Here is a 56,324-nt window from a genome sequence, read left to right as displayed (position 1 = left end):
GAGTCTGCGGAGCAGCCGGTCGCGTTCCTTGTGGATGCGCTTCATGACACCCCCTCGGCATGGTCGGCACCGTGGAATCGCACGCTGTCCTTCGAAGGGTAGCGGAGTCAGCGCACGCAGGGGAGGTCGGCCGTCGCGGCGCTCAGGCCGAGAGCAGCTCGCCGATCGCGGCGGCGATCGCGTCATCCTCGATGAGGAAGGCGTCATGGCCGTATTCGGAGGCGACGACGACCGGCGAGCGGCCGTGGATGCTCGCCCGCAGCCCGGCAGCGATCTCGACCTGGCCGGCGAGCGGGAAGTAGCGGTCGCTGTCGATGCCCAGCACGAGGCTCTTCGCCTCGACCTGCGCGAGCGCCGCCGCGACGCCGCCGCGTCCCCGCGCGATGTCGTGCGAGTTCATCGCCTCGGTGAGCACGATGTAGCTGTTGGCGTCGAAGCGCCGCGTGAACTTGTTCCCGTGGAAGTCGAGGTACGACTCGACCGCGAACCGGCCGTCGCCCCCGAGCGGGTCGAGGTCGGACTGCCAGCTGCGTGCGAAGCGCTGGTTGAGTTCGCTCGCCGTGCGGTAGTTGAGCATCGCCATGCGCCGGGCGAGGGCGAGCCCGCGGGTCGGGCCGTCGCCGTCGGGAGCGTCGTAGAACTCGCCGCCGCGGAACGCCGGGTCGGTGCGGATGGCCTCGATCTGCACAGAGTTCAGGGCGATCTGGTCGGCCGTGCTCGCGGCGGGAGCCGCCAGCACCGCGATGCGCTCGACCGCGTCGGGGGCCATGATCGCCCACTCGAGCACGTGCATGGCGCCCATCGACCCGCCGACGACGGCGGCGAATCGCTCGATGCCGAGTTCGCGCGCGAACGCGATCTGCGCGCGCACCTGGTCGCGAATGGTGAGGAACGGGAAGCGGATGCCCCACTCGGCGCCGTCGCTCGCGAGGGAGGCCGGTCCGGTCGAGCCCTGGCACCCGCCGAGCACGTTCGGCGCCACGACGAACCAGCGGTCGGTGTCGATCGCGAGGCCCGGACCGACGATGCCGGGCCACCAGCCGGCGCTCGGGTGAGCGGGGCCGGCCGGCCCCGCGACGTGGCTGTCGCCGGTCAGCGCGTGCAGGACGAGGATGGCGTTGTCGCGGGCGGGGGAGAGCGTGCCCCACTGCTCGTAGGCGATGCGAGCCGACGGCAGGACGCGGCCGGACTCGAGGGCGACGTCTCCGATGCCCACGAACCGGCGGTCGCCCACGGCGTCGCCCTCTCGCCAGGCACCGGTGGTCGGCGCGCGGCCGGCGAGCGACGCGGCACGCGCCTCGGTGACGATGCTCGCGGGCACCGCATCGGCCGTCGTCTGCCAGTCCATGCTTCGATTCTTCCCGAGCCGGGGGGCCCGCCGTGCATTGTTACGCCAGTCGTGGAGACGACGGATGCCGCGGGCCCGACCGGGCCCGCGGCATCCGTGTTCGATGGTCGCGTGTCAGACGCGAGCGGCCTCCGTGGCGGCGCGCGCCGCGGCGAAGCCAGCCTGAAGGTCGGCCTTCAGGTCGTCGACGTTCTCGATGCCGACCGAGAGGCGCACGAGGCCCGGCGTGACGCCGGTCGTGAGCTGCTGCTCGGGCGTCAGCTGCGAGTGCGTCGTCGACGCCGGGTGGATGACGAGCGAGCGCACGTCGCCGATGTTCGCGAGGTGGCTGAACAGCGACAGGTTGTCGACGAGCGCACGGCCGGCGTCGACGCCGCCCTTCAGCTCGAACGAGAGCACCGCGCCGACGCCCTTGGGCGCGTAGGTGTTCGCGGCCGCGTACCAGGGGCTCGACGGCAGGCCCGAGTAGTTGACGCTTGCGACGTCGGGGTGGTTGTCGAGCCACTCCGCGATCTCCTGCGCGTTCTGCACGTGCCGTTCGATGCGGAGCGAGAGCGTCTCGATGCCCTGGATGAGCAGCCACGCGCTGTTCGGCGCGATCGCCGCGCCGAGGTCGCGGAGCAGCTGCACCCGGGCCTTGATGATGTAGGCGAGCCCGTCGCCGACCGCGGCCGTGTAGCTCGCGCCGTGGTACGAGGGGTCGGGCTCGGTCAGGCCCGGGAACCGCTCGACGTTCTTCGACCACTCGAACGTGCCGCCGTCGACGATGACGCCGCCGATGGTGGTGCCGTGGCCGCCGAGGAACTTCGTGGCCGAGTGGATGATGATGTCGGCGCCGTGCTCGAACGGGCGGATGAGGTACGGCGTCGCGATCGTGTTGTCCACGATCAGCGGCACGCCCGAGTCGTGCGCGACGTCCGACACGAGGCCGATGTCGAGCACGTTGATCTTCGGGTTGCCGATGGTCTCGGCGAAGAAGAGCTTGGTGTTCGGGCGCACGGCGCGGCGCCACTCGTCGGCGTCGTCCTGGTTCTCGACGAAGGTCGTCTCGATGCCGAGCTTGGCGAGCGTGTACTTGAAGAGGTTGTAGGTGCCGCCGTAGATCGACGACGAGGAGACGATGTGGTCGCCCGCCTGCGCGATGTTCAGCACGGCGAAGGTGGAGGCCGACTGGCCGGAGGCCACGAGCAGTGCGCCGGTGCCGCCCTCGAGGGCGGCGATCCGCTCTTCGACCACGGCCTGCGTCGGGTTCTGGATGCGCGTGTAGATGTTGCCGAACTCGGCCAGCGCGAACAGGTTCTGCGCGTGCTCGGCGCTGTTGAACACGTATGAGGTGGTCTGGTAGATCGGCGTGGCGCGGGCGTTGGTCACGGGGTCGGGAGCGGCCCCCGAGTGCACCTGCTTGGTCTCGAAGCGCCAGTCGGCGGTCTCGGTCATGGAGTCTCCTCAGGAACGGCTCGGGCGGGTTCGCCGCAGCTTTCGAGCAACGTTAGGCGCGCCGGTGGCGGCGGGCAACGGATGCCGCAACACGGCGTCACCTCGGCGGCATCCGCTCGTCGGCGCACACCGCGCGGCGGCCGGGCTCGCCCGGTCGGCGGCTAGCGCGGCTCGCCGTCGGGGGGCAGCACGAGCGTGCCGGTCGCGGTCGACGGCTCGGGGCGGAACATCCACCGCGCCCGAGGCTCGACGAGCGGCCGGAACACGCGCCGCACCGGCTTCAGCGAGAGCACGATCGAGATCCCGATGCAGAACAGCATCATCGCCGGAAGCACCCAGAACGGCTGGTCGCCGGCGAGGACCGGCGTCTCGCGGAACGGGAAGAGGACGAAGGAGTGCAGCAGGTAGATGTACATGGTGGCGGTGCCGAAGGGGGTGAACCAATGCGCACCACGCGGCATGAGCACGAGGAACGCGACCGACAGCAGCATCGCGAAGAGCAGGAGCCCCAAGCGGATGGCGCCCGACCACGGCTCGTCGTAGCCGATCGCCTCGTACGACTCGTCGTAGAGCATGAAGCGACGCAGCTTCAGGTCGCGCCACGTCTCGATCGCGAGCGGCATGAGCGCGAGCGTCGTGCCGAACAGCACGATCGCCCCGGCGCGCCACCGCCAGGCCACCGCCGAGCTGAGCTCGAGCCATCGCCCGGTGAGCTGCCACTGCCGCAGCTTCCACCCGAACACGAAGAACGGCAGCATCCCGAGCGTGCGGGAGAGCGCGAGGGTGGAGTCGATCGTCTCGGTGTAGCCGGCTCCGATGGAGATCGCGATCGCGATGAGCAGGGGGAATCGCAGCAGCACGAGGTAGGGCAGCACGATGCGCCAGACCGCGAGGGCGATGAGGAACCAGAGGGTCCACGACGCCGTCGTGTAGTCGAGTGCGAATTCGCCCCCGAGCAGCCACTTGATGATCGTCCAGATCGTCTCGAAGATGAGGAAGGGGAAGACGATGTCGGTGAGGATCTGACGGAGCGCCCTCGCGTTCGGCGGGCCGGACTTGGCGAAGTACCCGCTCACCGTGACGAAGACCGCCACGTGGAACGAGTAGATGAACAGGTAGACGCTGTACGCCGAGTTCGACTCGCCGATGAGCGGGAGGATGCCGTGGCCGATGACCACGAGCGTGATCGCGATCCACCGGGCGTTGTCCCACATGGGGACACGTCTGCGCTTGGTCGGGGGTGCCGGCTGTCGCGAATGCATCAGTCCATTCAACCGCACGAGCAGCGTCGGGCAGGGCAGAATGGGCGCATGAGCGAGCTGCGAGTGGTCGTGACCGGTGCGAGTTCCGGGATCGGCGAGGCGACCGTGCGGGCGTTCCGCGCGGCCGGTTGGGACGTCGTCGGGGTCGCCCGCCGCGAGGAGCGCCTGCGGGCGCTCGCCGAGGAGACCGGGGCATCCGTCGTCGTCGCCGACCTGACGAAGCAGGCCGACGTCGACCGGCTCCGCGACCATCTCGAGGCGACCGGCCCCGTGCACGCCCTCGTCAACAACGCGGGCGGCGCCAAGGGCCTGGACTCCGTGGAGGCCTCCGACGTCGACGACTGGGCGTGGATGTTCGAGGTCAACGTGCTGGCGATGAAGCGCGTGACGAGCACGCTGCTGCCGCTGCTGCGGCGCGGCGCCGTCGAGCGCGGGGTCGCCGACATCGTGAACGTGACCTCGATCGCCGGCCACACGGCCTACGTGGGCGGCGGCGGGTACAACGCCGCGAAGTTCGCCGCGCACGCGCTCACCGAGGTGCTCCGGCTCGAGCTCAACGGGGAGCCTCTGCGGGTCATCGAGGTCGCTCCGGGCATGGTCAAGACCGACGAGTTCGCGCTCGTGCGCTTCGGCGGCGACCGTGCGAGGGCCGATGCCGTCTACGACGACGTGCCGGAACCGCTCGTGGCGGAGGACATCGCCGCGGTGATCACCGACGCCGTGCTGAAGCCCCGGCACGTCGACCTCGACCTCATCGTCGTCAAGCCCGTCGCCCAGGCCGCGCCGTACCGTCTGACGAAGGGCGAGCTCGCGGTTCGGCCGGAGGTCGTCCGGTGACCCTCCGAGGCGCGTCGGAGGGCGACTCGGAGACGGCTCGCCGCACCCGCTACGTCGACGTGACCGCACGCGCCCTCGCACTGCTCGGAGTGGCGTTCGTGACGGCGTACACGGTGTACGTGCTCTGGCAGGAGCGACCGCAGTGGGTGACGACGGTGATCTTCTCGATCCTCCTGCTCACCTGGGCGATCTTCGTCGTCGACGTCGTCATCCGCATCGTGCTCACGCCGCACGGCCGGCGCTGGCACTACGCCTGGCATCATCCGCTCGAGGTGCTCTCGGCCATCCTGCCGGTCTTCCGCGCGCTGCGGGTCGTTGGCCTCCTGCAGGATCTCCCGGTCCTGAAGCGGCACACGCCGAGTGCCGTGCGGGCGCAGTTCATCATCCTCGCCCTCGCGTACGCCTGCGCGTGGGTGTTCTTCCTCGCACTGGCGACGCTCGAGGCCGAGCGCTATGCCGAGGGAGCGAACATCGTGACCTTCGGCGACGCCATCTGGTGGGCGATCGTCACGATCGCCACGGTGGGCTACGGCGACGAGTACCCGGTGACCGCGCTCGGCCGCTTCTACGCGGTGCTGCTCATGGCGGGCGGCATCGCCATCGTGGGAACGGCCTCGGCGACGATCATCTCGGTCCTGAACGAGCGGGTCGCCGGACTCAGGCACGAGGGGCACGGGCTCGCGGCGCCCACGCTCGGCACCGGCGAAGAGCCCGATCCGACCGAGACGCATGCACTGCCACCCGAGTCGGCGGAGAGCCCCGACGTCGAGCGTCCTGCCGGGGCCGGCGGGTAGCCTGTCAGGATGACCTTCGATGCCAACGACGCAGCCCTCGGAACCGATGGCATCCGCCGTGAGATCCTCACCTGGGACGAGTTCGGCGAAGCGGCGCGCACCCTCGCCGCCGACGTGCTCCGCTCGGGATTCCGCCCCGACGTCGTGATCGCGATCGCCCGCGGCGGCCTGCTGCTCGCGGGTGCGATCTCGTACGCGCTCGGCACCAAGGCGTGCGGCTCGATCAACGTCGAGTTCTACTCGGGCATCGACGAGCGCCTGCCCGAGCCGGTGCTGCACCCGCCGATGCTCGACGCTCCGGCGCTCGGCGGCAAGCGCGTGCTGCTCGTCGACGATGTCTCCGACTCGGGCCGCACCCTCGCGAAGGTGCTCGGCCTGCTCACCGACGAGGGCGCCGAGGTGCGCACCGCGACCCTGTACACGAAGTCCCACACGGTGCTCGCGCCCGACTTCGACTACCGGCGCACCGACGACTGGATCGTCTTCCCGTGGTCGGCGCTGCCGCCCGTCGAGGTCGTCGAGGGCGCCGCGTGAGCATCCACCTCATCGGCGGCGGGGCGACCACGAGCGCGGATGCCGCGTTGCACGCGCCGTTCGTCGCCGAAGCCGCTGCCCGGGCCCGCGCGGCGGGCCGTGATCGGCCGCGCATCGCCGTGATCTCGCTGCACCCTGAGGCCGAGGAGAAGGCGGCGGCGCTCGCCGAGCTCCTGACGGCGGCGGGCGACGGCGGCGGCATCGAAGCGCACACCACCGCAGGTCGGCCCGGCGAGCCGGTCGCGCCCGGCGCGATCGCCGACGTCGACGGCGTCGCCGTCGGCGGCGGCGTCGTCGAAGACGTGCGCGCCGGACTCGAGCCGCTGTTCGGCGAGCTGCGCCGGCTCGTCTCCGTCGGGGTGCCCTACCTCGGCGTCTCGGCCGGGGCGATGATCGCGGCCGAGGGGTCGCTCGCCGGCGGCACGCGCATCGGCGGCGTCGCCGTCGCACCAGAGGAGCCCGGCGAACCGGGGCTCGAACTCGAGATCGAGGCCGGCATCGGCCTGGTCGACGTCGCCATCGAGGTGCACGTGGCCCAGCGGGGCATGCTCTCCCGCCTGGTCGCCGCCGTCGAGTCCGGGCTCATCACCGGCGGTCTCGGCATCGACGAGCGCACGGCGCTGATCGTGGGCGACGGCCGCCTCCGAGCCGAGGGTCACGGCAGCGTCTGGCGCGTGCTGCCGACGGAGGGCGGCGTGCTCGTCTCGACGATCGGCGCCTGAGTGGACCGGGTGACGTTGCCCGATGAGTTCGCGGCCGGTCTCGTCGACCCCGGGTGGGCCGCGGCCCTCGCGCCGGTCGCGCCGACGATCGCCGAACTCGGCGGGTTCCTGCGCGCCGAGACGGAAGCGGGCCGCGGGTACCTCCCGGCGGGCGAGCACGTGCTCCGCGCGTTCCGGGCCCCGCTCGACGACGTGCGCGTGCTCATCGTGGGCCAGGACCCGTACCCCACGCCGGGGCATCCGATCGGGCTCTCCTTCGCGGTCGACGGGCATGTCCGCCCGCTGCCGCGGAGCCTCGCCAACATCTCGCGGGAACTCGTCGACGACCTCGGCGCACCCCCGCTCGGGCACGGCGACCTCACGCACTGGAGCGCGAACGGCGTCATGCTGCTGAACCGCGTGCTGACGGTCGAGCCGGGTGTGCCGGGTTCGCACCGGGGCAGGGGATGGGAGACCGTCACCGACCACGCGGTCCGGTCGCTCGTCGCGCGTGACGCACCGCTCGTCGCGATCCTCTGGGGCAAGGACGCGCAGCGACTCGCGCCGCTCCTCGGGTCGACGCCGGTGATCGAGTCGGCGCATCCGAGCCCGCTCTCCGCCTCGCGCGGGTTCTTCGGTTCGCGTCCCTTCAGTCGTGCGAACGCGCTGCTCGAAGCGCAGGGCGCCGACCCGGTCGACTGGAGCCCGCCCGCGTGAACGGCCAGGCGACCGCGTAACCCGGCGGCAACACGCCGCGGGTATTCTGGGCCGCATGCTCGAAGAGGAATACCAGGAGCGCCGCGTGCTCCCACCCCACCTCCGCAAGCCCGTGCCCGCCGAAGCCCCGTTCGAGTACGCGATCCGCGATGCCGTCGCCACCGACCTGCCCGCGGTGCGCGAGATCTACAACTACTACGTCGCCAACTCCACGGTCACGTTCGATGAAGACGCGATGACGCTGAAGGAGTGGAAGACGAAGTTCGCCTACCTCGACAAGCTCGGCATGCCGTTCATCGTCGCGGAGTCGCCGAGCGGACAGTTGCTCGGGTACGCCCTCGTCGCGCCGTGGAAGCCGAAGCGGGCCTACCGGTTCACGGTCGAGAACTCGATCTACCTCGGGCCCGCTGCATCCGGCAAGGGTCTCGGGCGAGTGCTGCTCACCGAGCTCATCGAGCGCTCGAAGGCAGCGGGTCTCAAGGAGATGATCGCCGTCATCGCCGATCAGGGCGCCGAGGCGTCGATCGCGCTGCACGAGAAGTTCGGCTTCGAGGAGATCGGCCGCATGGGCCGGGTGGGCTACAAGTTCGAGCGCTGGCTCGGCACCGTGCTGCTGCAGAAGTCGCTCAAGTAGTCGAGCGGATGCCGCGGCGCGCGCCTCGCACGCGAGGGCGACGGGGGCAGGCGCTCACGTGAAGAAGCTGACCTCGACCTCTGCCGCGAGCATCGCGAGCAGCGCCGAGGCGAGGCCCGTCGCGAGCAGCAGGCCGGGGTGCGCGAGTCCGATCGTGATCCGGCGCAGCCCGGGCGCGTTCGCCAGCAGTGACGCCGGCACCTCGCTCGACGCGGGCGCCTCGCCCCAGCCGCGGAGTCGTGCGAGGAACCACGAGCAGCGCACGATGAGCGCGGCCCAGAGCACGGTGGCGGCGAGGGGTGTGATCGCGGAGAGCACCTCGAATCCGATGCCCGTGATCTCGTCCTCCTTGCCCTCGGCGGCGAGCTGGATCGAGGTCGAGATGGCGGCGCCGAGCACGACCGAGCCCGACCAGGCGAAGAAGGCGAACACGAGCGTCAGGTAGCGCGAGAAGAAATGACCGAACACCGAGCTGCGGTGCTCGAGATGATCGCGCGGCGTCGCCCGCAGCACGGCGATCGTCGCGACGAGGCTCGGCGCGACGAGCAGCACGACGAGGAGCGCCCAGAGCCACGCCGGCCAGTCGAGGAAGGCGGCGACGACGATGACGACGACGAACAGCGCGGCCCAGACCGCGCCCCAGACGAGCGGATGCCTCGTGATCGCCTGCATGGCCCCACGATAGCGTTGCGGCGCGGCATGCAGCCGTAGGCTCGGAGCATGACGTCCCTGCACGATCACACGGCCCTCGAGCTCCATCAGATGCTGCAGCGGGGCGACGTCTCGCCCGTCGAGGTGACGGAGCACTACCTCGCCCGCATCGAGCGGCTCGATCCCGAGGTCGGGGCATTCGCGACCGTCACGCCCGAGGCCGCACTCGAGCGGTCGGCCCGCGTGGCGTCCGAGGTGCCGAAGACGGCGCCGCTGTGGGGGTTGCCCCTCGCCGACAAGGACCTGCACCTGCGGGCCGGGGTGCCGGCGCGGTTCGGCTCCCGGGCGTTCACCGATTTCGTGCCGGACACCTCCGACGAGCTCGTGCGGGCGGTCGACGTCGCCGGGGCCGTCAGCCTCGGGAAGACGCAGACGCCCGAGTTCGGACTTCCCTCGTACACCGAGGGGGTCGGCACGATTCCGACCAGGAACCCGTGGGACCTCGCGCTCGGCGCCGGCGGCTCCAGCGGGGGAGCGGCGGCGGCCGTGGCATCCGGAATGCTGCCGTTCGCGCCGGGCTCCGACGGCGGCGGGTCGATCAGGATCCCCGCGGCGTCGTGCGGGCTCGTGGGCGTCAAGCCCAGCCGCGGACGGGTGCCAGGGGGCTCAGGGCTCACGAGCCTGGCGGGGCTCGGCGTGGCCGGACCGCTCGCCCGCACGGTCGCCGATGCCGCCCTGCTCCTCGACGGGATCATCGCGCCGTCGGGGTATCCGGCGGGGCATCGCTTCGCGGTGCGCGCGCCCGGCGACGACGGACCGTTCCTCGGCGCGGCCATCCGAGGTGAGGGCAGATTCCAGCTCGGCGTCATGACCGACTCGCCGTGGGACGAGACCTACGACATCGCGATCGACCCCGAGGCCCGCTCGGCGCTCGACCTCGCCATCGAAGCCTTCGAGGGCCTCGGACACGGCATGGAGGCGATGGCTCCTGCCCCGGAACCCGGGTACCCCGAGGCGTTCCGCACGATCTGGCAGGCGGGAGCCGCGACGATCCCCGTCGACGGCGAGGCCGAGGCGATGCTCGAACCGCTGACGCGGTGGCTGCTCGCCCGAGGGCGGGCGCTGCCGGCTCGTCAGCTCGCCGAGTCGCTCGCCTGGCTGACGGGCTTCGAGGAGCGGGTCATCCGCCGGTTCGCCTCGTACGACGCGGTGCTCACGCCGGCGCTGGCACTGACGCCGCGGCCCGTCGGCTGGTACGACCCCGATGACGGCGAGCGCAACTTCGCCCAGCAGGTGCAGTTCACGCCGTTCACCTCGTTCGTCAACGTCTCGGGGCTGCCGGCGATCACCGTGCCGGTCGCCGAGACGGTCGATGGCGTGCCCATGGGCGTGCAGCTCATCGGGCGCCCCGGAGGGGAGGCGACGCTCTTCGCGATCGCCGCCCAGCTCGAGCGGCGGGTCGGCCGGAGCAGGCGGCATCCGGCGATCTGGTGACGTCGGCGACGATGGTGCCATGCGGCATCGACGACGGACTGTGACGACGTGGCCGAAACCCGGATTGACGGAGTTAGGTAAGCCTCACCTATAGTGGAGCCATGCTCGGTCTCGACCTCACCCTCTCCTACGACGGCGCCCCCGTGGTGCACGGCGCGGAGATCCACCTCGAACCAGGCAAGGTCACCGCGCTCGTCGGCCCGAACGGCAGCGGCAAGTCGACGCTGCTGCGCTCGCTCGCCCGCCTGCACCGGCCCGACGCCGGGCGCGTGCTCCTGGCCGACGACGGTCGCACGATCAGCGAGGGCTCGCACGCCACCGAGCCCGCCGACCTCCTCGAGCACGGCATCGACGCCGCGACGCTGAACGGCCGCGAGTTCGCCCGCCGCGTCACCCTGCTCGCCCAGAGCCGCCCGACACCCGGCGGCATCACGGTGCGCGAGCTCGTCGAGTTCGGTCGCCACCCCCACCGGGGCCGGTGGGTCGCCGGCGACGCCGACGGCGCCGCGATCGTCCGTCGGGCCATGGAGCTCACCGGGGTCGCCGAGTTCGCCGAGCAGTCCGTCGACCGTCTCTCGGGCGGGCAGCTGCAGCGCGTCTGGCTCGCCTCGTGCCTCGCGCAGGACACGAGCGTGCTCCTCCTCGACGAACCCACGACCTACCTCGACCTGCGCTACCAGGTCGAACTCCTCGACCTCATCCGCGAGCTCGCCGACGAGCACGGGGTCACGATCGGCGTCGTGCTCCACGACCTCGACCAGGCGGCCGCCGTGGCCGATCGGGTGGTGCTGCTCGAATCGGGCCGGGTCCGCGCCGTCGGCACGCCCGCCGAAGTGCTCGTCTCCGACGTGCTGAGCTCGGCCTACGGCATCCGCGTCGACGTCGAGGTCGACGACCGGGGCTGCATCACGACCTGCCCCATCGGGCGCTACAACACGCGTGAACGCGTCGAACGCCTCGCCGTCGCCTAGCCACTTTCCTCCCATCCACCCCCTCGCGTGGGACCCCCATGCCCGCGCACGATCGAAGGACATCATGAGTAGAGCTGCCGCAACCCGGCCGACCATCGCCCTGACCGCCGTCGCCGCGGCATCCCTGCTGCTGCTGACCGGCTGCGGCACGACCGAAGAGGCCGGCGCGGCGAGCGGCGATGCCGCGATCGTGATCACCGACGACCGCGGCGAATCGGTCGAGCTCTCCGCTCCCGCTGAGAAGATCGTCGCCCTCGAATGGAACACGGCCGAGAACCTCGTCGCGCTCGGCGTCATGCCCGTCGGCGTCGCCGACGTCGAGGGCTACACCGACTGGGTGCAGTCCGAGGCGCTCGACGACAGCGTCACGGATGTCGGCGGCCGCGGCGAGCCCTCGGTCGACGCCATCGCGGGCCTCGCGCCCGACCTCGTGCTCACGACCACCGACCTCTCCGAGTCGGTCATCGCCCAGATCGAGGAGTTCGCGCCGGTGCTCGTCGTGCGCGGCGCCGACGCCTCGAACCCCATCGGGCAGATGGAGTCGAACCTCGAGCGCATCGCGACCGCGACCGGCCGCGAGGCCGAGGGCGAGGAGTTGCTCGCCGGCTTCGACGAGAAGCTCGCCGAGGGCAAGGCCGCGCTCGAGGCCGCCGGTCTCGCCGGCGCGCCGTTCATGATGAGCGATGCCTGGGCCAGCGGCGGCCAGGTCGCCATCCGCCCGTACGCCGAGGGTGCGCTCCTGACCGCGGTCACCGAGGAACTCGGGCTCGAGAACGCCTGGACGGGTGAGGGCGACGCCGACTACGGGCTCGGCTCGACCGACGTCGAGGGCCTGACCGCCGTGCCCGACGTGGAGTTCCTCTACATCAGCAATGGCGATGTCGACGCCTACCAGATCGAGCTCGGCGAGAACGCCGTGTGGAAGTCGCTGCCCTTCGTGCAGAGCGGCAACGTGCACCGTCTGCCCGACGGCATCTGGATGTTCGGCGGCCCCTCTTCGATGAACGACTACGTCGATGCCGTCGTCGCGACCCTTGCCGGCTGAACAGGCACGCGCGGTTGACGGAGCACAGACGCTGAGTCCCGCCCGAGGCGGGGCCGCCCGGCCCCGCCTCGGCGCGGTGCTCCTGCTCGCCATCGGTCTCGTCGTCGCCACGCTGCTCGCCGCAGTGCACGTGACGCAGGGATCCGCCGACGTGGGCCTGCCCGAACTGCTCGGACTGCTCGGCGGGGGATCCGACGACCAGGCCGCCGCCGTGCTCGTCGCGTCGCGGATGCCGCGGCTCGCCGCCGGCGTGCTCGTCGGCATCGCGCTCGGCGTCGCCGGCCTCGTCATGCAGAGCATCTCCCGCAACGTGCTGGCCTCGCCCGACACGCTCGCGGTCAACGCCGGCTCGTACCTCGCCGTCGTGGCGGTCACGGCGTTCGGCATCGCGCTCCCCGTGGTCGGCGGCGGCGCCGTCGCCTTCCTCGGCGGACTCGCGGCGGCCGGCCTCGTGCTCGCCCTCTCTGCGGGCGGTGGCCGCGGCGGCGGCACGGTTCGCCTCGTGCTCGCCGGATCGGCGATCGCGCTCGCCCTCACCGCCCTCACCACGATGCTGCTCCTGCTCTACCCGGAACGCACCGAGGGCCTCTTCGCCTGGGGCAACGGCACGCTCGCCCAGACGGGCATGGAGCCCATGCTCCAACTCGGCCCGGTGGTGCTCCTCGCCGTCGCCGCCCTCTTCCTCTTCGCGCGCCAGTTCGACCTCATCGCGCTCGGCGACGACACCGCGACGGTGCTCGGCGTACCGGTGCGCCGCACCCGGCTCATCGGGCTCCTCCTCGCCGTGCTGCTGTCGGCGGCGGCCGTCACCGTGGCGGGCCCCATCGGCTTCGTCGGCCTCGCGGCACCCGCGATCGTCCGGCTCATCGCCGTGCGCGTGCCCGGCATGCAGCGGCACGTGATCCTGATCCCCGCGTCGGCGCTCATGGGCGTCATCGTCGTGCTCGGCGCCGACGTGCTCCTGCGCCTCGCCTTCGGAGGACAGGCCGGCGTCGAGGTGCCGACGGGTGTCGTCACCACGATCTTCGGCGCCGTGTTCCTGATCGCACTCGCGCTGCGCGCCCGCGCCTCATCGGAGAGCGGCACCGGGTTCGTCATCGGCGCCGGGCTCTCGCCACGCGGCCGCCGGCTCGTGATCGCGGCATCCGCTGTGCTGCTCGTCGTGCTCGCCTTCGTGTCGCTCCTCCTCGGCGACGCCAAGATGCTCGGCGGCGACGTGCTCAACTGGGCGACCGGGCAGGCCGGGCCGCTCGTCGAGTTCGTGATGAACACGCGCGCACCGCGGGTCGCCGCGGCGATCCTCGCGGGCGCAGCACTCGCGCTCGCGGGCACGGTCGTGCAGGCGGTCTCGCGCAACCCGCTCGCCGAACCCGCGATCCTCGGCGTCACGGGCGGCGCGGGCGTCGGTGCCGTGCTCGTGATCACCTTCTGGCCGCTCGCGACGTTCCTCGGCGTGACGGTCGGCGGACTCGCCGGTGCGGCACTCGCGGCGCTCATCGTGTTCGGCCTCGCGATGCGAGGCGGGCTCGCCTCGACGCGGCTCATCCTGATCGGACTCGGCGTCTCGGCGGCGGCGGCCGCCATCACCTCGATGCTCATCATCGCGACCGACCCGTACAACGCGGCGAAGGCGCTCACCTGGATGTCGGGCTCGACCTACGGCCGTACGTTCCCGCAGTTGATCCCGCTCGCGATCGTGACGCTCATCGCCGTGCCGGTGCTCGCCTCTGCTCGCCGCGAACTCGACCTGCTCGCGTTCGACGACGACACGCCGCGCGTGCTCGGTGTGCGGCTCGGCTCGACCCGGCTCGGCCTGCTCGCCGTCAGCGTCGCCCTCACGGCGACCGCGGTCTCGGCCGTCGGCGTGATCGGCTTCGTCGGCCTCGTCGCCCCGCACGCCGCACGAGCGCTCGTCGGCTCGCGGCACGCACTCGTGCTGCCGCTCGCGGCCCTCCTCGGCGCACTGCTCGTGTGCGTCGCCGACACGCTCGGCCGGACCGTCATCGCGCCCGCCCAGCTCCCCGCCGGCCTCCTCACGGCGGTCGTCGGCGCCCCCTACTTCGTCTGGCTGCTCTGGCGTTCGCGCCGCAGCGGCTGACCTCATCCGACTTCGTCTGGCTGCTCTGGCGTTCGCGCCGCAGCGGCTGACCGACCGCCCCCTTCCGACAGGAGTTTCGCAATGGCCAAGCCCGGTTACCGAGTGTTCGACACGAGCGTCGCCCGGATCCGGCGGATGTCGCCGCACTTCGTGCGCGTGACGTTCCGCTCCGACGACCTGCGCGACTTCGGCTGGGACGGCCCCGACCAGCGCATCAAGGTCGTGCTCCCGCTCGCCTCGAGCGGCTTCGACGACGTCCCCGTCGAGGGTGAGTGGTACGCGTCGTGGCGGGCGCTGCCCGACGACCGCCGGAACCCGATCCGCACCTACACGATCCGGGCGACCCGCCCGGATCTCGGCGAGCTGGACGTCGACTTCGTGGCCCACGGCGACAGCGGGCCGGCGTCGCGCTGGATCGCGTCGGCGGCCGTCGGCGACCGCATGCTCGTCATCGGTCCCGATGCCACGAGCGAGGAGGACTCGGGCGGCTGGGAGTGGAACCCCGGCGCGGCCCGCACCCTGCTGATCGCGGGTGACGAGACCGCGGTGCCCGCGGTCGGCGCGATCCTCGAGCAGTTGCCGGCGGACGCCCGTGGAGCGGTGTTCCTCGAGGTGCCGGAGGCCGGCGACGTGCTCGAGCTGCGCGCACCGTCCGGAGTCGCCGTGCACTGGCTTCCGCGCGGCGACGCGGGGGGCGGCGGGCAGGCGGGGGAGTCGCAGTACGGCGCGCGCCTCGTCGAGGCGGTCACCGCGTGGGCTGATGCCTGGGTCGCGGCCGACCCCGCTGCGGCCGCCGTACCGGCGGCAGGCCCCGCCGCGGCGCGCGAACTGCCGGCCCTCGACGACGACGAGATCCTCTGGGAGGTGCCGGCCGCCGCCGACGACGGAGGGCTCTACGCCTGGCTCGCGGGCGAGGCGTCGGCGATCACGACGCTCCGCCGCCACCTCGTGAAGGGGATCGGCGTCGATCGGCGTCGGGTCGCCTTCATGGGGTACTGGAAGCTCGGCCGCGCCGAGGGGTAGGCAGGTAGCCGCCCGCCTCGAGGCCCGCCTCGATCTCGAAGCGGTTCTTCAACGGATTGCGCCCGGCGACGAGGTAGAGCAGCGGGAAGAGCATGCCGTACTTCAGCCACTGCTGCTTGTGCACGGCCTCGTGGCCGAGCACGCGTTCGCCGTCGTTGCGGTTCGTGAGGTAGCAACCGCCCACGCACGAGCCGCCGCGACCGAAGGTCCACTTCGGCATGCCCGTGAAGACGAAGAGCCCGTGCCGGCGTTCGACCCTGCCGGTGCTCCAGATGAAGCCCCACGTGAAGCCGACCGCCGTCGCCCACCAGTACCCGAGACGACTGATGGGGGAGTCCGTCAGGCGGATGCGGAGCGTGCGGTCGCCGCTGCGCGTCGGGAGATCGCCGCTCACGCCGCGGCCTCGTCGGATTCGTCGGCCTCGTCGGCATCGCCGTCAGCGGATGCCGCGGCATCCGCTGTCCCGGGTCGGCCGAGCGCTTCGAGCAGTCGCAACCACACCTCGCTCATCGTCGGGAACGCCGGCACGGCATGCCACAGGCGGTCGACCGGCACCTCGCCGACGATCGCGATGGTCGCCGACTGCAGGAGCTCGGCGACGTCCGATCCCACGAACGTGGCCCCGACGACGGTGCCGCGACCGGCGTCGACGACGAGTCTCGCCTGCCCCTCGTACCCGTCGGCGTGGATGCCGGCTCCGCTGACCGACGCGAACGACACGTCGGCGACGCGGATGTCGCGCCCGTCGCGCTCGGCCGCTGCCGCGGTGAGGCCGACCGAGACCGCCTCGGGTTCGGCGAACACGACCTGCGGCACCGCCGAATGGTCGGCGGTCGCGACGTGCGCACCCCACGGCGCGGTCTCCTCGGGCCGTCCGAGCGTGCGTGCGGCCACGAGATCGCCCACCGCGCGTGCCTGGTACTTGCCCTGGTGCGTGAGCAGGGCTCGGTGGTTGAGGTCGCCCACGGCGTAGAGCCACGGCCGCTCGGCGTTGCCGTCGGCGTGCGTCGCGAGCATCGTGTCGTCGACGGCCACCCAGTCGCCGGGCTCGAGCCCGATCGTCTCAAGACCGAGCCGTTCGGAGCGGGGCCGGCGCCCGGTGGCGACGAGCACCTCGTCGGCGGTGACGGTCTCGCCGCCGGCGAGCGTGACGACGACCTCATCAGCGGTGGTGCGCTCGACCCGTTCGACGGCGGCATCGAGGCGAACGGATGCCCCGAGCCCTCGCAGCCCGTTCGCGACCGCCTCGCCGGCGAAGGGCTCCATGCCGCTGAGCAGTCCGCTGCGGGCGAGCACGGTGACCTCGGTGCCGAACCCCGCGAAGGCGGTGGCCATCTCGACGCCGGTGACCCCGCCGCCGATGACGACGAGCCTCGTGGGCGGCGCGGTGACGCTCGTCGCCTCCCGACTCGTCCACGGGCGTGATTCGGCGAGGCCGTCGATCGGCGGAATGACGGGGTCGGTTCCCGTCGCGACGATCACGGCGTGACGCGCCCGGTAGACGACCATGTCTCCGCCGGCGCGCTCGACGACGACGCGTCGCACGCCGTCGAGGCGGCCGTGGCCGCGTTCGAGGCCGACGCCGATGCTCTCGAGCCAGTCGGCGCCGCCCTGGTCGCTCCAGTCGGAGACCCAGTAGTCGCGCCGTGCCAGCACGGCGCGCACGTCGAGCCCGCCGGTGACGGCCTGCTTCGCCCCGTCGACGCGCTGGGCGGCGCGGAGTGCGGCCGCGCTCCGCAACAGCGTCTTCGAGGGGATGCACGCCCAGTAGGAGCACTCACCGCCCACGAGCTCCCGTTCGACGAGCACGACCTCGAGCCCGGCTGCGCGCGCCCGATCGGCGGCGTTCTCTCCGACCGGCCCGCCGCCGATGACGATGACGTCGACTTCGCGTTCCATCCCGTTCCCCTCCGGTCACCGGCACGTGCCGACGCCTGAAGCCCAGCCTAGGCAGAAGCGGGCGCCGTCGGGCCGGTGGTCAGCGGAGCGCCCCGCCGCCGGAGGTGAGCGCCCCGACGAGGCGCAGGATGGTCGGCAGGTCGTCGTCGGCCGATTGCGGTGACGCAGGTGCGAATCCGGCGATCGCCGCGCCCGCGATCGGGAACCTCGCGGCGACGGCGCGCACGAGGGCGACGAGCTCCGCGGTGCCGATGCCGAAGGGCATCGGATACGAGAGCCCGGCGAGGGCAGCGGGGTCGAGCACGTCGAGGTCGATGTGGATGAAGACCTGCGACGCGCCCGTCGCCTCGACGGCGGCGATGACGAGCGAGGGGTCGGAGAGGTCCTCGACGGTGAGCGTCGCCACGTCGTGCGCCTCGATGAACCGGCGCTCCTCGTCGTCGATGGCCCGGATGCCGCCGAGCACGAGTCGCTCGGGGGGGACGCGCGTCTCGGGGTCGAGCGCGAGCCCTTCTGCGCCTTCGCCGACGATCGCCCGCAGCGTCATGCCGCCGAATCCGCCCGATGGCGACGTCTCGGGCGTGTTGAGGTCGGGGTGGGCGTCGAGCCAGAGCACGGCGAGGTCGCCGGCCGCGCGGGAGGAGGCGTGACCGACCGAGGCGAGCGAGGCGCCGCAGTCGCCGCCGATCGTGAGCGCCCAGTCGGGGACCCGGGAGAGCGCCTCGGCCGTGCGCTCACGCACCCGCAGGAGGGTGCTGTATCGCTGCACCCCGGTGCCGAGCGACTCGCCCGCCTCGACGGGCACCTCGACGACGATGGTCGAGGAACTCGGGAGGTCGCCGAGGATGGCGGCGGCGCCATCGGCATGGCTCATGGCACGGGAGGAGACGGATCCCTGCCAGAGCGGGACCACCACGAACGTTGCGGGCATGTCGTCCAGTATCGCGCGTTCCGCTGCGGGTCGAGCCGGTCGAGCCGGTCGAGACCGAGGTTTCGACCGGCCCGACCCCGCGGATCGATCAGCCGCCGATGGCGCCCTGGCTCGATCCGCCGGCCTTCAGGGCGGCGAGTCGGGCGTCGACCTCGGTGAGCTCGCCCAGGTCGTCGAGCTCGTTGAACTGCGCGTCGAGGCTGGATGCCGCGAGCTCGGCCTGGCCGCGCACGACGGCCTCCTCACGACGGATCTTGTCCTCGAAGCGGCCGATGTCGCTCGTCGGGTCGAGGATGTCGATCGACTTGACCGCGTCCTGCACCTGGCGCTGCGCTGCGGCGGTCTTCGCCCGGGCGACGAGCTCGGAGCGCTTGTTCTGCAGCTGGACGAGCTTCTCCTTCATGCCGTTCAGGCCCGACTTCAGCTTGTCGACGACCTCGGTCTGCGCGGCGATCTGGGGCTCGGCGGCCTTGGCCTCGTTCTCCGAGGAGATCTGACGGCTCAGCGCGACCTTCGCGAGGTTGTCGAACTTGTCGGCACCCGCCGCGTCGCCGGCCGTGCGCAGTTCGTCGCCCTTCCGGCTCGCGGCCACGGCCTTCTCGCCCCACTCGCGCGCCGCCTCGACGTCTTCGCGGTGGTCGTCCTCGAGGAGGCGAAGGTTGCCGATGGTCTCGGCGATGGCGGCCTCGGCGTCGGCGATCGCGTTCGTGAAGTCGCGCACCATCTGGTCGAGCATCAACTGCGGGTCTTCCGCCTGGTCGATGAGGTTGTTGATGTTGGCTCGCACGAGCTGCGAGATCCGTCCGAAGATGGACTGCTTTGCCATGGTGGTTCCTTTCGTGGTGTTCAGAGTTCGGTCGTGCCGGTCGATGGTCGGATCAGAATCGCCCTCCGCTTCCGCGCCGCGAACGGGTAGCGGAGCCGCCGAAGCTGCCGGCGGAACGGCCACTGCTGCGTCCGCCGCCGAATCCTCCGGAGGAGCGCCCGCCGCCGAAGCCGCCGCCCCCTCCGCCGCCGCCCAGGACCGAGTTGATGAGGATGCCGCCGAGCACAGCGCCGAGGACGTCGCCGCCGCCCGATGAGCCGCCGGTGCCGCCGCCGAAGCCGCCCATGCCGCCCCCGTAGCCGCCGACGTCGCGCTGGGCGAGCGACATGGCCTCCGCTGCGAGGCGCTCGGCCCGCTGTGCCGAGGTGAGCGCGGAGGCGGGGTCGGTCGCGGCGGCGCCCTGTGCCTCCACGAGCAGTCGGCCCGCCTCGGCGAGTCGCGTTCGGGCCTCCGCACCGATCGCTCCCCGGCGGGCGACCAGGTAGTCCTCGGCGGCCTGCACCTGCGATCGCGCGGTCGTGAGCGATCGGGAGAGCTGCGCCTGTACGCGAGCGGCCTGCTCCGCGGCATCCCGCACGCTCTGGATCGCGGCGTCGATCTCGGCGTCGACCTGCTCGAGCTTCGCCTGCAGGGCGATCGGGTCGCGCCCGGGGGCCGCGATCGCGGCACGCAGCGCAGCCGACTCTGCGGCCACTCGATCGGCGAGTACGCCGGCCCCTGCGTCTTGGAGGCCGCGCGCGACCGCGACGTCGCGGTCGAGTTCGTCGACGCCGGCGGCGACCGCGGTGTCGGCAGCCGCGAGGTCGGCGGCGAGTCGATCGACGGCGGCCGTGAGCAGCTCCGTCTGGTCGACCGCCTCCTCGGCCGCGCGGATGCCGACTGCGGCCTGGGCGGCGTCGCCCGCCGAGACATCCGTGCTCGCGGCGGCGAGGGCCTCTCGGGCGAAGCCCATGCGCGACCGTGCCTGCGTCAGGTTGTCGCTGACCGGTGCAGTGGCGGATGCCGCGTACTGGGCGCCGAGTGCGGCGAGACGCTGCTCGGCCGGCGCGATGGTCGCCTCGGCCGCGACCGCCGCCTGCTGCACCCGCGCGAGCTGGGCGGGTGCGTCGCGTTCGAGCGCTCGGAGCTCGTCGAACTGCTCCGCCTGCTCGTCGAGCGCCGCGTCGGCCTCGCCCGTGAGGCGGATGATGCCGCCGTACCATTCGCGCCGCTCGTCATCGGTGTCGGGCGTTGCGTCGTCGAGCTGCTGTTGCAGGGTGAACGCCTGCGCGACCTTCTCCTTCGCCGCGTCGAGCGCGGCGCGGAAGGACTCGGTCGAGGCCTCGCCGTACGAGGCGACGGCGAACCCGAGTTCCTCCTCGCTCGTCTTGACCGCGTCGTCGATCTGCACGAGGGCGCTGCCCGCCTGACGGCGCAGTTCCTCGATCGAGGGCAGCGGCACCCCGCCCTCGCCCGCTGCAGCGCGCTTCTTCTTGCGCCGCGCCAGCACGATCGCGATGATCACGACGACGATCGCGGCGATGACGATGAACCAGACGAAGCCCCAGCCGTTTCCGCCGCCGCTGCTGCCCCCGCTGGCCGATCCGTCGGCGATCGCGTTCGCCCCCGCGATCGCTGCCCCCGCCCAGTCCTCGTCGCGGAGTTCCGGTTCGATCACCTCGAGGCTGATGCGGTCGAGCTCCTCAGCGGAGATCGAGGCGTCGCTCGCCGCGGAGAGGTAGTAGGCGCGACCGTCGACGGCGACGGCGAGCAGGTAGTCCTCGCTGCCCAGGTTGTTGGCGATGGCCGTCTCGTCGGCCCAGTCGGCCGCCGAGGCGGGATTCGTGAACTCGTCGACGTAGGCGACGAAGAGCTGCCGTCCGCTGCGGTCGGCAGCGGCGTCGAGTGCGGCGACGACGTCATCGGCTTGGCCGCCGAGTGCCCCGACGGTGTCGACGACGGGGGAGGAGGTGAACGAGACGGGGTCCTCAGCCCATGCGAGCCCGGTCGCGCCGGCTCCGATCACCGCCCCTGCGACGATCGCGAGAGCCGCGAACCACTTGCGTACTGCGCGCATGCACCAGTGCCTTTCCCCCGTCCGAGCGGACGATCCAGAGTCTATGGGGCGGCGCCGGGCCTCGTCCACGGTCTGAGGCGCTTGCCAGGTCGAGTCGGGTCGGACCGAGGGGAGGTACGAGAAAAGCCTCGGCCGATGGCCGAGGCTTCTCGAATCATGTGCTGGATCATCGGCGCGAAACGCCGACCCCACCACCACTCACAACGTGCCCCCGGAGGGATTCGAACCCCCGACCTACGGTACCGGAAACCGGCGCTCTATCCCCTGAGCTACGGAGGCGCACAGCTAGAGACATTACCACTTCGCGGGACGCCGCCCGACCCGTCGGACGCGGTCGGTTCGGCTCAGGAGAGGCTGAGGCGGGCGACGGTTCCGAGCAGGTCGTCGCGCACCTTCGCGGTCAGGAACGCGCGTGCGCCGTGCAGCACGGGGTCGTGGTCGATGCGCGTCGCGACGACCTCGGGATACCACCGGCTGATGCTGCGGATGCCGCGCTCCACCGCTTCGGCGAGGGGCTGTCCGCCGACGATCGCGGTGGGGCCGGCGAGCACGAGCCGGCCGGGATCGAGGGTCGCGAGGAGCGGCAGGGAGATGTGCGCGACGCGCTCGCCGATCTCCTCGACGATCGCCGCCCGATCGGGGCTCGCGGCGATGGCCTCGAGTGCGGAGCGATGGTCGGCGTCGTCGAGACCGTGGGCGGCCGCGATGCGGCGCACCGCCACGGCGCCGGCGAGATCCTGACTCGTGACGGCGTGCTCGTCGAGCGCCTGGGCGGCGGCCGACAGCGGGAGGAAGCCGATCTCGCCCGCGCCGCCGAAGCTGCCGCGGTGCAGGTCGCCGGCCACGTCGAAGGACGCGCCGACGCCGTTGCCGAGCCAGAGCAGCGCGAAGACGTCGCGACCCTCGCCCGCGCCGGACTCGCGTTCGGCGATCGCGGCGAGGTTGACGTCGTTCTCGACGAACACCGAGACGCCGAGCTCGGTCGCGAGCGCCTGCCGGAGGCCGCTGACCGGCCAACCGGGCAGGGTCTCGCTGAACAGGGTTCCCTCTTCGCCCGGATCGACGTAGCCGGCCGTGCCGATGCACACCGTGTGCACGACGGAGGGGTCGGTGCCCGCGGCCTCGCTCGCGTCGCGGATCGCCGTGCGGACCTCGCGCACCGCATCGCGATCGGCGGGATCGCGGGACAGCGCCGTGCGCACGACCGGCCGTTCGCCGCCGGCCGCGTCGACCACCGAGGCGCGCAGTTCGTCGGCTTCGATCGCGATCGCGACGCCGAGAGGTCGGTCGGTGCGCGCGGCGTACAGCGTCGCGCTGCGGCCGGGATTGCCGGCGACCTGTCCGCGCTCCTCGACGACGCCCGCGGCGATCAGTCGGGTCATCATCATCGACGCGGTGGGCTTGGAGACGCCGACGAGTTCGCAGATGCGGTTGCGGGTGAGTGGCCCGTGGTCGAGCAGCGCCGAGAGGCCGACGCGGTCGTTGACCGCGCCGAGCCATGAGGGGGTGCCCTGAGCTGATCTCATCGTCGCGGCGGCGTGGGTCAGGCGGCGGGGAGGTTGGCGAGCACGTCGGACACGAGCTGGCCGGCGTCGCCGGGTTCGAAGAGCGCTGCGGAGCGGATCACGATCCAGTACGGGCCGCTGAAGACCTGCACCTCTCCGTTGCCGGCCGCCTGGGTGAAGTAACCCTCGATCTCGGGAGGGGTTCCGTAGGTGGGCACCGGGGTCGACTCCATGGCGGCATCGCTCTGGTGGGCGAGCAGCGCGGCGGGCGGGGGAGTCGCGACGCCGACCTCGATGACCTCGCCGCTCGTCTGGTTCATCCAGCCGCACGCGGTGCCGGCCTCGTCGCCGACGATCGCGGCCATGTGGTCGCCTGAAGCCTCGAAGTCGGGAGCCGTGCCGAAGTTCGGGTTGAAGGCGTAGACCTGGTCGGGCGTCAGCAGCGCGTCGCACTCGATCGCGAACGGCACCGCGGGCTCAGCGGTCTCGGTGGGCACCGCCGACGAGGACGAGCTGGGCGTCTCGCTCGCCTGCGGCGGGGCGGTCGTCTTGTCGGGGTCGGCGGTGGCGCCGGTGCATCCGCTCAGCAGCATCACGGATGCCGCGACCACGAGTACGGCGGCGGCGGGACGGGTGCGGGACAGACGGGGCGAGCGCAGCATGTGACGAACCTTATCAATGGCGGCGGGTAGGATTTGCGGGTGACTCCCGCCGATCTTTCGCACGCCCTGTACGCCCTCGTCCTCGCCATCGTCGAGCGACGTCGCGCTGCGGGCGACGAGGTCGCGTTCGAGCTCACCGCGAACGACGTCGCGCTCGAGCGCCCGAAGAACCGCGAGCACGGCGACTGGGCGTCCAACATCGCGATGCGCGTCGCGAAGCCGCTCGGCGTGAACCCGCGCGAACTCGCGACCGAACTCGCGACCGGCCTCGCCGGCGTCGACGGCGTCGCGAGCGCCGAGGTGGCCGGACCGGGCTTCATCAACGTCCGGCTCGACGCCGCAGCGGCCGGAGCCCTCGCGAAGACCATCGTCGAGGCGGGCGCCGGATACGGCACGAGCGACACCCTGGCGGGCAGCGTCATCAACCTCGAGTTCGTGTCGGCGAACCCCACCGGCCCGCTGCACATCGGCCACACCCGCTGGGCCGCGCTCGGCGACTCCATCGGGCGCGTCCTCCGTGCCGCCGGTGCCGAGGTGGCCAACGAGTACTACATCAACGACGCCGGCAACCAGATGGAGAACTTCGGCGCCTCGGTGCTCGCCGCGGCGAAGGGCGAACCGACCCCCGAGGGCGGCTACCCGGGCGCCTACATCGGCGAGCTCGCCCGCCAGGTGCTCGAGCGCGAGCCGAAGCTCCTCGAACTCGACCACGCCGTGGCGCTGCACACCGCGACCGAGATCGCCTACGAGCTGCAGCTCGCCGAGATCCGCGCCTCGCTCGCCCGGTTCAACGTGCACTTCGACGTGTGGACGAGCGAACGCCGCCTCCACCGCAAGGGCGATGACGGGCTCTCCGACACCGACACCGCGGTCGAGCGCCTGCGCGCCCAGGGCCACGTCTTCGAGCTCGACGGCGCCGTGTGGGTGCGCACGACCGACTTCGGCGACGACAAAGACCGGGTCATCCGTCGCGCCAACGGCGTCTACACCTACTTCGCCGCCGACGCCGCCTACTACCTCGACAAGAGCGACCGGGGCTTCGCGCACAAGATCTACCTGCTGGGCGCCGACCACCACGGCTACGTGCACCGGCTGAAGGCCCTCGCCGGCGCCGCGGGCGACGACCCCGCGCGCGACATCGAGGTGCTCATCGGCCAGCTCGTGTCGATCAACGGCGCCAAGCTCTCGAAGCGCGCCGGCAACATCATCGAGCTCGACGACCTGCAGGCCTGGCTCGGCACCGACGCGCTGCGCTACACGCTCGGCCGCTACCCCGCCGATTCGCCGCTCACGATCGATCCCGAGATCCTGCAGCGCCGCACGAACGACAATCCCGTCTTCTACGTGCAGTACGCGCACGCCCGCACGTGCGCGGTCGACCGCAACGCGGCATCCGTCGGTCTCGACCGCTCGTCGTTCGCGCCCGAGCTGCTGACCCACGAGACGGAGTCGGCGCTGCTCGGCGCACTGCAGGAGTTCCCGCGCATCGTCGCCCAAGCGGCCGAGCTCCGCGAACCGCACCGCGTGGCCCGCTACATCGAGGAGCTCGCGGGCCTCTACCATCGCTGGTACGACAACTGCCGGGTGCTCCCGCTCGGCGAGGAGCCGATCGGCGAGCTGCACCGCACGAGGCTCTGGTTGAACGACGCGACGGGTCAGGTCATCCGCAACGGCCTCGAACTCCTCGGCGTGTCGGCACCCGAACGCATGTGACCCACCACCCCGACACGGAGGCCTCGATGGCGAAGCACGGCGACGAGCACGACGCGGGCGAGACTCCTGAGTCGACAGGGCCGGTCGAACCGGTCGAGACCGACGAGGCGCAGCCGACGGAGGTCATCGAGACGGGTGACGACGGCGCGGGCGCCACGCTGGTCATCGAGACGGATGCCGCGGACGAGCAGCCGACCGAGGTGTTCGAGCCCTACGCGGCCGCGGGCGCTGCGGCCGGTGCGTCGGCCGCGGCCGCCGCCGGAACTGCTGCGCCCGAGGCCGACCCCGCCGAGGCCGACCCCGCCGAGGCCGGCGACGGCGAACCCCGCCCGCGCCGGCGGCTCGGTCGCGCAGCACGGATCTGGATCGTCGTCGGCGTCGTCCTGGCCGTCGTCGTCGCGCTCGTCGTCGTCGCCGACATCGTCGCCCGCGGCATCGCCGAGGATCGGGTCGCGGAGGAGATCGAGGCCAACCTGCCCGACGGCGTCGACGGCGACGTCAACGTGACTATCGGCGGGTTCTCGGTGATCGCCCAGTACCTCTCGGGCACGATGCAGCACGTCGAACTCGACGCGCCCGAACTCACCGTCGAGGGCGCGCCCGTCGCCGTCTCGGTCGTCGCCGAGGGCATGCCGGTCGATCTGGCATCGCCGGTCGACCGACTGACGGCGACCATCACCGCCGATGCCGACTCGATCAACCAGCTCATCACGGTCGCGGGCGTCGAGACCGGGCTCACCCTCGGCGACGGCACGGTCGGCTACGAGGGCCGCATCGAGATCTTCGGCCTTCCGATCACGTACCAGGTGACCGCCACCCCCGTGGCAGCGGGCGATTCGGTGCTGCTCGAACCCGAAGGCGTCGAGGTCGGCGCGGTCGGCGCGTCGATCGACGTGTCGGGCATCATCGAGCGGCTGCTCGGCGGCGACCCGCTCGAGATCTGCATCGCCGACCGGCTGCCAGAGGGCGTCGAACTCGAATCGATCGCGGTGGCACCTGGCGCCGCCGCCATCCGGCTGCAGGCCGACGGCCTCGTGCTCGACGCCTCGAGCCTCGAGCAGAAGGGCACGTGCGGGTAGGCTCCGACGTCGCCGGGCCCGGGAACCCGGCTCCCGGCACGGTGCAGGCCGGTCGCGCGGCGGGCCGATTCGGCTCGGCATGCACGCCTCGGTAGACTCGCGGTACGCCGACCCACAAGGTCGACGCGCACAGCAGGCTTCAGGAACCGATCCGGGTTCGCTCGCCGCGAGCGATCCATGACATCGTCTTCCGTCCGTGAGGTTCCCCCGTGGCATCCACCGCATCCGTCCCCGGATGGCTCAGCGTGCCCGACGACGCCAACGCACTCGCGCCGCTCGTCTGGCCGTCGGATGCCGCGCGCGACGAGGCCGGTCGGCTCGTGATCGGAGGCCGCGACGCGGTGTCGCTCGCCGCCGAGTTCGGGACCCCGCTCTACGTCGTCGACGAGGCCGACGCCCGCGCCCGCGCGGCCCGCATCGCGCGCGCCTTCGACGCCGCCGCGGCTTCCATCGGCACCTCTGTGACGGTGTATTACGCGGGCAAGGCCTTCCTCTCGGGCGCGGTCGTGCGCTGGGTGACCGACGAGGGCCTCGCCGTCGACGTCTGCACGGGCGGCGAGCTCGCCGTCGCGCTCGCGGCAGGTGCCGACCCGGCTCGCATCGGGTTCCACGGCAACAACAAGTCGCTCGCCGAGATCGAGCGCGGGGTCGACGCGGGCGTCGGCGCGATCGTCATCGACAGCGAGATCGAGATCGAGCGGGTCGCGGATGCCGCGGCGCGCGCCGGCCGCATCCAGCCGGTGCGGCTCCGCGTCAACAGCGGCGTGCACGCCTCGACCCACGAGTTCCTCGCGACGGCGCACGAAGACCAGAAGTTCGGCGTGCCGCTCGACCGCGCGGTCGAGCTCGGCGCCCGCATCCGCTCGCACGCCTCGCTCGACTTCCTCGGACTGCACTGCCACATCGGGTCCCAGATCTTCGACGCCGCGGGCTTCGCCGAGTCGGCCGAACGGCTGCTCGGCGTGCACGCCGAACTCTCGAAGGCGGCCCCGGTTCCCGAGCTGAACCTCGGCGGCGGCTTCGGCATCGCCTACACCTCCGCCGACGAGCCCGAGCCGATCGAGCAGATCGCGCAGGGCATCGCCGCCGCCGTCGCGAACGGATGCCGCGTGCACGACGTGCCGGTGCCGAAGCTCGCCTTCGAGCCCGGGCGGTCGATCATCGGCCCGGCGGGCGTCACGCTCTACACGGTCGGCACGATCAAGCCCGTGCCGATCGACGGCGGGGTGCGCCACTACGTCTCGGTCGACGGCGGAATGAGCGACAACGCCCGCACCGCGCTCTACGGCGCCGAGTACTCGGCTCGCATCGCCTCCCGCGTCTCCGATGCCGCGCCCGCGCTCGTGCGGGTCGCGGGCAAGCACTGCGAATCGGGCGACATCGTCGTCGACGCCGAGTACCTGCCGGGCGACGTCGCCCCGGGCGACCTGCTGGCCGTGCCGGCCACCGGCGCCTACTGCTGGTCGCTCGCCTCGAACTACAACCACGTGCCGCGCCCGCCGGTCGTCGCCGTCCGCGACGGCGTGGCGCGCATCATCGTGCACGGCGAGACCGAGGCGCAGCTGCTCTCCCGCGACGCCGGGCTCGAGGCATCCGCCGGAAACGACCGCGCCATCGAAGGGAACCCTGCATGATCGAGTACCGCTCCATCCGAGTGGGCCTGCTCGGAGCGGGCTCCGTCGGCTCGCAGGTGGCACGCCTCCTGCTCGAGCACTCCGACGAGCTCGCCCAGCGCATCGGCGCCCGCATCGAGCTCGTCGGCATCGCCGTGCGGGACGTCGACGCCAAGCGCGACGCCGAGCTTCCCCGAGAGCTCCTGACGACCGACGCCGACGCGCTCATCGTCGGCTCCGACATCGTCATCGAGCTCATGGGCGGCATCGAGCCCGCCCGCACGCTCGTGCTCCAGGCGATCGCCTCGGGTGCCGACGTCGTGACGGGCAACAAGGCGCTGCTCGCGAGCCACGGCCCCGAGCTCTTCGCCGCAGCGGAGCAGGTCGGTGCGCAGCTCTCGTACGAGGCCGCCGTCGCCGGAGCCATCCCGATCATCCGCCCGCTTCGCGACAGCCTCGCCGGCGACCGGGTCGACCGGATCCTCGGCATCGTGAACGGCACCACGAACTTCATCCTCGACCGCATGGACCAGACGGGGGCCTCCCTCGAAGACGCCCTCGCGACCGCGACGGAGCTCGGGTACGCCGAGGCCGACCCGACCGCCGACATCGGCGGCTACGACGCTGCGCAGAAGGCGGCGATCCTCGCGAGCCTCGCCTTCCACACGAGCGTCCCCGTCGAGGCCGTGCACCGCGAGGGCATCACGGGGGTCTCGGCCGAGCAGGTCGACTCCGCACGTCGCGCGGGCTACGTCGTGAAGCTCCTCGCCATCTGCGAACGACTGACCGATGCCGAGACCGGCGAGGAGGGCGTCTCGGCGCGCGTCTACCCGGCGCTCGTGCCCCGCAGCCACCCGCTGGCCGCCGTGCACGGCGCGAACAACGCCGTGTTCGTCGAGGCATCCGCTGCCGGCCCCCTCATGTTCTACGGCGCCGGCGCCGGGGGAGTGCCGACCGCCTCCGCCGTGCTCGGCGACCTCGTCGCCATCGCGCGCCGGCACGTCATCGGCGGCCCGGGCACGGCCGAGTCCACGCATGCGGCACTGCCCGTGCTCGACATCGGGCGCATCACCACGCGATACGCCATCACGCTCGAGGTCGAAGACGAACCGGGCGTGCTCGAGCAGATCGCGCACACCTTCGCTGCGCACGGCGTCTCCGTCGAGCAGTTGCAGCAGACCGTCAGCGAGGGCTCGGAGCGGGCTACGCTGGTGATCGGGACGCACGAGGCGAAGGAGTCCGCGCTCGCCGAGACCGTCGCCGCCCTCGCCCAGAGCCCAGTCGTCGCATCCGTCGCGTCCGTCCTCCGAGTCGAAGGAGCAGTGTGAACACCCCCATCACCCCCAAGGCCAACTCGCGTCAATGGCGCGGAGTCATCCGCGAGTACGCGCACCGGCTCGACGTCACCGACGCGACCCCGGTCATCACCCTCGGCGAGGGCGGCACGCCGCTCCTTCCGGCCCCGGCGCTCTCGGCCCGCACCGGCGCCGACGTCTGGGTGAAGTTCGAGGGCATGAATCCCACGGGCTCCTTCAAGGACCGCGGCATGACCATGGCCGTCACGAAGGCCGTCGAGCACGGCGCGAAGGTCGTCATCTGCGCGTCGACCGGCAACACGTCGGCGTCGGCCGCCGCCTACGCCACGCACGCCGGCATCAAGGCCGCGGTGCTCGTGCCCGAGGGCAAGATCGCCATGGGCAAGCTCAGCCAGGCCATCGCCCACAATGCGGAGCTGCTGCAGGTGCAGGGCAACTTCGACGACTGCCTCGACATCGCCCGCGACCTCGCGGCGAACTACCCCGTGCACCTCGTCAACTCGGTGAACAACGACCGCATCGAGGGTCAGAAGACCGCGGCGTTCGAGGTCGTCGAGGCGCTCGGCGACGCACCCGACTTCCACTTCATCCCGGTCGGCAACGCCGGCAACTACACCGCGTACACGCGCGGCTACCGTGAGGACATCGCGATCGGCAACGCCACGCGCATGCCGCGGATGTTCGGCTTCCAGGCCTCGGGCTCCGCGCCGATCGTGCGCGGCGAGCCGGTGAAGGACCCCGACACCATCGCGAGCGCGATCCGCATCGGCAACCCGGCCTCGTGGGAGCTCGCCCTACAGGCGCGCGACGAGACCGACGGCTACTTCGGCGCGATCGACGACGACAAGATCCTCGAGGCCCAGCGCATCCTCTCTGCGGAGGTCGGCATCTTCGTCGAGCCCGCATCCGCGATCTCGGTCGCCGGCCTCCTCGAGCGCTCGGCCGCGGGCGTCATCCCCGCCGGCGCCCGCGTCGTGCTCACGGTCACCGGCCACGGCCTGAAGGACCCGCAGTGGGCGCTCCGCACGGCCGACGGCTCCGACGTGCAGCCGACGATCGTGCCGGTCGACACCGCGCAGATCGCCTCGGTGCTCGGACTCTCCTCATGACTGCCACCGCCGCGGCGCAGCACACCGACGCGTCGACGCTGGCCGGGCGCCGCGTGCTCGTGAAGGTGCCGGCGACCTCGGCGAACCTCGGCCCCGGGTTCGACACGCTCGGGCTCGCGCTGGCCAGGTACGACGAGCTCGAGGTCTCGGTGCCGGATGCCTCGGCGGACGCCCCGGGGCTCGAGATCGAGGTGCACGGCGTCGGCGAAGGCGAGGTGCCGCTCGACGAGCGTCATCTCGTGGTGCGGGCGATCGCCCACACCTTCGCCCGTGCAGGGGTGCCGATGCCGGCGCTCAAGCTCGTGGCGCACAACGTCATTCCGCACGGCCGCGGCCTCGGCTCCTCGGGTGCCGCGATCGTCGCCGGCGTCGTGGCGGCCAAGGGCCTGCTCGAGGGCATCGTCGACTTCAGCGCCGACGAGCTGCTCGATCTCGCAACGGAGCTCGAGGGGCACCCCGACAACGTGGCCCCGGCGCTCTTCGGCGGGCTCACGATCGCCTGGGTGACGCCCGAGGGGCCGCGCCACAAGAAGCTCATGGTGCACCGCGGCGTCTCGCCGCTCGTGCTCGTGCCCGAGCACGAGATGTCGACGGCGCTCGCGCGCTCGCTGCAGCCCGAGTCGGTGCCGCACGAGGACGCCGTGTTCAACGTCTCGCGCTCGGCGCTGCTCGTGGCGGCGTTGATCCAGAGCCCCGAGCTGCTGTTCCAGGCCACCGAAGACAAGTTGCACCAGCACTACCGTGCCGCGGCGATGCCCGAGACCGACCGGCTCATCCGGGTGCTTCGCGAGGCGGGGCATCCTGCCGTCGTCTCCGGCGCCGGGCCGTCGATCCTCGTGCTCGCGAGCGACCCGAGCGAGCGCGCGGCGGCCATCGCCATCGTCGAGGCCTCCGCCGACACGGCCTGGCAGGCGCTGCCGCTCGCGGTCGACTTCAAGGGCGCGACGGTTCAGAGCGCGTAGCGGTCTGAAGCCGTCGCGACATCCTCTCCACAGGCGCGTCGCGTGGCGGGACGAACGGCTCGGTGGTGATAGACTGGCGACGCACCCGGCAGGTGACGCACTGTTCGCGTCCCAGCTCGCTCGTGCAATTCCCGGCAATCTATTGCTTTCGCTCTCGCGCGTGTCTGCGCCTTCGTGCGCACCGGCATCGCTCGTGCCAGCGATCAGCTCTCCTGAATCCGCAACTCTTGCGACAGGGGAAAGGAACATACCCAGTGACCAACGGAACCGACCACGCCGATCGCGTGGCCAACACCGCCCGCCTGTCCTCCATGAAGGTCGCCGAGCTCCAGGAGCTCGCCGCATCCCTCGGCCTGGCAGGCGGTTCGAAGCGCCGAAAGGGAGAACTCGTGGAGTTGATCTCCGAGCACCAGGCGTCGGCGGCCGACGGCGGGTCCACCGTCTCGGCCGGTCAGATCGAGGCCCCCGTGGCCGAGCAGGCCGCTCCCGTCGAACTCGACGTGCCGGCTGAGATCGACGCGCCCGCAGAGCCCTCGGCCCCGGCCGCCGAGCTCGCGGCCAAGGCGCCCGCGACCACCGCTCCCACGCGCCAGCGCCGTCAGCCGCGCCGCGCCACGAGCGCGACCACGTCAGCCGTGCAGCACGTCAACGCCGGCGGTGCCGGTGTCGGCCTCGTGCCCGAGACCGCTGCTCCGACCTCGACGTCCGCCGAGAGCGACGAGGCTCGCGAGGCCGCCCGTGCCGCCGTGCGCGAGGAGCTCGCAGCCGCGACCGGCGAGGGTGCACGCGGCCCGCAGCCGACCGAAGACGGCGACGCGGCATCCGAGGAGCCCCGTCAGGGCCGCAGCCGCAACCGCGGCCGTCGCGGCGGCGAGCGTGGCGATCGCGCCGAGCGTGGGGACGACGCCCAGAAGGGCGAGCAGAAGCAGGGCGAGCGCCAGTCCGGCCGGCAGAACGACCGCCAGAACGGCGACCCGAGCCGGAAGGGCGAGGAGCAGGGCGCGAAGTCCGGCGAGTCCCGTCAGAACGGCGACGTCGACAAGTCGAAGCAGCAGGGCGAGGGCCGTGGCCGCGACAACCAGGCCCGTGACGGCCAGGCACGCGACAACCAGGGCGGCCGCGACAACCAGGGTGGCCGCGACAACCAGGCTCGCGACACTCAGGGCCGTGACGGCCAGTCGCGCGACCCCCAGGCGCAGCTCGACGGTGAAGGCGGCCGTCGCAACCGCTACCGCGACCGCAAGCGTCGCGGCCAGGGCATGGGCGACGAGCTCGAGCCCGAGATCCTCGACGACGACGTGCTGATCCCCATCGCGGGCATCCTCGACGTCCTCGACAACTACGCGTTCGTGCGCACGACCGGCTACCTGCCCGGCCCGAGCGACGTCTACGTCTCGCTCGGCCAGGTCAAGAAGTACAACCTGCGCAAGGGCGACGCGGTCGTCGGCGCCATCAAGCAGCCGCGCGACAACGACTCGAACAGCCGTCAGAAGTACAACGCGCTCGTGAAGGTCGACTCGATCAACGGTCAGACGACCGACGAGGCGGCGGCCCGCGTGGAGTTCCAGAGCCTCACCCCGCTCTACCCGCAGGAGCGCCTGCGCCTCGAGACCGAGCCCACCAAGCTCACGCAGCGCATCATCGATCTCGTCGCCCCGATCGGCAAGGGCCAGCGCGGCCTCATCGTCGCGCCCCCGAAGGCCGGCAAGACGATCGTGCTGCAGCAGATCGCCAACGCGATCTCGATCAACAACCCCGAGGTCCACCTCATGGTCGTGCTCGTCGACGAGCGCCCCGAAGAGGTCACCGACATGCAGCGCACGGTGAAGGGCGAGGTCATCGCCTCGACCTTCGACCGTCCGGCCGAAGACCACACGACGGTCGCCGAGCTCGCCATCGAGCGTGCGAAGCGCCTCGTCGAGCTCGGTCACGACGTCGTCGTGCTGCTCGACTCCATCACGCGCCTCGGCCGTGCGTACAACCTCGCCGCACCGGCATCCGGGCGCATCCTCTCGGGCGGTGTCGACGCCTCGGCGCTGTACCCGCCGAAGCGGTTCTTCGGCGCTGCGCGCAACATCGAGAACGGCGGCTCGCTGACCATCCTCGCCACGGCGCTCGTCGAGACCGGGTCGAAGATGGACGAGGCGATCTTCGAGGAGTTCAAGGGCACCGGCAACTCCGAGCTGCGCCTCTCGCGTCAGCTCGCCGACAAGCGCATCTTCCCGGCGGTCGACGTCAACGCGTCGTCCACGCGCCGCGAAGAGATGCTGCTCTCGGCCGACGAGGTCAAGATCACCTGGAAGCTGCGACGCGCCCTCGCGGGCCTCGACCAGCAGCCGGCGCTCGAAGCCGTCCTCGGCCGCTTGAAGGAGACGCAGTCGAACGTCGAGTTCCTCATGCTCATGCAGAAGTCGATGCCGGTCGCCGGCCACGGCAACTCGCACGGGCACGAGACCGACCACCGCTGAGGCATCCGTGTTCGAGTCCGTCCAGAGCCTGCTCGCCGAGCACGCGAAGCTGCAGGAGGAGCTCGCCGACCCGGCGCTCCACGCCGACGCCGCGCGGGCGAAGAAGGTCAACCGGCGCTACGCCGAGCTGAGCCGGATCGTCTCAGCGCACTCGGCGTGGCTCGAGGCGCAGGACGACCTCGCCGCCGCGCGTGAACTCGCGAAGGAGGACGAGGCGTTCGCCGAAGAGGTGCCGGCGCTCGAAGAGGGGCTCGCCGCCGCTCAGGAGCGGCTCCGACGGCTCCTGATCCCGCGCGACCCCGACGACGGCCGCGACGTGATCATGGAGATCAAGGGCGGTGAGGGCGGCGCCGAGAGCGCCCTCTTCGCCGGCGACCTGCTCCGCATGTACATGCAGTACGCGCAGTCCAAGGGCTGGAAGATCGAGCTCCTCGACCAGAACGAGTCCGACCTCGGCGGCTACAAAGACGTCCAGGTCGCGATCAAGTCGAACGCGAGCGACCCGTCGCAGGGCGTCTGGGCGCACCTCAAGTACGAGGGCGGCGTGCATCGCGTGCAGCGAGTGCCCGTCACCGAGACGCAGGGGCGCATCCACACCTCGACGACGGGCGTGCTCGTCTTCCCCGAGGTCGATGAGCCCGAAGAGGTCGACATCAACCAGAACGACCTGAAGATCGACGTCTACCGCTCCTCCGGCCCCGGCGGTCAGTCGGTCAACACGACCGACTCGGCGGTGCGCATCACCCACCTGCCCACGGGCATCGTGGTGTCGATGCAGAACGAGAAGTCGCAGCTGCAGAACCGCGAGGCTGCGATGCGCGTGCTCCGCGCCCGCATCCTCGCGCGCCAGCAGGAGGAGATCGCGGCGGCGGCGTCCGACGCCCGCAAGTCGCAGATCCGGTCGATGGACCGCTCGGAGCGCATCCGCACGTACAACTTCCCCGAGAACCGCATCGCCGATCACCGCACCGGCTACAAGGCCTACAACCTCGACCAGGTGATGAACGGTGCGCTCGAGCCGATCATCGAGTCGGCCATCCAGGCCGACGAAGAGGCGCGGCTCGCGCACCTCGGCGACCAGTAGCCGCACCCACACGAGACGGATGCCCCGGACACCTCGAGTGTCCGGGGCATCCGTCGTCTCATGGACGAGGGCTTCGGCGCCTCAGATGTGCCAGTCGTGGATGCCGCGGGCGGCGTCGGCCGTCTCGTGCGAGAGCGGCTTGAACGTCGCGGGGATGCCGACGACGAGCGAGTGGGCGGGGGCGTCCTTCGTGACGACCGCGTTCGCGCCGATCGCGCTCCACGCGCCGATCGTGATGTCGCCGAGCACCTTCGCGCCGGCCCCGACGGTGACGCCGTCGTCGAGCGTCGGATGCCGCTTCGCCCCGCGGTTCGCGCCGCGGGCGGCCTTTCCTCCGAGGGTGACGCCGTGGTAGAGCATCACGTCGTCGCCGACGACCGCCGTCTCGCCCACGACGACGCCCATGCCGTGGTCGATGAAGAACCGGCGGCCGATCGTGGCGCCGGGGTGGATCTCGACGCCGGTGAGGAACCGCACGAGCTGCGAGATGACGCGGGCGGGCAGACGCAGCCCGGCCCGCCAGAGGATGTGGGCGAGCCGGTAGCCCCAGATGGCGTGCAGGCCGGAGTACGCGAGGAACACCTCGAGGTTTCCACGAGACGCGGGGTCGTGCGCGCGCGCCGTCGCGATGTCCTCGCGCAGTGCTCTGAAGAAGGTCACGTCGATAGTCAATCAGTCCGTACGTCGATCGGATGCACCGAGCGCCCGGACAACGTCGTGGACGCTGCGCCGGGCGCTCGGGGTGCAGGGGGCGCTCAGTCGCGCAGGTCTTCGTACAGCACGGTCGAGACGTACCGCTCGCCGAAGTCGGGCACGACGACGACGATCGTCTTGCCGTCGTTCTCGGGGCGCTTCGCGACCTCGAGTGCGGCCCAGACGGCAGCACCCGACGAGATGCCGCCGAGGATCGCCTCGTCGGTCGCGAGTGCGCGAGCGGTCGTGATGGCGTCGCTCGTGGCGACGTCGATGACCTCGTCGTAAACTTCGCGGTCGAGGATGTCGGGCACGAAGTTCGCGCCGAGGCCCTGGATCTTGTGGGGGCCCGGCGTGCCCTGCGTGAGGATGGGGGAGTCGGCCGGCTCGACGGCGATGACCTGCACGCCGCTGTTCTGCTCCTTGAGGTAGCGCCCGGCGCCGGTGATGGTGCCGCCCGTGCCGATGCCGGCGACGAAGATGTCGACGGCGCCGTCGGTGTCGGCCCAGATCTCGGGGCCGGTCGTCGCGTGGTGGATCGCCGGGTTCGCCTCGTTGGCGAACTGGCGGGCGAGGATCGCGCCGGGGGTTGCCGCGACGATCTCGTCGGCCTTCGCGACCGCGCCCTTCATGCCTTCGGAGCCGGGGGTCAGCACGATCTCCGCGCCGTAGGCGCGCAGCAGCACGCGACGTTCGACGCTCATGGTCTCGGGCATGGTGAGGATGACGCGGTAGCCGCGAGCGGCGCCGACGAGGGCGAGCGCGATGCCGGTGTTGCCGCTCGTGCCCTCGACGATGGTGCCGCCCGGGGTCAGCTCGCCCGACTTCTCGGCCGCGTCGATGATCGCGACGCCGATGCGGTCCTTGACGCTCGCGGCGGGGTTGTAGAACTCGAGCTTGGCGAGCACCGTGGCGCCTGCGCCCTCGGTGAGCCGGTTGAGGCGCACGAGCGGCGTGCGACCGACGACCTCGGTGATGTTCTCGTAGATCTGCGCCATGGGCTTGCCTCTCGGGTCAGGTGGTGGACGACGGCCTCAGCCTAGGCTCCGGCTCGCATGGAGGCGAGTGCGTTACATTCCATTGCGTGGATACGACGACTCCCGACGCCCGTGCGCGATCACTGCGCGAGATCCGAGACGAGACGGTGTCGACGCTCGCCTCCGCCGGCGTCCCCGACCCCGAGGTCGACGCCGACCTCCTGATCGGACACGTGCTCGGTCTCTCCCGCGGGGCGGTGCTGGCGCGTATCATCGTCGGCGCCGAGGTCGGTCGAGCGGATGCCGCGGCGCTCGCCTCCCTCGTCGCGCGTCGTGCCCTGCGCGAGCCGCTGCAGCACATCACGGGTCGTGCGGCGTTCCGCAACCTCGATCTGCAGGTCGGCCCCGGGGTCTTCGTGCCGCGACCGGAGACCGAGCAGGTCGCGCAGCTCGCGATCGACGCGCTCGCCTCGGCGGCCGAGCCGGAACCGATCGGCGTCGACCTCGGCACCGGCAGTGGCGCGATCGCCCTCGCGCTCGCGACCGAAGTGCCGCACGCTCGGGTGTGGGCGGTCGAGAAGTCTCCCGAGGCGTTCGTGTGGACGACGCGCAACGTCGCCGAGGTCGCCGCCCCGAATCTCGAGCTCGTCTTCGGCGATCTCGCCGACGCCCTGCCCGAACTCGACGGCCGGGTGGCCGTCGTGGTGTCGAACCCGCCGTACGTCCCGCTCCGCGACATGCCGCGCGATCCCGAGGTGCGACTCCACGACCCCGAGCAGGCTCTCTACGGCGGCGCCGACGGGCTCGACGTGATCCGCGTGCTCTCCCGGCGGGCGCTCGCGCTGCTGCGGCCGGGCGGTGCGCTCGTGATCGAGCACGGCGAGGAGCAGTCGGCGGCGATCGCCGAGATCCTCGCGGCCGACGGCTGGCGGGCGATCGCGCACCACCGCGACCTCACGACGCGCGATCGGGCGACCTCGGCCGTGCGCTGAGGGGCCCCTGCGCCGATCGGGTCGGCGCGCCGGCGACTGGCCTACTTCGCCCGCTCCGCCTTCCCTCGTGCGTTCCGCTCTCGTTCGAGGGCGACCTTCTCCCGTTCGAGGGCGTTCTTCTCGCGCTCGAGCGCGTGCTTGATGGCCTCGCGTTCGCGCTTCTGCGCCTCGCGCAGTGCCTTCTCGGCCTCCCGACGCGCCTTCGCCGCCTCTCGGACCTGCTTGTCGCGGGGGAGTTCGAGCGAGGGCGGCAGCGGCTCCGCGGCGACGGCGGCGGCGCCGGACTCGACCCGGCCGACGTGGTACTCGATGCCGTCGAGGATGCGCTCCAGGCCGAATGAGAAGTCGTCGTCGGTCTCCTCGAAGTCGGTGCCGGGCTCGGCGACGTAGCCGCCGGCCGCGAGGAGCGGGCTCAGGTAGGGGAACCGCTCGGGGGTGACGAGCTCGGCGAGGGCCTCGAAGTAGTTCGCCCCCGTGACATCCGCGGGGTCCGCGGCCGCTGCCGCTGCCGCGCCGATGTCGCGCTCCTGCGCCCCGGTGGCGCGCGCGTAGCTCGTGAGCAGCAGCAGGGTCGACATCTTCTCGCCGTCGCTGAAGGGGAGCGAGCGCACCTCGCGCAGGAACCAGTCGACGATGAGCAGGCTGTTGGGCGTGATCGGCGCGCCGGAGACGGGGATGTCGACGAGCCAGGGGTGTTCGCGGTACGCGGCGCGCATCGCGAGCACCCAGGCCGTGACGCCGTCGCGCCAACCGCGCTCGATGGATTCGTCGGGCACGGGCGGCAGGACCGCGCCCTCCTGCATGAGGAGGATCAGGTCGTCCTTGCTCGTGACGTAGCGGTAGAGCGACATCGTCGTGAATCCGAGCGAGGCGGCGACACGGCTCATCGACACCGCGCCGAGGCCCTCGGCGTCGGCGATCTCGACAGCCGCGTCGACGATGCGTTCGATCGAGAGCTCCCGTTTCGGTCCGCGCTGCGGGTTCGCCGCGACACCCCACGCGAGTGCGACGCCTCGGGGCAGTTCGGGATCGCGTCGTTCGGGAGTCGCACGCTCAGGGCTCACAAGGGGTCCGTTCTCGATTGGTGTTGACCACAGTCTAGAACTGTGTATTACTTAAACAACAGTGCATCACATAAACAGTTTGCGTCATACGCAGAACGACGCAGGCGCAGATCAGAGAAACGGAGAGATCCATGTCAGTCGCGATCGACACGCACGGGCTCCGCAAGCGCTTCGGGTCCACCGAAGTGCTCGCCGGCCTCGACCTCAGCGTGCCCGCAGGGTCGGTATTCGCGTTGCTCGGCCCGAACGGCGCCGGCAAGACGACCACCATCAACATCCTGACGACGCTCGTGAAGCCGGATGCCGGTGTCGCCCGGGTCGCGGGCTTCGACGTCGCGGCATCGCCCGAGGAGGTCAAGGGGCGCATCGCCCTCACCGGCCAGTCGGCCGCCGTCGACGAGGTGCTCACCGGCACCGAGAACCTCGTCATGATGGGGCGCCTCTCGGGCCTCGGCCGTCAGGCGGCGCGCGACCGCGCGGACGAACTGCTCGAACGGTTCGCCCTGACGGATGCTGCGCACCGCCGTCTCGGCACCTACTCTGGCGGCATGCGCCGGCGCCTCGACCTCGCCCTCAGCCTCGTCGTCGACGTGCCGATCCTCTTCCTCGACGAACCGACCACCGGTCTCGACACGCGCAGTCGCCAGGAGCTCTGGAACGTCATCCGCTCGCTCACCGAAGCCGGTACGACGGTCTTCCTCACGACGCAGTACCTCGAGGAGGCCGACCAGCTCGCCGACCGCATCGCCGTGCTCGACCGCGGACGAGTCGCCGCCGAGGGTACCGCCGACGAGCTCAAGGCCCGCATCGGGGGCGATGTCGTCGAGCTGCGCAACGCCGACGGCGCGCTGCTCCTCGAACTGCCGACCGACGGCAGCGTGCACGGACTGCGCGCCGCCATCGACCGGCTCGACCACTCGCCGGCGTCGGCCGCCGAGGGCACGCAGGTCTCCATCCGCCGCCCCAGCCTCGACGACGTGTTCCTCGCGATCACGGCCGGCGCCGAGGCATCCGCCCCCGAACTCATCGAATCGAAGTGACCGACATGACGACACTCATCGCCCCGCCCCGCCCCGCAGTTCCGGGCCCGGCCGCACCCGCTCGCGCACGACTCGGCGCGTTCACCGCCGAGTCGACGTTCATCGGCCGGAGCTTCCGCCATTCCGTGCGCGACGTCGAGGCCCTGCTCATGGCGATCATGCTTCCGACGATGCTGATGCTGATGTTCACCTTCATCTTCGGCAACGCGATCGACCCGTCGGGCGGTTACGTCGACTACGTGGTGCCGGGCATCATCCTGCTGTGCGCCGGCTTCGGCGCATCGTCGACGGCGATCTCGGTCTCGCGAGACATGACCACCGGCATCATCGACCGGTTCCGCACGATGCCGGTGCGGAGCGGCGCGGTGCTCACGGGTCACGTGGTCGCGAGCCTTGCGCGAAACCTCGTCGCGACCGGCGTCGTGATCGTCGTCGCCCTGCTCGTCGGCTTCCGCCCCGACGCGACGGTGCTCGGATGGCTCGCCGCATTCGGCCTGGTGGCGCTCTACATCCTGACGATCACCTACCTCTTCGCGGCGATCGGGCTCGCGGCGTCGAGCCCTGAAGCGGCCAGCGGGTTCGGCTTCATCCTGCTGTTCCTGCCCTACGTCTCGAGTGCCTTCGTGCCGGTCGAGACGATGCCCGAGTGGCTGCAATGGGTCGCCGAATACCAGCCGATCACTCCCATCATCGAGACCATTCGCGGATTCCTGATGGACACCCCGGTCGACGACACCGTCTGGTGGGCGCTCGGCTGGTGCCTCGCCATCCTGCTCGTCGCGATCGTCTGGGGCGGCCTGCTGTTCCGCCGCAAGGCCGGTCGTCGCTGAGACGGTCGAACGGCAGCGGATGCCGCGGCGCACGCCTGCGCCGCGGCATCCGCTCGACGGGATCAGGAGGGCGCCGACGACCGTCGCGGTCCAGCCCGGAGTGCTGGTCTAGAATCGGCAGGTCATGACTGCCATCTACGACTGTTCGGTCGACTCAGAGCTCCTCACCGGCATGCGCCTCGCACGGAGCGCCATCGGGCGGGGGGAACTCGTCGTCATCCCCACCGACACCGTCTACGGCGTCGCCGCCGACGCGTTCGATCCGAAGGCCGTCTCGCGGCTCCTCGACGCCAAGGGCCGCGACCGCACCTCGCCGCCGCCCGTGCTCATCCCGGGCATCCCGACCCTCGACGCCCTCGCCAGCGAGGTACCGCCTGCCGTGCGGCAGCTCGTCGGCGAGTTCTGGCCCGGCGGGCTGACCGTGATCCTCCACGCGCAGCCGTCGCTGCAGTGGGACCTCGGCGAGACGCGCGGCACCGTGGCGCTCCGCATGCCGGCGAACCCGATCGCGCTCGAGCTCCTCGCCGAGACCGGCCCGCTCGCGGTGTCGTCGGCGAACCGCTCCGGCGAACCGTCGGCGACCGTCGCGGCAGACGCCGCAGAGATGCTCGGCGACTCGGTCGCCGTCTACCTCGACGGCGGCCCGGCGGGCGGCTCGTACGAGGCCATCGGGGAGCGCGAGGGCGACACGTCCTCGACGATCGTCGACGCGACGGCGCTCGCCCGAGAAGGCGGACGCCTCCGAATCGTGCGTGCGGGAGTGATCTCCCGCGAGCGCATCGCCGCGGTCGTGGGGGAGGAGCTCCTCGAGCCCGAGGCGCAGGAGTCCGAGGCGGAGGCCGAAGCCGCACCCGAGCCGGCAGCTGCGCCGCAGGCCGCGACCCCTGCAGGCGACGGGGACGCTGCCGCCTCATGACCCTCTTCCTGGCCATCGCCCTGCTGACGGCGCTCGTGACCTTCGGCGGATCGATCATCGTCTGGAAGCTGAGCCTGAAGTACAAGCTCTACCCGAAGATCCGCGAGCGCGACGTGCACACGCGGCCCACGCCGCGCCTCGGCGGTGTCGCGATGTTCGTCGGGATCCTCATCGCCTTCGGCGCCGCAGCGTTCGTCTCCACGCTCGGGTCGTCGCGGTTCTCGAACATCGCGATCGTGTTCCAGAACCCGGGCCAGATCCTCGCGATCCTCGGCGCGGCGCTCCTCATCGTGATCGTCGGCGTCGCCGACGACATCTGGGACCTCGACTGGACGACCAAGCTCGCCGCCCAGTTCCTCGCGGCCGGGCTCATCACCTGGCAGGGCGTCTCGATCGTGTCGTTGCCGATCGGCGGCATCACGGTCGGCTCGTCGTGGATGTTCGCGATCATCACCGTCTTCGTCATCGTGCTGGTGATGAACGCGGTCAACTTCATCGACGGGCTCGACGGGCTCGTCGCGGGCGTCGCCCTCATCGCGAACGGCGTGTTCTTCCTCTACTCCTACCTGCTCGTGCAGCAGACCTCGCCCACGAACTACTTCAACCTCGCCTCGCTCGTGGCGATCATCCTCGTCGGCGCGTGCGCCGGTTTCCTCCCGCTCAACTGGCACCCCGCGAAACTCTTCATGGGTGATGCCGGCGCACTCCTCATCGGCCTGCTCATGGCCACCTCCGCCGTCGCGGTCACGGGCCAGCTGAACCCCACCGGCGTCGGACTCAACCAGTTCGTGGCGGCGTTCATCCCGATCCTGCTGCCGTTCGCGGTGCTCGTGATCCCGCTGCTCGACTTCGGGCTCGCGGTGATGCGGCGCCTCCGTGCCGGCAAGTCGCCGTTCTCGGCCGACCGCAAGCACCTCCATCACCGCCTGCTCGACATGGGGCACTCCCACCTCCACGCGGTGCTGATCCTCTACGGCTGGACCGCGGTCGCGTCGATCGGATGCCTCCTCACCTATGTGTTCCCGGTGTACTTCAAGATCTCCTCGCTCTGGGCGATCCTCGCGCTGTTCGTCGGGTTCGTCATCTGCGCCGTGATCACCCTCGCTCCGCTCGGGCGCCGCAAGCGACTCACCGTCGCCGCCGAGGCCGTCGCGGTCGACGAGGTCCCCGCAGCGGATGTCGCGGGGCTCGACGAACTGGCGGGCTCGGAGGCATCCGCTGGACCGGCTCTCGATGACGAAACTTCACTCGACCCGGCCGGGAGCCCGGCTTCCGCTCAGGACGGCTCGGTAGAATCCAGCGACCCCGAACCTGGAGCACGATGAACGACGCACGCCCCGAAGCCGACCGCACGCCGACCTCGAACCCCGTACTGAAGCGGGCCCTCATCTGGGGCGGTGTGCTCGCCGGGGTGATCCTCGTCGTGGGGGCCATCCTCGGCTACGTGCTCGCCGGCGTGCCCGGGCTCCTCGGCGCACTCGTCGGCACGCTCATGGCGGTCGTGTTCATGGGCATCACCGCCGCGAGCATCCTCGCCGCCAACCGCTTCGCATCGAGCGACCTCTTCGTCGGGGCCTTCTTCGGCATCGTGCTCGGCGGCTGGATCCTGAAGTTCATCGTCTTCATCGTGCTCGTCGTGGTGCTCCGCGACGCCGACTGGCTGAACACGACGGCGCTCTTCCTCAGCCTCGTCGCGGGCGTGCTCGCCTCGCTCGCCGTCGACGTGATCGTCGTCGCGAAGTCGCGCCTGCCCTACGTCAGCGATGTCGAACTGCCGAAGGCGCCCACCGAGGACTGAGGCGGTCTCGGCGATTCGTCTGCCGCCCGAAGTATTGCTAGAGTAATGGGGATCCCCCCACGGTTCTGCCCTGCTCGCGCACGGGCTGCCGAGGTCCATGTTCGTCGCCGCGAGAGCTGAGCTCCACGCCCCGAAACAGGAGAAAGCGCTGCTAGCTAACGCTCTGAACCTGCTGGTTCCGATGTCAACCGATGATGGTGGCTTCCACGGGCCGTCGATCGACGAATTCTTCCCCGGGCCGCTGCTCTTCGAAGACACCAACTTCGAGATCAACCGCATCATCCTCGTCCGCTGGGTCGCGGTCATCGCCCTGCTGCTCGTGTTCTGGCTCGGTACCCGTCGCATGAGCGTCGTGCCCGGGCGGTTCCAGAGCCTCGTCGAGATGGGTCTCGACATGGTGCGCGTGAACATCGCCGACGACCTGCTCGGCAAGAAGGACGGCAAGCGGTTCCTGCCGATCCTCACGACCATGTTCTTCATGATCCTGTTCATGAATCTCACGGGTGTCATCCCGTTCCTGAACATCGCCGGCACCTCCGTCATCGGCGTGCCGCTCGTGCTCGCGATCGTCGCGTACGTCACCTTCATCTACGCGGGCGTCAAGAAGAGCCCCAAGAACTTCTTCAAGAACTCGCTCTTCCCCTCGGGTGTGCCGTGGCCGGTGTACATCATCGTCACGCCGATCGAATTCATCTCGACGTTCATCATCCGTCCGATCACCCTCACGCTCCGACTCATGATGAACATGATCGTCGGCCACCTCCTGCTGGTCCTCTTCTTCGCGGCGACGCAGTTCTTCGTCGTGACGATGAGCGGATGGTGGACCCTGCTCGGCGTCGGAACGCTGGCCTTCGGCCTCGCGTTCACGCTGTTCGAGGTCCTCGTCGCCGTCCTGCAGGCGTACGTCTTCGCACTTCTCACCGCGGTCTACATCCAGCTCGCGGTCGCAGAAGAGCACTGAGCCCGGGCATCCGCCCAGAACATTCCCTAGGAAAGGAAACCCAACGTGGACGCAACCACCGTTCTCGCTGAGATCAACGGCAACATCGCGACGGTCGGCTACGGCCTCGCGGCCATCGGCCCGGCCATCGGCGTCGGCATCGTCGTCGGCAAGACGATCGAGGGCGTCGCCCGTCAGCCCGAGCTGGCCGGCCGCCTCCAGGTGCTGATGTGGATCGGTATCGCCTTCACCGAGGCGCTCGCCTTCATCGGCATCGCCACCTACTTCATCTTCGTCTGATCCATTCGCCGCAACTGAGGAGGCCAACGTGCTTCATGCAGTACTGAGCGCTGCAACCGAGGGTGGCGAGACCCACAGCCCGGTGATTCCGGAGTGGTACGACATCATCTGGTCGTCGGTCTGCTTCATCATCATCCTCATCTTCTTCTGGAAGTACGTGCTCCCGCGCGTGCAGAAGCTGCTCGATGAGCGCGGCGAGGCGATCGAGGGCAACATCGCGAAGGCCGACGAGGCGCAGCGCAAGGCCGAGGCGGCACTCGAGGAGTACACCGCCCAGCTCGCCGACGCGCGCACCGAAGCCGGTCGCATCCGCGAGACCGCTCGCGACGACAGCAAGAAGATCGTCGCCGAGGCCAAGGACGCCGCAACCGTCGAGGCCGCTCGCGTCACCGCGAGCGCACAGGCGCAGATCGAGGCGGAGCGCCAGACGGCACTCGTCTCGCTCCGCTCCGAGGTGGGCACGCTCGCCATCGACCTCGCATCGGGAGTCATCGGCGAGTCGCTCACCGACGACGCCAAGGCGACCGCGGTCGTCGACCGCTTCCTCGCCGAACTGGAGGCCTCCGAGGCCGCCGCCGGAGGGAAGAAGTAGTCCATGGGTAGCGCTACGAGAGAGGCCATGGCCGGCTCGAAGGCCGCGCTCGCGGAGCTCGGCCGCGCCGAGCTCCCCGTCGCCGAGGCCCTCCTCGCCGCCGGCCGTGTCATCGGCGAGTCCGCGCACCTGCGCACGGCTCTCATCGACACCGAGGCCGATGTCGCGCAGAAGCGCGCGCTCGTCGAGGCCGTGTTCGGCTCCCGCATTCCGGCCGAGGCCGCCTCGCTCCTGGTGAGCGCGGCTTCGCGCCGGTGGTCGTCGGGTGACGACTTCCTCGCCGGCATCGAGGAGATCGGCATTCGCGTCGCCGCGGACTCCGCTCCCGACACCGTCGACCTCGACTCCGAACTGCTCGCCTTCGAGCGTGCGGTCGCCGGAGATGCCGAGCTCGAGCTCGCGCTCGGGTCGAAGCTCGGCGAGACCGATGCGAAGACGAAGATCGTCGACCGGCTCCTCGTCGGCAAGGCATCGCCGCAGGCGGTCGTGATCGTGCGGCACCTCGTGCAGCAGCCTCGCGGTCGCCGCATCGGCGAGCTGCTCCGGCACGGGGCATCCGTCGTCGCAGACCAGCGCGGATTCGACATCGCGACGGTCACGAGCGCGGTTCCGCTCACCGCCGCCCAGCTGGGCCGGCTCGAGCAGGGCCTCGCCGTCCAGGCGGGCCGCCGTGTCCGCTTCGACACCATCGTCGACCCCGCCGTGCTCGGCGGGATCCGCGTGCAGATCGGCGACGACGTCATCGACGGCAGCGTCGCCTCGCGCCTCAGTTCGCTGCGGCAGAAGCTTGCCGGCTGACGCCGGTTGAATCGACCGGCGTCCGCGCCGTGACACACCAGTAGCTGTACAACCGGTACAGAAAAAGGGAAAAGACAATGGCAGAACTCACCATCAGCCCCGACGAGATCCGTTCGGCTCTCTCGGAGTTCGTCTCGTCGTACGAGCCGGGACAGGCGGAGAAGACCGAGGTCGGGTACGTCACCGACGCCGGCGACGGCATCGCGCACGTCGAAGGTCTTCCCTCGGTCATGGCGAACGAGCTGATCCGCTTCGCGGACGGCACGCTCGGTCTCGCGCAGAACCTCGACGAAGACGAGATCGGCGTCGTCGTGCTCGGCGAGTTCACCGGCATCGAAGAGGGCATGGAGGTGACCCGCACCGGCGAGGTCCTCTCCGTCCCCGTCGGCGAGGGCTACCTCGGCCGCGTCGTCGACCCGCTCGGCCACCCGATCGACGGCCTCGGCGAGATCACCGGCATCGAGGGCCGTCGTGCCCTCGAGCTGCAGGCGCCCGGCGTCATGCAGCGCAAGTCGGTGCACGAGCCGCTGCAGACCGGCATCAAGGCCATCGACGCGATGATCCCCGTCGGCCGCGGCCAGCGTCAGCTCATCATCGGCGACCGCCAGACCGGTAAGACGGCCATCGCGATCGACACGATCATCAACCAGAAGGCCAACTGGGAGACCGGCGACCCGTCGAAGCAGGTTCGCTGCATCTACGTCGCAGTCGGCCAGAAGGGCTCGACCATCGCCTCGGTGAAGGGCGCGCTCGAAGACGCCGGAGCCATGGAGTACACCACCATCGTCGCGGCTCCCGCCTCCGACCCGGCCGGCTTCAAGTACCTGGCTCCGTACACCGGCTCGGCGATCGGCCAGCACTGGATGTACGACTCCAAGCACGTCCTCATCATCTTCGACGACCTGTCGAAGCAGGCCGAGGCCTACCGCGCCGTGTCGCTGCTCCTGCGTCGTCCGCCGGGACGCGAGGCGTACCCCGGTGACGTCTTCTACCTGCACTCGCGTCTGCTCGAGCGTTGCGCGAAGCTCTCCGACGAGCTGGGCGCCGGCTCGATGACGGGCCTGCCGATCATCGAGACGAAGGCGAACGACGTCTCGGCGTACATCCCGACCAACGTGATCTCGATCACCGACGGCCAGATCTTCCTCCAGTCCGACCTGTTCAACTCGAACCAGCGCCCTGCTGTCGACGTCGGCATCTCGGTCTCCCGAGTCGGCGGTGACGCACAGGTCAAGTCGATCAAGAAGGTCTCCGGCACGCTGAAGCTCGAGCTCGCGCAGTACCGCTCGCTCGAGGCGTTCGCGATGTTCGCATCCGACCTCGACGCTGCCAGCCGCCGTCAGCTCGCCCGAGGCGCACGCCTCACCGAGCTGCTCAAGCAGCCGCAGTACTCGCCGATGTCCGTCGAGAAGCAGGTCGTCTCGATCTGGGCCGGAACCAACGGCAAGCTCGACGAGGTGCCGGTCGAAGACATCCTCCGGTTCGAGAGCGAGCTGCACGACTTCCTCGCCCGCAACACCAAGGTGCTCGACTCGTTGCGCGAGACGAACGTGCTCTCCGACGAGACCGCGGCCGAACTCGCGACGGCAGTCGACACGTTCAAGCTCGAGTTCCAGACCGGCGAGGGCAAGCCGCTCGCCTCGGTCGGTTCCGAGCAGTTCGAGGCGATCGCTGAAGAAGAGGTCGTCCAGGAGAAGATCGTCAAGGGTCGCCGCTAGTCATTCCGAGGTTCCCTGAGGCTCTCGACGGGAACTGACCTCACGGGGTCGAGTCGAGAGCCTCAGTACCAGGAAGACAGGACACAGGAGAAACATGGGAGCGCAGCTTCGGGTCTACCGGCAGAAGATCAAATCTGCCCAGACGACCAAGAAGATCACGCGGGCGATGGAGCTCATCTCCGCCTCGCGGATCCAGAAGGCTCAGGCGCGCGTTGCGGCGTCGGAGCCGTATTCGACCGCCATCACTCGCGCAGTCTCGGCCGTTGCGAGCTACTCGAACGTGGCACACGTGCTGACGACCGAGCCGGAGCGCATCGATCGCGCTGCGATCGTGATCTTCACGTCCGACCGCGGCCTCGCCGGTGCGTTCAACTCGCAGGTGCTGCGTGAAGCAGAGGAGCTCACCGAGCTCCTGAAGAGCCAGGGCAAGGCGGTCGAGTACTTCCTCGTCGGGCGCAAGTCCGTCGGCTACTTCAACTTCCGGCACCGCGCCTTCGAGCGCAGCTGGATCGGCGGCACCGACAACCCCGACTTCGACACGGCGAAGGAGATCGCCGACGCCGTGCTCGAGGCGTTCCTGCGGGACGCCGCCGACGGCGGCGTCGACGAGATCCACATCGTCTACAACCGCTTCGTGAGCCGCATCACCCAGGTTCCGGTGGTCACCCGCCTGCTCCCGCTCGAGGTCGTCGAGAGCGACGAGGCTCCCGAGGCTTCGACGAAGCACGAGGTGTTCCCGCTCTACGAGTTCGAGCCCGACGCCGAGACCGTCCTCGACGGCCTCCTGCCGGTCTACATCGAGAGCCGCATCTACAACGCGATGCTGCAGTCGTCGGCGGCGAAGCACGCTGCCACGCAGAAGGCGATGAAGTCGGCCAGCGACAACGCCGACAAGCTCATCACCGACTACACGCGTCTGGCGAACAATGCGCGCCAGTCCGAGATCACCCAGCAGATTTCCGAGATCGTGGGCGGCGCTGACGCGCTGTCGTCCGCCAAGTAGCCCCTTACGAAGAGAGAGAACACATGACTGACACCGCTACCGCCCCGGCCGCGGCCGCGCCTGTGGCCGGCGCCGTCGGCCGCGTCGCCCGGGTCACCGGCCCCGTCGTCGACATCGAGTTCCCGCACGACTCGATCCCCCCGATCTACAACGCGCTGAAGACCGAGATCACCATCGACGGCAACACCACGGTGCTGACGCTCGAGGTCGCACAGCACCTCGGTGACGACCTGGTCCGCGCGATCGCCCTCAACCCGACCGACGGTCTGGTTCGTGGCCAGGAGGTCACCGACACGGGCGCCTCGATCTCGGTTCCCGTCGGCGACGTCACCAAGGGCAAGGTCTTCAACGTCATCGGCGAGGTGCTGAACGCGGCTCCCGGCGAGCAGATCGAGATCACCGAGCGTTGGCCGATCCACCGCAAGGCTCCGGCCTTCGACCAGCTCGAGTCGAAGACCTCCATGTTCGAGACCGGCATCAAGGTCATCGACCTCCTGACGCCGTACGTGCAGGGTGGCAAGATCGGCCTCTTCGGTGGTGCCGGTGTCGGCAAGACCGTCCTCATCCAGGAGATGATCCAGCGCGTCGCGCAGGACCACGGTGGTGTGTCGGTGTTCGCCGGTGTCGGCGAGCGCACCCGTGAGGGCAACGACCTCATCCACGAGATGGAGGAGGCGGGCGTCTTCGACAAGACCGCCCTCGTCTTCGGCCAGATGGACGAGCCGCCGGGAACTCGTCTCCGCGTCGCCCTGTCGGCCCTGACCATGGCGGAGTACTTCCGCGATGTGCAGAAGCAGGACGTCCTGCTCTTCATCGACAACATCTTCCGGTTCACGCAGGCCGGTTCCGAGGTTTCGACCCTCCTCGGCCGCATGCCGTCGGCCGTGGGCTACCAGCCCAACCTCGCCGACGAGATGGGCGTCCTGCAGGAGCGCATCACCTCGACGCGCGGACACTCGATCACCTCGCTGCAGGCGATCTACGTTCCCGCCGACGACTACACCGACCCGGCGCCGGCGACCACCTTCGCGCACCTCGACGCCACGACCGAGCTGTCGCGTGCGATCGCGTCGAAGGGCCTCTACCCGGCCGTCGACCCGCTGACCTCGACCTCGCGCATCCTCGACCCCCGTTACCTGGGCGAGGACCACTACCGCGTCGCCACCACGGTCAAGCAGATCCTCCAGAAGAACAAGGAACTGCAGGAGATCATCGCGATCCTCGGTGTCGACGAGCTCTCCGAGGAAGACAAGATCACGGTGTCGCGTGCGCGCCGTATCGAGCAGTTCCTCTCTCAGAACACCTACATGGCGAAGAAGTTCACCGGTGTCGAGGGCTCGACGGTTCCGCTCAAGGACACGATCGAGTCGTTCGACGCGATCGCCAAGGGCGAGTTCGACCACGTGGCCGAGCAGGCCTTCTTCAACGTCGGCGGCATCTCCGACGTCGAAGAGAAGTGGGCGCAGATCCAGAAGGAGAACGGCTGAGCATGGCCAGCCTCAACGTGAGTGTCGTCTCGGCCGACCAGCAGGTCTGGTCGGGCGAGGCGACCATGGTGGTGGCACGCACCGTCGAAGGCGAGATCGGCATCCTGCCGGGTCACGAGCCGATGCTCGCGATCCTCGCCGGCGGCGAAGTGCGGGTCACTCTGCCCGGCGGCGAGAAGATCACCGCCAATGCCGACGACGGATTCCTGTCGGTGCAGGCGAACGCGGTGCAGGTCGTCGCGTCCCGCGCCGAGCTCGTCTGAGGGGGAGCGGATGCAGGGGGAGCAGCCGATCGAACGCCAGTTCGGTGACCTGAGTGTCACCCAGCTCATCGTCATGGCCGGGTTGCCGGGTGCGGGAAAGTCGACGATCGGTGAGATCATCGGCGCCCGGCTCGGCGCCACGGTCGTGTCCGTCGACCCGATCGAGTCCGCGATCCTGCGGGCCGGCATCGATGCCGACCAGCCGACCGGTCTCGCCGCCTACCTCGTGGCCGAGGAGATCGCCGAGAAGGAACTCGACTCGGGTCGTACGGTGATCGTCGACGCGGTCAATGCGGGTGAGGCTGCTCGTCTGCAGTGGCGCGACCTCGCGGAGCGTGCCGATGTGCGCCTTCGGGTCATCGAGGTCGTGTGCTCCGACGAAGCACTGCACCGCTCGCGCCTCGAGAAGCGCGAGCGCAAGCTCCCGCACCTCGAGGAGACGACCTGGCGCGCCGTGGAGCAGAGCCTCGAGGGGTATGCGGCCTGGACCGGACCGTCGTCGGCCCTGCCGCGTGTCACGATCGACAGCATCGGATCGCTCGGCTCGAACGTCGACGCGGCCCTCGCCTTCATCGGCTCGTAGTGCGGCTGCTCCTCCCGCCGTCCGAGACCAAACGCGACGGCGGCATCGATGCCGCGCTCGACCTGGAGCAGCTCTCATTCGCCTCGCTCACCTCGATCCGAACGATCACGACCGCCGCGGTGGCGGAGCTGGCGCTCGAGCCCGACGACATGATGCGGGCACTCAAGCTCGGCCCCCGGCAGGGAAACGAGGTCGACCGCAATCGCGATGTGCTCCAGTCTCCGACGATGCCGGCGATCGATCGCTACACCGGCGTCCTCTTCGATGCGCTCGATGCCCCCACGCTCGACGACGACGCACGGTCGTATGCCGCTGACCACGTCGTCGTGCACTCGGCACTCTTCGGATTGCTCGGGGCGATGGACCCGATCCCGGCGTACCGGCTCTCCCACGATTCGCGCCTGCCGGCGATCCGGCTGAAGGCGCTCTGGCGCGACGCGATAGCGACCGAACTCGCGAGGGAGTCCGGGGTCGTCCTCGATCTTCGTTCCGAGGCCTACGTCGACCTCGGGCCCGCTCCCGAGCGCGCGGAATCGGCGTTCGTCCGGGTGGTCTCGGTCGATGGTTCCGGTCGGCGACGAGCACTGAACCACTTCAACAAGCGCGCGAAGGGGCTCTTCACCCGTGCCGTGTTGACGGCCAGGCCTCAGATCGCGTCGGTCGACGAACTCATCGAGTGGGCGCACGCCGCGGGCTTCTCGCTCACGCTCGGCCCGGAACGGGACGCCGCAGGCGTTCGCGAACTCGAACTCGTCGCCTGACCGCGGCCGGGCCTGGAACGGCGCGCGGATCGGCGATCGGGTTACGCCGCGGCGGTCCGGGCCGAACGATGACAGGCCGCGAGATGGTCGTCGACCATGCCCGACGCCTGCATGAGCGCGTACATCGTCGTCGGCCCCACGAAGCGGAATCCGCGTCGGCGCAGTTCCTTGCTCATTGCAGTCGACTCGGGCGTCGTGGCGGGGACCTCCGCGAAGGTCGACGGTGCGACCGAGCCGGGTCGCGGTGCGAAGCTCCAGAGCAGTTCGTCGATCGGCAGGTCGAGGTCGAGGGTGGCCCGGGCATTCTGGATCGTCGCCTCGATCTTGCCGCGGTGCCGGATGATGCGCTCGTCGCCGAGCAGGCGGGTGACGTCGTCGTCGGTCATGACGGCGATGCGCCGGGCATCGAACCCGTGGAACACCTCGCGGAAGGCCGGACGGCGCCGGAGGATCGTGATCCACGAGAGACCTGCCTGGAAGCCCTCGAGGCAGACCTTCTCGAAGAGTCGCACCGGATCGTGCTGGGGCGTGCCCCACTCCTCGTCGTGGTAGCGACGGTACTCGGGATCGACGGCTCCCCACCCGCACCGTGCGAGTCCGTCGTCTCCGACGATGATCTCGGGTCTGGGGATGACGCTCACGCGGCGAACCCGATCTGCTCGTGACCGAGCAGCCAGAGCTTCGTGGGAACGCCCTCGCCGCCGGAGTAGCCGGTGATGCGGCCGTCGCTCGCGAGCACTCGGTGGCAGCCCACGAGGATCGGCACGGGGTTCGCGCCGACGGCGCCGCCGATGGCTCTGGCCGAACCCGGCTTGCCGACCGCGGCGGCGAGCGCGCCGTAGGAGGTCGCCTCGCCCCATTGGAGGCGCTCGAGCTCGGCCCAGACGGCCTGCTGGAACGGGGTGCCGGTGAGCCGCACCGGCACGTCGAAGTCGAGGCGCTGCCCCGCGAAGTACTCGACGAGCTGGTCGCGAGCGGTGCGGAGCACGTCGTTGGGGTGTTCTGGAGCGTCATCGTGGGGGAGCATGCCGCCGCTCTCGATGGAGAGGCTCGTGACGGCCTCGTCATCGGCGACGAGTTCGAGACGCCCGATCGGGCTGTCGAGGCGGATGAGGTGCACGTTCGTCATGATTCGAGCGTAACCCCGGCGTGCGACACCGGCTCGCGGGAATCGGACATCGCGGACTCCCCGGGTATCCCCGGGTTGTGGAGGACGAGTCGGTCCCACTCCTCCTCCACATCGGCCGCCGCGGCGCGACCGGATACCGATCGTCGCCGACTCCGCCGGAGCGGCCCGGCGAAGACGCACGCTCGGCGCATGACCACCATCATCCGCGCCGAAGCGGCGCACGACTTCCTCGCCCTCGTCCCGTCGCTGGCCGGCTTCCATCCCCAGCGGTCCCTCGTCTGCGTGGCCTTCAGCGGCAACCGCACGGCAGGGGTCCTGCGCTACGACCTGCCACGGCTGGTGCGTGATCGCGCCCCGCTCGTCGCATCGGTCATCGGCACGATGTGCCGCATGCCGGGCGTCGACGCCGTCGTGCCGATCGTGTACACGGCGGCCCGGTTCGGCACTGGCCGCGGGATGCCGCAACGCGCGCTGCTCGGAATGCTGACCGCCCGGGCCGAGGAGGCGGGATTCCTCGTGCGGGATGCGCTGTGCCGGGCAGCCGACGGGTGGGGTTCCCTGCTCGACCCGACGACGCCCGCAGCGGGACATCCGCTCGCGCTCATCGACGAGAGCCCCGTGGCATCGCTCGCCGGCGATGTTCGCGAGGTCGCGGCCTCGCCGTCCGCGAGTGCAGCGCTGCCACGTGAGGAACCCGACGTCGCCGGTCCCATCGCCGAGGCGCTCGGTCAGCTCGCCGGTCGCGGGCGCGAGGACGCGCTGCGGCGGCTCGGCGCCGACGGCGACCCGGTGGCGCTCGTGGAGTCGCTCGTCGCACGCGACGCACTGCATCCGCCGCTCCGCCTGGCCTGGTTCCTCCACCTCGCCTCCGTTCCCGCCGTACGCGACGCGATGATGCTGCAGGTGGCCTTCGGAGCACTGGTCGGCGAGGCGGCCCATGACGATGCGATCGCCACGGCCGAGCGCGCGGCCGAGCACGATGAGACGATCGACGGACTCGTCGTGCGGGAACTGGCGAGCGGCACGACGTGCGAGATGAGCGAGATGCTCTCTCGCCTGATGATCGGCCACTCGCAGTTGCGTCCCGATGCCGGCCGCGTGGAACGGGCCCTCGCGGTACTGCGCCGCGCGATCGCGAATGCGCCGCCGGCCCATCGTGTCGGACCGCTCTGCATCGCGGCCTGGCTCTCGTGGTCGCTCGGCCGCGGCTCGGCGGCGGGAGCGTTCATCGACCGCGCGATCGAGCTCGATCCCGGGCACTCGATGGCGGGCCTGCTCGCGGCACTCATCGGCAGTGGCACGCTGCCCGAGTGGGCGTTCAGCGGCCGGTGACCTCCACCGACGGCACGATGAGCGGGCGAGAGGCGAGGTCGTGCAGCTCGCCCGACGGAGGATCCCCATGGGACACCCGTCGGGCGAGCTTCGGTCGTCAGAGGCGGTTGGATGCCTCGGTCAGCACTCCGCGCAGCTTCTGCTCGATCTCTGCGAACTCGGCCGGACCGATCGTGAGCGGCGGCGCGAGCTGGATCACAGGGTCGCCGCGGTCGTCGGCACGGCAGTACAGGCCGGCGTCGAACAGCGCCTTCGACAGGAACCCGCGGAGCAGCCGCTCGGACTCGTCGTCATCGAACGTCTCGCGGGTCTCCTTGTCCTTCACGAGCTCGATGCCGAAGAAGTAGCCGTCGCCGCGCACATCGCCGACGATCGGCAGGTCGAGCAGCTTCTCGAGCTCGGCGCGGAACAGCGGCGAGTTCTCGCGAACGCGCTCGTTGAGCCCCTCCTCCTCGAAGATGTCGAGGTTCTCGAGCGCGACCGCGGCGGAGACCGGGTGACCGCCGAAGGTGTAGCCGTGGTAGAACGACGTGTTGCCCTCGGCGAAGGGAGCGTAGATCTTCTCGGAGACGATCGTCGCGCCGATGGGGGAGTAACCCGATGTCATGGCCTTCGCGCACGTGATCATGTCGGGCTCGTAGCCGTAGGCGTCGCACGCGAACATGTGCCCGAGGCGGCCGAACGCGCAGATGACCTCGTCGGAGACGAGCAGCACGTCGTACTGGTCGCAGATCTCGCGCACGCGCTTGAAGTAGCCGGGGGGCGGCGGGAAGCAGCCGCCCGAGTTCTGCACCGGCTCGAGGAACACGGCGGCGACCGTCTCGGGGCCCTCGAAGAGGATCATCTCCTCGATGCGGTTCGCGGCCCAGAGACCGAAGGCCTCGAGGTCGTCGGCCGGGGCGCCCATCTCGGCGGCCCGGTAGAAGTTCGTGTTCGGCACGCGGAAGCCGCCGGGGGTCACCGGCTCGAACATCTCCTTCATGCCGGGGATGCCGGTGATCGCGAGGGCGCCCTGCGGGGTGCCGTGGTAGGCCACCGAACGCGAGATCACCTTGTGCTTCGTGGGGCGGCCCTGGAGCTTCCAGTAGTACTTCGCGAGCTTGAACGCCGTCTCGACGGCCTCGCCGCCACCGGTCGAGAAGAACACCCGGTTCAGATCGCCGGGTGCATACCCCGCGAGCCGATCGGCCAGCTCGATCGCCGACGGGTGGGCGTACGACCAGATCGGGAAGAAGGCGAGCTGCTCGGCCTGCTTCGCGGCGACCTCGGCGAGGCGCGCGCGCCCGTGGCCCGCGTTCACGACGAAGAGGCCCGCGAGCCCGTCGAAGTACTCGCGCCCCTGCACGTCGTAGACGTGGTGGCCCTTTCCGCGGGTGATGATCGGCACCCCCGACGTCTCCATCGTGGACTGCCGGGAGAAGTGCATCCAGAGATGATCCTTCGCCTTCTGCTGCAGCGCATCGTTGTCATAGACCGTTCCGGTCATGCCATTCCCTTTCTCGATGAGCACTCGCCTGTCTCAGCGAGTGCCCCAGTTGTAGAACTGCTTCTGGAGCTTCAGGTAGACGAACGTCTCGGTCGACTGCACGCCCTCGACGACGCGGATGCGGGTGTTGAGCAGGTCGAGCAGCTCGTCGTCGTTCTCGCAGACGACCTCGGCCATCACGTCGAAGCTGCCGGCCGTGAGCACGACGTAGTCGATCTCGGGGATCTCGGCGAGTCGCGCCGCGACGACACGGGTGTCTCCCGTGGTGCGGATGCCGATCATGGCCTGCGTCGTGAAGCCGAGCTGCATCGGGTCGGTCACCGCGACGATCTGCATGACGCCCGACTCGGTGAGCCGCTGGACGCGCTGCCGCACAGCGGCTTCGGACAGTCCGACGGCCTTGCCGACATCCGCATAGGAGCGGCGCCCGTCGGCCTGGAGCTGCTCGATGATCGCCTTGGAAACGTCGTCGAGCTGCACAGGCCGGGGCTGCGAGGAACGCCCGTTGTTCGTCATGGCACGATTGTGACAGTGACCGATGCCTCGTGCAAGCGATTCCGTTGAATTCTGGTTCCAAATCAACTGAATCCACAGCAATCGTCGAGATTTCGCGACGGAACCCGTCTGGCCGACGATCGTCGGCCGATGATGCCGAACCCCTCGTGCGCACGGCGGGCACGGTGCCAGAATGTTCCGCATGGTCTCCGGCGCTGTCTCGAGTACGGCGGTGGCCGGCGCGCGCGCGTGGGATGTGATCGTGGGCGACCGGTTCATCGCCGCGCTCGTCGCGCCCGCGCCCGAACCGGTGCTGGCTGCGCTGGCCGAGGCGGCGAGCGACGGCGGTCTCGCACTC

56 protein-coding genes and 1 tRNA gene (2 of these 57 running past the window's edge) are annotated in these 56,324 nt (G+C 70.6%); 37 read left to right on the top strand and 20 right to left on the bottom strand.

Features of this window, described 5'->3' with window-relative positions; all coding sequences use genetic code 11:
- The 4 genes from ESP57_RS16845 to ESP57_RS16830 all read right to left on the bottom strand — a co-directional run.
- Positions 1–45: the start of a sensor histidine kinase gene (locus tag ESP57_RS16845; RefSeq protein ID WP_115962233.1), read on the bottom strand. It extends 1,113 nt beyond the left edge of the window; only the first 45 of its 1,158 coding nucleotides appear in the window; it begins with the start codon at positions 43–45; its stop codon lies beyond the left edge, outside the window.
- Between the two features lie 97 nt (positions 46–142).
- Positions 143–1,348, bottom strand: coding sequence for a homoserine O-acetyltransferase MetX (metX, locus tag ESP57_RS16840; RefSeq protein WP_115962236.1), 1,206 nt, complete (start codon positions 1,346–1,348; stop codon positions 143–145).
- 114 nt (positions 1,349–1,462) lie between these two features.
- Positions 1,463–2,785, bottom strand: coding sequence for a bifunctional o-acetylhomoserine/o-acetylserine sulfhydrylase (locus ESP57_RS16835; protein ID WP_056014180.1), 1,323 nt, complete (start codon positions 2,783–2,785; stop codon positions 1,463–1,465).
- 161 nt (positions 2,786–2,946) lie between these two features.
- Positions 2,947–3,999, bottom strand: a complete 1,053-nt coding sequence (locus ESP57_RS16830; protein ID WP_235507797.1) for an acyltransferase family protein — start codon at positions 3,997–3,999, stop codon at positions 2,947–2,949.
- A gap of 96 nt (positions 4,000–4,095) precedes the next feature.
- Here ESP57_RS16830 and ESP57_RS16825 point away from each other — a divergent pair, with 96 nt between their 5' ends.
- The 6 genes from ESP57_RS16825 to ESP57_RS16800 are packed head-to-tail and all read left to right on the top strand — an operon-like array spanning position 4,096 to position 8,264.
- Positions 4,096–4,884, top strand: a complete 789-nt coding sequence (locus ESP57_RS16825) for an SDR family NAD(P)-dependent oxidoreductase (RefSeq protein WP_207904579.1) — start codon at positions 4,096–4,098, stop codon at positions 4,882–4,884.
- Positions 4,881–5,678, top strand: coding sequence for a potassium channel family protein (locus ESP57_RS16820; RefSeq protein WP_056014174.1), 798 nt, complete (start codon positions 4,881–4,883; stop codon positions 5,676–5,678). Before ESP57_RS16825 ends, ESP57_RS16820 begins: the two co-directional genes overlap by 4 nt.
- Before the next feature lie 9 nt (positions 5,679–5,687).
- Entirely contained in the window at positions 5,688–6,212 is a 525-nt protein-coding gene (locus ESP57_RS16815; RefSeq protein WP_056014168.1) for a phosphoribosyltransferase, read from the top strand.
- The gene (locus tag ESP57_RS16810; RefSeq protein WP_129232336.1) at positions 6,209–6,934 is read left to right on the top strand and encodes a Type 1 glutamine amidotransferase-like domain-containing protein; all 726 of its coding nucleotides are present in this window, start codon (positions 6,209–6,211) and stop codon (positions 6,932–6,934) included. The genes ESP57_RS16815 and ESP57_RS16810 overlap by 4 nt, the downstream gene beginning before the upstream one ends.
- 9 nt (positions 6,935–6,943) lie before the next feature.
- On the top strand, positions 6,944–7,630 hold the full coding sequence (locus ESP57_RS16805) for a uracil-DNA glycosylase (protein ID WP_207904578.1): 687 nt from the start codon (positions 6,944–6,946) through the stop codon (positions 7,628–7,630).
- A 55-nt stretch (positions 7,631–7,685) separates the two neighbouring features.
- Positions 7,686–8,264 (top strand): GNAT family N-acetyltransferase, encoded by a 579-nt coding sequence (locus tag ESP57_RS16800; protein WP_165877505.1) that lies wholly within the window; start codon positions 7,686–7,688, stop codon positions 8,262–8,264.
- 54 nt (positions 8,265–8,318) lie between these two features.
- On the opposite strand, the gene ESP57_RS16795 is transcribed toward ESP57_RS16800, so the two are convergent.
- Entirely contained in the window at positions 8,319–8,936 is a 618-nt protein-coding gene (locus ESP57_RS16795; protein WP_115962253.1) for a hypothetical protein, read from the bottom strand.
- 48 nt (positions 8,937–8,984) lie between these two features.
- Here ESP57_RS16795 and ESP57_RS16790 point away from each other — a divergent pair, with 48 nt between their 5' ends.
- From ESP57_RS16790 to ESP57_RS16770, 5 genes are all read left to right on the top strand, one after another.
- The gene (locus ESP57_RS16790; RefSeq protein ID WP_129232334.1) at positions 8,985–10,409 is read left to right on the top strand and encodes an amidase; all 1,425 of its coding nucleotides are present in this window, start codon (positions 8,985–8,987) and stop codon (positions 10,407–10,409) included.
- Positions 10,410–10,510: 101 nt separating this feature from the next.
- Complete coding sequence (locus ESP57_RS16785) at positions 10,511–11,380, top strand: ABC transporter ATP-binding protein (protein ID WP_056014141.1); 870 nt, start codon at positions 10,511–10,513, stop codon at positions 11,378–11,380.
- Positions 11,381–11,444: 64 nt separating this feature from the next.
- Positions 11,445–12,425: an iron-siderophore ABC transporter substrate-binding protein gene (locus ESP57_RS16780; protein WP_129232333.1), complete on the top strand. Its 981-nt coding sequence runs from the start codon at positions 11,445–11,447 to the stop codon at positions 12,423–12,425.
- Positions 12,397–14,523: an iron ABC transporter permease gene (locus tag ESP57_RS16775; RefSeq protein WP_129232332.1), complete on the top strand. Its 2,127-nt coding sequence runs from the start codon at positions 12,397–12,399 to the stop codon at positions 14,521–14,523. Before ESP57_RS16780 ends, ESP57_RS16775 begins: the two co-directional genes overlap by 29 nt.
- Positions 14,524–14,604: 81 nt before the next feature.
- On the top strand, positions 14,605–15,546 hold the full coding sequence (locus ESP57_RS16770; RefSeq protein ID WP_129232331.1) for a siderophore-interacting protein: 942 nt from the start codon (positions 14,605–14,607) through the stop codon (positions 15,544–15,546).
- Here ESP57_RS16770 and ESP57_RS16765 read toward each other — a convergent pair.
- The 8 genes from ESP57_RS16765 to ESP57_RS16730 form a co-directional block, all read right to left on the bottom strand.
- Entirely contained in the window at positions 15,509–15,940 is a 432-nt protein-coding gene (locus ESP57_RS16765; protein WP_129232330.1) for a Fe-S oxidoreductase, read from the bottom strand. The two genes, ESP57_RS16770 and ESP57_RS16765, sit on opposite strands and share 38 nt — an antisense overlap.
- Positions 15,937–17,445, bottom strand: coding sequence for a dihydrolipoyl dehydrogenase family protein (locus tag ESP57_RS16760; protein WP_129232329.1), 1,509 nt, complete (start codon positions 17,443–17,445; stop codon positions 15,937–15,939). Before ESP57_RS16760 ends, ESP57_RS16765 begins: the two co-directional genes overlap by 4 nt.
- 79 nt (positions 17,446–17,524) lie before the next feature.
- Positions 17,525–18,376 (bottom strand): arginase family protein, encoded by an 852-nt coding sequence (locus ESP57_RS16755; RefSeq protein WP_129232328.1) that lies wholly within the window; start codon positions 18,374–18,376, stop codon positions 17,525–17,527.
- A gap of 88 nt (positions 18,377–18,464) precedes the next feature.
- Positions 18,465–19,202 (bottom strand): PspA/IM30 family protein, encoded by a 738-nt coding sequence (locus ESP57_RS16750; RefSeq protein ID WP_056014123.1) that lies wholly within the window; start codon positions 19,200–19,202, stop codon positions 18,465–18,467.
- A gap of 52 nt (positions 19,203–19,254) precedes the next feature.
- On the bottom strand, positions 19,255–21,258 hold the full coding sequence (locus ESP57_RS16745; protein ID WP_129232327.1) for a TPM domain-containing protein: 2,004 nt from the start codon (positions 21,256–21,258) through the stop codon (positions 19,255–19,257).
- A 206-nt stretch (positions 21,259–21,464) separates the two neighbouring features.
- Positions 21,465–21,537 (bottom strand) — tRNA-Arg (locus ESP57_RS16740).
- 65 nt (positions 21,538–21,602) lie between these two features.
- Positions 21,603–22,784: an ROK family transcriptional regulator gene (locus ESP57_RS16735; protein ID WP_129232326.1), complete on the bottom strand. Its 1,182-nt coding sequence runs from the start codon at positions 22,782–22,784 to the stop codon at positions 21,603–21,605.
- Between the two features lie 17 nt (positions 22,785–22,801).
- Complete coding sequence (locus ESP57_RS16730) at positions 22,802–23,425, bottom strand: hypothetical protein (RefSeq protein ID WP_056014112.1); 624 nt, start codon at positions 23,423–23,425, stop codon at positions 22,802–22,804.
- 39 nt (positions 23,426–23,464) lie between these two features.
- Here ESP57_RS16730 and ESP57_RS16725 point away from each other — a divergent pair, with 39 nt between their 5' ends.
- From ESP57_RS16725 to prfA, 8 genes are all read left to right on the top strand, one after another.
- Entirely contained in the window at positions 23,465–25,138 is a 1,674-nt protein-coding gene (locus tag ESP57_RS16725; protein ID WP_129232325.1) for an arginine--tRNA ligase, read from the top strand.
- 26 nt (positions 25,139–25,164) lie between these two features.
- On the top strand, positions 25,165–26,217 hold the full coding sequence (locus ESP57_RS16720) for an LmeA family phospholipid-binding protein (RefSeq protein ID WP_129232324.1): 1,053 nt from the start codon (positions 25,165–25,167) through the stop codon (positions 26,215–26,217).
- A 209-nt stretch (positions 26,218–26,426) separates the two neighbouring features.
- A complete protein-coding gene (gene lysA / locus ESP57_RS16715) occupies positions 26,427–27,851 on the top strand; it encodes a diaminopimelate decarboxylase (RefSeq protein WP_129232323.1) in 1,425 nt (474 codons plus the stop codon).
- Positions 27,848–29,158: a homoserine dehydrogenase gene (locus ESP57_RS16710; protein ID WP_115962291.1), complete on the top strand. Its 1,311-nt coding sequence runs from the start codon at positions 27,848–27,850 to the stop codon at positions 29,156–29,158. Before lysA ends, ESP57_RS16710 begins: the two co-directional genes overlap by 4 nt.
- Positions 29,155–30,255: a threonine synthase gene (gene thrC / locus ESP57_RS16705; RefSeq protein ID WP_235507796.1), complete on the top strand. Its 1,101-nt coding sequence runs from the start codon at positions 29,155–29,157 to the stop codon at positions 30,253–30,255. The genes ESP57_RS16710 and thrC overlap by 4 nt, the downstream gene beginning before the upstream one ends.
- Positions 30,252–31,217: a homoserine kinase gene (thrB, locus tag ESP57_RS16700; protein WP_129232322.1), complete on the top strand. Its 966-nt coding sequence runs from the start codon at positions 30,252–30,254 to the stop codon at positions 31,215–31,217. The genes thrC and thrB overlap by 4 nt, the downstream gene beginning before the upstream one ends.
- Positions 31,218–31,471: 254 nt before the next feature.
- Positions 31,472–33,685: a transcription termination factor Rho gene (rho, locus tag ESP57_RS16695; RefSeq protein WP_129232321.1), complete on the top strand. Its 2,214-nt coding sequence runs from the start codon at positions 31,472–31,474 to the stop codon at positions 33,683–33,685.
- Positions 33,686–33,692: 7 nt separating this feature from the next.
- On the top strand, positions 33,693–34,769 hold the full coding sequence (gene prfA / locus ESP57_RS16690) for a peptide chain release factor 1 (protein WP_056014087.1): 1,077 nt from the start codon (positions 33,693–33,695) through the stop codon (positions 34,767–34,769).
- Between the two features lie 81 nt (positions 34,770–34,850).
- On the opposite strand, the gene epsC is transcribed toward prfA, so the two are convergent.
- Both epsC and cysK read right to left on the bottom strand, forming a co-directional pair.
- Complete coding sequence (epsC, locus tag ESP57_RS16685) at positions 34,851–35,429, bottom strand: serine O-acetyltransferase EpsC (protein ID WP_129232320.1); 579 nt, start codon at positions 35,427–35,429, stop codon at positions 34,851–34,853.
- Positions 35,430–35,524: 95 nt separating this feature from the next.
- A complete protein-coding gene (cysK, locus tag ESP57_RS16680; protein ID WP_129232319.1) occupies positions 35,525–36,460 on the bottom strand; it encodes a cysteine synthase A in 936 nt (311 codons plus the stop codon).
- A gap of 86 nt (positions 36,461–36,546) precedes the next feature.
- Here cysK and prmC point away from each other — a divergent pair, with 86 nt between their 5' ends.
- A complete protein-coding gene (gene prmC, locus ESP57_RS16675; RefSeq protein WP_129232318.1) occupies positions 36,547–37,431 on the top strand; it encodes a peptide chain release factor N(5)-glutamine methyltransferase in 885 nt (294 codons plus the stop codon).
- Positions 37,432–37,472: 41 nt separating this feature from the next.
- On the opposite strand, the gene ESP57_RS16670 is transcribed toward prmC, so the two are convergent.
- Positions 37,473–38,495, bottom strand: a complete 1,023-nt coding sequence (locus tag ESP57_RS16670; protein ID WP_199470700.1) for a TetR/AcrR family transcriptional regulator — start codon at positions 38,493–38,495, stop codon at positions 37,473–37,475.
- A 131-nt stretch (positions 38,496–38,626) separates the two neighbouring features.
- Here ESP57_RS16670 and ESP57_RS16665 point away from each other — a divergent pair, with 131 nt between their 5' ends.
- The 15 genes from ESP57_RS16665 to ESP57_RS16595 all read left to right on the top strand — a co-directional run bounded on the left by ESP57_RS16665 (position 38,627) and on the right by ESP57_RS16595 (position 51,524).
- Entirely contained in the window at positions 38,627–39,535 is a 909-nt protein-coding gene (locus ESP57_RS16665) for an ATP-binding cassette domain-containing protein (protein ID WP_129232317.1), read from the top strand.
- Between the two features lie 5 nt (positions 39,536–39,540).
- Positions 39,541–40,365 (top strand): ABC transporter permease, encoded by an 825-nt coding sequence (locus tag ESP57_RS16660; protein WP_115962795.1) that lies wholly within the window; start codon positions 39,541–39,543, stop codon positions 40,363–40,365.
- A gap of 124 nt (positions 40,366–40,489) precedes the next feature.
- Positions 40,490–41,281 (top strand): L-threonylcarbamoyladenylate synthase, encoded by a 792-nt coding sequence (locus tag ESP57_RS16655; RefSeq protein ID WP_129232316.1) that lies wholly within the window; start codon positions 40,490–40,492, stop codon positions 41,279–41,281.
- Positions 41,278–42,606 (top strand): MraY family glycosyltransferase, encoded by a 1,329-nt coding sequence (locus ESP57_RS16650; RefSeq protein WP_082571612.1) that lies wholly within the window; start codon positions 41,278–41,280, stop codon positions 42,604–42,606. Before ESP57_RS16655 ends, ESP57_RS16650 begins: the two co-directional genes overlap by 4 nt.
- Entirely contained in the window at positions 42,603–43,079 is a 477-nt protein-coding gene (locus tag ESP57_RS16645) for a Cg1360 family ATP-synthase-associated protein (protein ID WP_056014070.1), read from the top strand. The genes ESP57_RS16650 and ESP57_RS16645 overlap by 4 nt, the downstream gene beginning before the upstream one ends.
- 181 nt (positions 43,080–43,260) lie before the next feature.
- Positions 43,261–44,040, top strand: coding sequence for a F0F1 ATP synthase subunit A (atpB, locus tag ESP57_RS16640; protein ID WP_235507795.1), 780 nt, complete (start codon positions 43,261–43,263; stop codon positions 44,038–44,040).
- 45 nt (positions 44,041–44,085) lie between these two features.
- Positions 44,086–44,319 (top strand): ATP synthase F0 subunit C, encoded by a 234-nt coding sequence (gene atpE / locus ESP57_RS16635; protein ID WP_022888426.1) that lies wholly within the window; start codon positions 44,086–44,088, stop codon positions 44,317–44,319.
- Positions 44,320–44,347: 28 nt separating this feature from the next.
- Positions 44,348–44,911, top strand: a complete 564-nt coding sequence (locus tag ESP57_RS16630) for a F0F1 ATP synthase subunit B (RefSeq protein WP_056014062.1) — start codon at positions 44,348–44,350, stop codon at positions 44,909–44,911.
- 3 nt (positions 44,912–44,914) lie between these two features.
- The gene (locus ESP57_RS16625; RefSeq protein ID WP_056014053.1) at positions 44,915–45,709 is read left to right on the top strand and encodes a F0F1 ATP synthase subunit delta; all 795 of its coding nucleotides are present in this window, start codon (positions 44,915–44,917) and stop codon (positions 45,707–45,709) included.
- A 77-nt stretch (positions 45,710–45,786) separates the two neighbouring features.
- Positions 45,787–47,427 carry a F0F1 ATP synthase subunit alpha gene (atpA, locus tag ESP57_RS16620; protein WP_056014050.1) on the top strand — a complete coding sequence of 547 codons (1,641 nt, stop codon included), beginning with the start codon at positions 45,787–45,789 and terminating at the stop codon, positions 47,425–47,427.
- A 94-nt stretch (positions 47,428–47,521) separates the two neighbouring features.
- Positions 47,522–48,430, top strand: a complete 909-nt coding sequence (locus tag ESP57_RS16615; RefSeq protein WP_129232315.1) for a F0F1 ATP synthase subunit gamma — start codon at positions 47,522–47,524, stop codon at positions 48,428–48,430.
- Between the two features lie 23 nt (positions 48,431–48,453).
- Positions 48,454–49,917: a F0F1 ATP synthase subunit beta gene (atpD, locus tag ESP57_RS16610; RefSeq protein WP_056014043.1), complete on the top strand. Its 1,464-nt coding sequence runs from the start codon at positions 48,454–48,456 to the stop codon at positions 49,915–49,917.
- A gap of 2 nt (positions 49,918–49,919) precedes the next feature.
- Positions 49,920–50,180: a F0F1 ATP synthase subunit epsilon gene (locus ESP57_RS16605; protein WP_056014040.1), complete on the top strand. Its 261-nt coding sequence runs from the start codon at positions 49,920–49,922 to the stop codon at positions 50,178–50,180.
- Positions 50,181–50,190: 10 nt separating this feature from the next.
- Entirely contained in the window at positions 50,191–50,763 is a 573-nt protein-coding gene (locus ESP57_RS16600; RefSeq protein ID WP_056014036.1) for a P-loop nucleotide/nucleoside kinase family protein, read from the top strand.
- Entirely contained in the window at positions 50,763–51,524 is a 762-nt protein-coding gene (locus tag ESP57_RS16595) for a YaaA family protein (RefSeq protein WP_129232314.1), read from the top strand. The genes ESP57_RS16600 and ESP57_RS16595 overlap by 1 nt, the downstream gene beginning before the upstream one ends.
- A gap of 41 nt (positions 51,525–51,565) precedes the next feature.
- Here the strand turns inward: ESP57_RS16595 and ESP57_RS16590 are convergent, their stop codons facing one another.
- Both ESP57_RS16590 and ESP57_RS18640 read right to left on the bottom strand, forming a co-directional pair.
- Positions 51,566–52,156, bottom strand: a complete 591-nt coding sequence (locus tag ESP57_RS16590; protein ID WP_129232504.1) for a DNA-3-methyladenine glycosylase I — start codon at positions 52,154–52,156, stop codon at positions 51,566–51,568.
- A gap of 5 nt (positions 52,157–52,161) precedes the next feature.
- Positions 52,162–52,653: a methylated-DNA--[protein]-cysteine S-methyltransferase gene (locus tag ESP57_RS18640; RefSeq protein ID WP_129232313.1), complete on the bottom strand. Its 492-nt coding sequence runs from the start codon at positions 52,651–52,653 to the stop codon at positions 52,162–52,164.
- A 189-nt stretch (positions 52,654–52,842) separates the two neighbouring features.
- On the opposite strand from ESP57_RS18640, the gene ESP57_RS16580 reads away from it, so the two are divergent.
- On the top strand, positions 52,843–53,985 hold the full coding sequence (locus ESP57_RS16580) for a DUF4192 family protein (RefSeq protein ID WP_129232312.1): 1,143 nt from the start codon (positions 52,843–52,845) through the stop codon (positions 53,983–53,985).
- Positions 53,986–54,082: 97 nt separating this feature from the next.
- On the opposite strand, the gene ESP57_RS16575 is transcribed toward ESP57_RS16580, so the two are convergent.
- Both ESP57_RS16575 and ESP57_RS16570 read right to left on the bottom strand, forming a co-directional pair.
- Complete coding sequence (locus ESP57_RS16575) at positions 54,083–55,471, bottom strand: aspartate aminotransferase family protein (protein WP_056014022.1); 1,389 nt, start codon at positions 55,469–55,471, stop codon at positions 54,083–54,085.
- 33 nt (positions 55,472–55,504) lie between these two features.
- Positions 55,505–55,987 carry an Lrp/AsnC family transcriptional regulator gene (locus tag ESP57_RS16570; protein ID WP_056014018.1) on the bottom strand — a complete coding sequence of 161 codons (483 nt, stop codon included), beginning with the start codon at positions 55,985–55,987 and terminating at the stop codon, positions 55,505–55,507.
- A gap of 181 nt (positions 55,988–56,168) precedes the next feature.
- On the opposite strand from ESP57_RS16570, the gene ESP57_RS16565 reads away from it, so the two are divergent.
- On the top strand, positions 56,169–56,324 hold the 5' portion of the coding sequence (locus ESP57_RS16565) for an FHA domain-containing protein (protein WP_129232311.1). 918 nt of this gene lie beyond the right edge of the window; 156 of the gene's 1,074 nt are visible here — the first part of the coding sequence; the start codon lies at positions 56,169–56,171; its stop codon lies beyond the right edge, outside the window.

The sequence above is a fragment of the Agromyces fucosus genome (assembly GCF_004134865.1).
GTDB lineage: Bacteria > Actinomycetota > Actinomycetes > Actinomycetales > Microbacteriaceae > Agromyces > Agromyces fucosus.
Note: the sequence above shows the minus strand (reverse complement) of the source record. Positions and strands in the feature narration are given on the sequence as shown.

What these genes read in the sequence shown, in the direction of transcription:
- ESP57_RS16755 (WP_129232328.1), bottom strand. Translation starts at nt 18,376, where the DNA reads ATGCCCGCAACGTTCGTGGTGGTCCCGCTCTGGCAGGGATCCGTCTCC.
- ESP57_RS16655 (WP_129232316.1), top strand. Translation starts at nt 40,490, where the DNA reads ATGACTGCCATCTACGACTGTTCGGTCGACTCAGAGCTCCTCACCGGC.
- ESP57_RS16750 (WP_056014123.1), bottom strand. Translation starts at nt 19,202, where the DNA reads ATGGCAAAGCAGTCCATCTTCGGACGGATCTCGCAGCTCGTGCGAGCC.
- thrB (WP_129232322.1), top strand. Translation starts at nt 30,252, where the DNA reads ATGACTGCCACCGCCGCGGCGCAGCACACCGACGCGTCGACGCTGGCC.
- ESP57_RS16830 (WP_235507797.1), bottom strand. Translation starts at nt 3,999, where the DNA reads ATGTGGGACAACGCCCGGTGGATCGCGATCACGCTCGTGGTCATCGGC.
- ESP57_RS16570 (WP_056014018.1), bottom strand. Translation starts at nt 55,987, where the DNA reads ATGACGAACAACGGGCGTTCCTCGCAGCCCCGGCCTGTGCAGCTCGAC.
- cysK (WP_129232319.1), bottom strand. Translation starts at nt 36,460, where the DNA reads ATGGCGCAGATCTACGAGAACATCACCGAGGTCGTCGGTCGCACGCCG.
- ESP57_RS16780 (WP_129232333.1), top strand. Translation starts at nt 11,445, where the DNA reads ATGAGTAGAGCTGCCGCAACCCGGCCGACCATCGCCCTGACCGCCGTC.
- ESP57_RS16625 (WP_056014053.1), top strand. Translation starts at nt 44,915, where the DNA reads ATGGGTAGCGCTACGAGAGAGGCCATGGCCGGCTCGAAGGCCGCGCTC.
- ESP57_RS16650 (WP_082571612.1), top strand. Translation starts at nt 41,278, where the DNA reads ATGACCCTCTTCCTGGCCATCGCCCTGCTGACGGCGCTCGTGACCTTC.
- atpA (WP_056014050.1), top strand. Translation starts at nt 45,787, where the DNA reads ATGGCAGAACTCACCATCAGCCCCGACGAGATCCGTTCGGCTCTCTCG.
- ESP57_RS16575 (WP_056014022.1), bottom strand. Translation starts at nt 55,471, where the DNA reads ATGACCGGAACGGTCTATGACAACGATGCGCTGCAGCAGAAGGCGAAG.
- ESP57_RS16785 (WP_056014141.1), top strand. Translation starts at nt 10,511, where the DNA reads ATGCTCGGTCTCGACCTCACCCTCTCCTACGACGGCGCCCCCGTGGTG.
- ESP57_RS16615 (WP_129232315.1), top strand. Translation starts at nt 47,522, where the DNA reads ATGGGAGCGCAGCTTCGGGTCTACCGGCAGAAGATCAAATCTGCCCAG.
- ESP57_RS16800 (WP_165877505.1), top strand. Translation starts at nt 7,686, where the DNA reads ATGCTCGAAGAGGAATACCAGGAGCGCCGCGTGCTCCCACCCCACCTC.
- ESP57_RS16770 (WP_129232331.1), top strand. Translation starts at nt 14,605, where the DNA reads ATGGCCAAGCCCGGTTACCGAGTGTTCGACACGAGCGTCGCCCGGATC.
- ESP57_RS16795 (WP_115962253.1), bottom strand. Translation starts at nt 8,936, where the DNA reads ATGCAGGCGATCACGAGGCATCCGCTCGTCTGGGGCGCGGTCTGGGCC.
- ESP57_RS16825 (WP_207904579.1), top strand. Translation starts at nt 4,096, where the DNA reads ATGAGCGAGCTGCGAGTGGTCGTGACCGGTGCGAGTTCCGGGATCGGC.
- ESP57_RS16580 (WP_129232312.1), top strand. Translation starts at nt 52,843, where the DNA reads ATGACCACCATCATCCGCGCCGAAGCGGCGCACGACTTCCTCGCCCTC.
- ESP57_RS16730 (WP_056014112.1), bottom strand. Translation starts at nt 23,425, where the DNA reads ATGCTGCGCTCGCCCCGTCTGTCCCGCACCCGTCCCGCCGCCGCCGTA.
- ESP57_RS16835 (WP_056014180.1), bottom strand. Translation starts at nt 2,785, where the DNA reads ATGACCGAGACCGCCGACTGGCGCTTCGAGACCAAGCAGGTGCACTCG.
- ESP57_RS16710 (WP_115962291.1), top strand. Translation starts at nt 27,848, where the DNA reads ATGATCGAGTACCGCTCCATCCGAGTGGGCCTGCTCGGAGCGGGCTCC.
- ESP57_RS16760 (WP_129232329.1), bottom strand. Translation starts at nt 17,445, where the DNA reads ATGGAACGCGAAGTCGACGTCATCGTCATCGGCGGCGGGCCGGTCGGA.
- ESP57_RS16790 (WP_129232334.1), top strand. Translation starts at nt 8,985, where the DNA reads ATGACGTCCCTGCACGATCACACGGCCCTCGAGCTCCATCAGATGCTG.
- ESP57_RS16720 (WP_129232324.1), top strand. Translation starts at nt 25,165, where the DNA reads ATGGCGAAGCACGGCGACGAGCACGACGCGGGCGAGACTCCTGAGTCG.
- ESP57_RS16665 (WP_129232317.1), top strand. Translation starts at nt 38,627, where the DNA reads ATGTCAGTCGCGATCGACACGCACGGGCTCCGCAAGCGCTTCGGGTCC.
- ESP57_RS16735 (WP_129232326.1), bottom strand. Translation starts at nt 22,784, where the DNA reads ATGAGATCAGCTCAGGGCACCCCCTCATGGCTCGGCGCGGTCAACGAC.
- ESP57_RS16775 (WP_129232332.1), top strand. Translation starts at nt 12,397, where the DNA reads ATGCCGTCGTCGCGACCCTTGCCGGCTGAACAGGCACGCGCGGTTGAC.
- metX (WP_115962236.1), bottom strand. Translation starts at nt 1,348, where the DNA reads ATGGACTGGCAGACGACGGCCGATGCGGTGCCCGCGAGCATCGTCACC.
- ESP57_RS16815 (WP_056014168.1), top strand. Translation starts at nt 5,688, where the DNA reads ATGACCTTCGATGCCAACGACGCAGCCCTCGGAACCGATGGCATCCGC.
- ESP57_RS16660 (WP_115962795.1), top strand. Translation starts at nt 39,541, where the DNA reads ATGACGACACTCATCGCCCCGCCCCGCCCCGCAGTTCCGGGCCCGGCC.
- ESP57_RS16605 (WP_056014040.1), top strand. Translation starts at nt 49,920, where the DNA reads ATGGCCAGCCTCAACGTGAGTGTCGTCTCGGCCGACCAGCAGGTCTGG.
- atpD (WP_056014043.1), top strand. Translation starts at nt 48,454, where the DNA reads ATGACTGACACCGCTACCGCCCCGGCCGCGGCCGCGCCTGTGGCCGGC.
- ESP57_RS16600 (WP_056014036.1), top strand. Translation starts at nt 50,191, where the DNA reads ATGCAGGGGGAGCAGCCGATCGAACGCCAGTTCGGTGACCTGAGTGTC.
- atpB (WP_235507795.1), top strand. Translation starts at nt 43,261, where the DNA reads ATGTCAACCGATGATGGTGGCTTCCACGGGCCGTCGATCGACGAATTC.
- ESP57_RS16645 (WP_056014070.1), top strand. Translation starts at nt 42,603, where the DNA reads ATGAACGACGCACGCCCCGAAGCCGACCGCACGCCGACCTCGAACCCC.
- ESP57_RS18640 (WP_129232313.1), bottom strand. Translation starts at nt 52,653, where the DNA reads ATGACGAACGTGCACCTCATCCGCCTCGACAGCCCGATCGGGCGTCTC.
- ESP57_RS16745 (WP_129232327.1), bottom strand. Translation starts at nt 21,258, where the DNA reads ATGCGCGCAGTACGCAAGTGGTTCGCGGCTCTCGCGATCGTCGCAGGG.